A 57,671-nucleotide genomic window follows, 5' to 3' on the forward strand; every position below is an offset into this window, starting at 1 on the left:
TCCAAGGATTGGAGTTCCGCCACAACCAACTTCCGGCATTAATGGATTGTCTTGGTTTGGAGTGCCGCAAACATCAAGTTTACCTCCTTTTTGTACACATAGCCAAGCCCATCCTGAACCAAATTGAGTAGCACCTGCTTTAGCAAATTTTGCTTTAAATTCTTCAAAACTGCCAAAAGAACTTTCAATAGCCTCTAGCAATTCACCAGTTGGCAATCCGCCTCCATCTGCAGACATAACTGTCCAAAATAAGTTGTGGTTGTAAAAACCTCCGCCATTGTTACGAACCGCAGCATTAGATTTATCAAGATTTATTAAGATATTTTCGATAGTTTTTCCTTCCAAATCAGTTCCAGCGATAGCTGCATTCAAGTTTGTAGTATAGGCATTGTGATGCTTTGAATGGTGTATTTCCATTGTACGGGCATCAATATGTGGTTCTAATGCGTCATACGCATAAGGTAATTGTGGTAATTCAAAAGCCATAATATAGTTGTTTAATGATTTATAAATATTTTATTCAAAATTAAACATTTAACTTTGGAATATAAAATTCTATTTTGTTATAATCCCATCAAATAAAATGATAATACAATTCTGGTTATATTAATCCTGGTGATAAGGAGCTATTTCCTGCTGTCATTCCAATCTTTTTATCTCGTAGAAAAGACGAGATAAAAAGGATTTTCCCTTCCATCAGGGCTAGGGCATTTGGGATTTCAGGAAACATTAGTATAGATTAGAAATCTAAAATAGTTAATTTACAATCTAAAATTAAAATGGAAAGACCTTCTTTCGCCATATACGATGCCTCGGCAGGTTCCGGAAAAACGTATGCTCTTGTTAAAGAATATCTCAAAATTATTTTAACGGCACACAAGAATGACGCGTATCGAAATATTCTGGCCATTACGTTTACCAACAAAGCGGTTCATGAGATGAAAAGCCGCATTGTAGGCAGTTTGTCTGAATTTGCCAAAGACGAACCGAATGCTAAAGCATCAGATCTAATGCAGGATTTGGCTGTAGATACAGGACTTTCAATCATTCAGATTAAGACCAAATCCCAACAAATCATTAAGCACATTATTCATAATTATGCTGCTTTTGACATATCTACAATTGATAAATTCACTCACAAGGTAATCCGGGCTTTCGCACACGACTTGGGATTACCTATGACTTTCGAAGTGACTTTGGATACCGAAAACCTATTAACTGAAGCCGTAGATGCCATCATAGCGCAAGCGGGTGAAGATGAAACGTTAACTAAGCTGCTCATCGATTTCACGATGGAAAAAACCGATGATGATAAATCTTGGGATATCTCACGTGAAATTTTGGAAACGGGAAAATTAGTCCTTAATGAAAATAACCGTAATGAAATTACTCATTTTCACGACAAATCAATAAGTGATTTTATTGCAGTAAAAGAAAAATTAGTTCAGGTTTGTAAGGATTTAGAAAAAGAAAATGGAACTCTTGCCGAAGCGTCTTTATCATTAATTGACAAAAATGGGATTGATTTGAAATCTTTCTCCAGAGGAACTTTTCCCAATCATCTTCAAAGCATAGCAGATGGGAAATTTAATTCTAAAAATAAAATGTTTCGGGAGTGTGAAGATATTGCCATTAATAAAACTGCAAAAGACAGAGCTTTAATTGAGAATATTGTTCCTGATTTGTTGCAAAGCCTTTCCGAAATTTATAAAAATTTCGAAAAACGAAATTTTTATAAAGCGTTCTTAAAAAACATCACGCCTTTATCATTGCTAAATACAGTCAGTAACGAATTAGCTAAAATTCAGAATGAACAAAATGTTCTTTCAATATCCGAGTTCAATGCGATTATTCACCGCGAAATCCAAAATCAGCCAGCTCCTTTTATATATGAACGATTAGGAGAACGTTATCGCCATTTTTTTATTGATGAATTTCAGGATACATCCGAGATGCAATGGCAAAACCTGATTCCGCTTATTGATAACGCGCTTGCAGGACAAGATGATTCGGGTCAAAAAGGAACATTAATGATTGTAGGCGACCCAAAACAATCTATTTATCGTTGGCGCGGTGGTAAAGCTGAGCAGTTTATCGAATTGAGTAAAGATCAAAATCCGTTCAGCAATCCTGAGAAAAAGCTAGAGCATTTAGACAAAAATTATAGAAGTTATTCTCAAGTAATCGAATTCAATAATGATTTCTTCAATTTATTGTCCAATGAGTTTAGTAATGCCGATTATAAAGATTTATACGAAAATCATAGTCACCAGAAAATCAATAGTAAAGTGGGCGGTTACGTGAATATTTCTTTTTTGCCTGAAATACAAGAACAAGAAGGCGATGAAGAGGAGATTTTGGATAAAACGGGACAATATGTATTGGCTGCTTTAAACACTATTCAAAAAGTAATTGATGAAGGTTTTGAATACAAGGACATTGTAATTCTGACCCGAAAACGAAGCCAGGGAATTGCTGTCGCTAATTATTTAACGGAGCAAAGCATTCCGCTTTTGTCTTCTGAAACATTGATGATTCAAAACGCTACCGAAGTTCGGTTAATTATTCACATTTTAAAATATTTAAAAAATAGCTCCGATTTAGAGTCAAAGGCCAACTTTTTACAATATTTGGCACAAAATAAACAAAAGGAACTGCCTGTTCACAATTTCATAGCCAAAGGAATGGAATTGAAGGAAGAGACTGTTTTCGAAAAATGGCTTGAAAACTGTAACGTTGCCCTTTCTTTTCAAAACATTAGAAAAAAATCATTGTATGAAGCCGTTGAGATAATTATTTCGAAGTTTATAAAAGCCAATGAAAATGAAGCAGTCCCATCGATAGGGACAGCTTATGTTCAATATTTTCTGGACATCGTTTTAGAGCGGGATGTTCGTAATCAAGCTGGAATTTCGGATTTTCTTAATTATTGGGATAAAAACGCTGAGAAATTCAGCATTCCTTCTCCCGAAGGTACAAATGCGGTTCGAATAATGACGATTCATAAATCAAAAGGATTGGAATTTCCAGTAGTTATTATGCCTTTTGCAGAAGAAGATTATAATAGAAAACCGAAAGATAAGTTATGGCTTAATTCCGAAGAACAAGATTTTGATATGCCAAAAGTGTTAGTGGATAACAGCAGTGCCATTGAAGAGTTTGGAGAAGAAGCTTCTGCAGTTTACAATCTTAAAAAGCAGGAAGAATTATTAGATAATATTAATGTACTGTATGTGGCTTTGACTAGAGCCGAAGAGCAATTATATATTATTTCTCAAAATGTAAAACCAAGGAAAGACGGAGAGTATCCAAGTAATATGGCTTCATTTTTTATAAAATATCTGATTAAGGAAAAGGTTTACGATGAGAATAAATTAGAGTATGAATTCGGGAATCCAGTAAAGTTATCAGTAAAAGAAGCACATATTGATACTACTAAAAATATCCCTGTTGTTTTGGAGGTTTTGAATCCTAAAAACATAAAAATTGCGCAAAGGGAAGCATTAATGTGGGGAACGCATCAACAGGAAGCTATTGAATTTGGGAATGTAATACATGAAATATTTTCTTTTATAGAAACAAAAAACGATGTGGAATTGGCAATTAATAAAGCAATTGAAAACGGATTAATTTCTATGCTTCAAAAAGAGATTGTTCGCAACACAATTATTGAAATAGTAAATCATCAAGATTTAGCGGCCCATTTTGCCGAAGGAAATGAAGTTTTGAATGAAAAAACGATTATTCAAAAAGAGAGTGGCACCATTAAGCCCGACCGAATAGTGATTAATAAAACAAAAGAAGTTTTTTTATTGGATTATAAGACGGGTCTTCCTAATCCAAAATATAAATATCAATTGGAAAATTACCAAATGGCTATTGAAAAAATGGGCTTTAAAGTACTAAAAAAAGCGCTCGTGTACATAGGAGTCGAAATCGATGTAGTACATTTGTGAAAAAATAAATTAATTGTCAATTTGCGAAGTTTATTGCACTTTTGCTTTTAAACTTTAAGATTTTAAATCTCAATAAAATGTACGGTAAAATACAACAGCACTTACAGTCAGAGCTTCAAACTATTGAAGAAAACGGAATTTTTAAAAAGGAAAGAATAATTACTTCTTCACAAGGAGCTGAAATCACCATTTCAACTGGTGAAACAGTTTTGAATTTTTGTGCCAATAATTATCTAGGATTGTCTTCACATCCTGAAGTAGTCCAAGCGGCCAAAGATGCAATGGATACTCATGGTTTTGGAATGTCATCTGTTCGTTTCATTTGTGGAACACAAGATATTCATAAAAAATTGGAAAAAAAGATAGCAGATTTCTATGGAACAGAAGACACTATATTATATGCGGCTGCTTTTGATGCAAATGGAGGGGTTTTTGAGCCTTTGTTTGGAGAAAACGATGCGATTATATCAGATAGTTTGAATCATGCGTCTATAATAGATGGAGTGCGTTTGTGTAAAGCAGCCCGTTACCGCTATGAAAATAGTAATATGGAGGATTTAGAACAGCAATTGATTAAAGCAAATGAATCTGGAGCTCGTTTCAAAATAATTGTTACTGATGGCGTATTTTCTATGGATGGAGTTGTAGCGCCATTAGATAAAATATGTGATCTGGCTGATAAGTACGACGCTTTGGTTATGGTTGATGAATGTCATGCTGCAGGATTTATCGGTGCAACAGGAAAAGGTACGCTTGAAGCCAAAAGTGTTATGGGGCGTGTAGATATTATAACAGGTACTTTGGGAAAAGCCTTAGGGGGTGCAATGGGAGGATATACAACAGCTAAAAAGGAAATAATTGAGTTATTGCGTCAGCGTTCCAGACCGTATTTGTTTTCAAATTCATTGGCTCCGGCTATTGTTGGTGCATCTATAAAGGTATTTGAATTATTAGAAAAGGATACTGCCCTAAGAGATCAATTAGAGTGGAATACTAATTACTTTAAAAACGGAATGAAAAAAGCTGGATTTGATATAGTTGAAGGGGATTCGGCCATAGTGCCTGTAATGTTATATGATGCAAAATTAGCTCAAACGATGGCTAATGAGTTGTTGAAAGAAGGAGTGTATGTAATAGGGTTCTTTTTTCCAGTGGTTCCTAAAGATAAAGCAAGGATTAGAGTACAGTTATCAGCTGCTCATACAAAAGAACATTTGGATAAGGCAATTCGTGCTTTTATGGTCGTAGGACAAAGACTTGCTGTAATATAATTGTTAAAATTTCAATTTACGAAGTGTTTTATTTAACAAATTATTTTGATGTTACAGAAAATCGTTCTATTTTTGTTTGAAATTAACTAATTGTAAATAAAATAACAAAGTATGAAACATCTTAACAAACTTTTAGTTGCTGTAACGATGGTGATGGGATTAAGCTCTCAGGCACAAGACAGTAACAATAAATGGGCAATCGGTTTTGGAGTAAATGCGATTGACTACAGATCTAGTGCTGGTGAAGACTTTAAGAGTCATTTTGACCAACCATTTAAGGTAAGTGATAACTGGAATATACTTCCTTCGGTTTCTTATATCAACGTTTCTAGATACGTAGGCAGCGGTTTTATAGTTGGACTTACAGGTTCAATTAATAAAATTGATAAGTTTGTAACTGCTCCCAATGTTGTTGTAAATCCTGGGGATTTAATGTACTACGGTATTGATGCAACGGTTACTTATAGTTTTATGGAGTTAATTAAGTCTAAAGTATTAGAGCCTACATTAAGCGTTGGTGGCGGTTATACTTTCTTAGGAGATGAAAGCTACGGTACTGTTAATCCAGGAGTTGGATTAAATATTTGGTTTACTGAAAACGTAGGTCTTTCTTTATTAGGAACATATAAAAAATCTTTCGGAGACAGAACTTACGCAGATGGGAAAACCCCAGATGCACCTTCTTATACTCAATATTCTGCTGGTCTTACTTTCAAGTTTGGTGCTAAAGATACTGATGGAGACGGAATCTATGATAAAGATGATGCTTGTCCAGAAGTTGCAGGTTTAAAACAATTCAACGGTTGTCCTGATACAGATGCTGATGGTATCGAAGATTCTAAAGATAAATGTCCTACAGTTGCTGGTACAGCGGAATTCCAAGGTTGTGCTGATACAGACGGTGACGGTGTAGCTGATCCTGATGATGCTTGTCCTTCAGTTGCAGGTTTAAAACAATTCCAAGGTTGTCCTGATACAGACGGTGACGGTGTAACTGATGCTTCAGACAAATGTCCTACAGTTGCTGGCCCTGTTTCAAATGGAGGATGTCCTGAATTAGATTCTGATAAAGATGGTGTAATTGATAAAGAAGATGCTTGTCCTACAGTACCTGGTCCTGCAAGTAACAAAGGATGTCCAGAAGTAACTGAGCAAGTATTACAAGAACTTAAAGTACAGGCTAGAGCAGTATACTTCGTAACTGGTAAAGCTGTATTAGAAACTGCTGATAAAGGAGCTACAGATAGCAGATTAGAAGCGATTAAAGAAATCCTTAAAAACTACCCTAACGCTAAATTTGCTATAGAAGGTCACACAGATAATACTGGTAGTGCTAAAATAAACCAGAAACTTTCTGAAGATAGAGCTAAAGTTGTTATGGATAAGTTAATTGAAAAAGGTGTTAACCCTGCTAACTTAACTTCTGCTGGATTTGGTTCAACTAAACCAGTTGCTGACAACAAAACTAAAGAAGGTAGAGCACTTAACAGAAGAACTGAAATTAGACACATAGGAACAATATACGAAGGTAAATTGTAATCTATTATCTAAATAATTTTAAAAAGCCATTCTTAATTGAATGGCTTTTTTTATATTTATAGAATGACAAATATTTCTTTTTTAGATAAAATAGCAACGGTAATACTACTAGATTGTGCTAGTGAACTAACAGAAACGATTATAGTATTGCCTAATAAACGAGCAAAAATATTTCTTGTTGAAGCATTAAAAAATCAAACAGAAGAGAACATATTTTCACCCGAAATTATTAGTATCGAAGATTTTGTCCAAAATATTGCCGAGGTAAGAACGATTGATCCTATTGAATTGCTTTTCGAATTTTATGGAGTTTACTTATCTATCACAGAAAAAAAGAAGCAGCAGTCATTTGAACTTTTTGCCAATTGGGCAAAAACACTCCTTCAGGATTTTAATGAAATTGACCGTTACTTATTAGACCCAGATCATGTTTTATCTTACTTAAAGGATATTGAAGATATCAAAAAATGGGGAATTGAAGTTGAAAATAAAACACAATTACTCGAAAACTATATTGATTTTTGGAAATTACTGCCCAAATATTACCAGTCTCTTTATGAGTATTTATTAAAAAAAGGAATCGGATATCAAGGGTTGATTTATCGTGAAGCAGTAAAAAATATCAATAATTTTTCAAAGTCGATTCAAGGGAAATATTTTGTTTTTGCAGGTTTTAATGCTTTGAATGCCTCCGAAGAAAAAATAATCCAACATCTTATCGCATCAGATCAGGCAAAAATATATTGGGATGCTGATCAAACGTTTCTGAATGATCCTTACCATGATGCGGGATTATTTGTGCGCCGTTTTAAAGAAAGTTGGAAACATTATAAAACATATCCTTTTGAGTGGATAGTTGACGGTTTTTCGGAAGCCAAAAATATTCAGGTTATTGGTACTCCAAAAACAATTGGTCAGGCCAAAATTGCAGGGAGTATTGTAGAAAATATCATTAAAGAAAATTCAACTGAGTCTCTCGATAAAGTGGCTATTGTTTTGGGTGAAGAGAATCTTTTGATTCCGCTATTGTATTCGTTACCCAATACCGTCGGAGCTTTGAATATTACAATGGGATATTCCAGTAAGAATAATCCAGCTCAAATTCTGATTGCTAAATTGTTTAAAATGCATACCAATGCATTATCAAGAAGCAATAGCAGTTATGTATTTTATTATAAAGATGTTTTAGATATACTCACCCATCCGTTAATTGAGCCTTATGCCAAAACGAGTGCTTTGGTTGGGATTATCAATAAAAACAATTATACGTTTATTAGCCACCATAAATTATTGGAATTAAATGATAATGCCAGTGATTTATTCATGCTTGTATTTAAAAAATGGGAGGTGGGTTCACTTGGTGTTTTAGAAATAATATCCAATTTATTATTAAAGATCAAGAATAATTTAAGCAACGAAAATGAAGAAGAAAAAATAACGAAATCTTTTGTCTATGCCATTTTTAAAGTGATTAATAAACTGATTAATTACTATTCATTGCACAAAGAAATAGATACGATTGATACACTGCATGCAATTTATAAACAAGTAATCGATTTAGCAGAAGTTTCTTTTGAGGGGGAACCTTTGAATGGATTACAGATTATGGGCGTCCTTGAAAGCAGGGTTTTGGATTTTGAAACGGTTATCATTACTTCCATGAATGAGGGTAAATTTCCGGCAGGTAAATCACAAAACTCTTTTATTCCTTATGATGTAAAGCGGGAATTGGGACTGCCAACTTTTAAAGAGAAAGACGCAATCTATACCTATCATTTTTATCATTTACTGCAACGTGCCAAAAATATTTATTTGCTTTATAATACCGAAAGCGAAGGTCTGGATGCCGGTGAAAAAAGCCGTTTCATTACTCAATTGGAAGTTGAGAAACAGCCTAACCATACTTTAACCCATGAAATTTACAATGCAGTTTTGCCCGAAACGGCTTATCAGCCTATGAAAATCCCGAAATCAGAGAAAGTAATGTTGCGCTTGAAAGAAATAGCTGAAAAAGGATTTTCACCTTCTGCATTGACGAGTTATATACGGAATCCGATTCAGTTTTATTTTCAAAAGATTCTGCGTATTAGTGAAGTGGAAGAAGTGGAGGAAAATATTGCTTTGAATACTTTGGGGACTATTATTCACGAAACTTTACGGGTTTTATACACACCTTTTATTGGTGAATTTATTTCTGAAACAGATATTCAAAATTGTATTAAGAGAATTGATTCTGAAGTTTTGATTCAATTCAAGTTGGTTTACAAAGAAGGAGAAATCAAAAAAGGCAGAAATTTACTGGCTTTTGAAGTAGCAAAGCGCAATGTTTTTAATTTCTTGAAAGTAGAATTGGAAAGCATTAAAAATGGCGATGCAATTAAAATTTTGGAACTTGAAAAAACTTTTGAAAGAATAGTGCAACATCCTAGTTTACCTTTTCCAGTTTTGATTAAGGGAAATGTGGATAGAATTGAAGAACGCAACGGAAATATTAGAATCATCGATTACAAAACTGGGAAAGTTGAAAAAACCAATGTTACACTTAAATCCTGGAAAGGATTGACAGATGATATTAAAAACGACAAAATTATTCAAGTTTTAGCGTATGCCTATATGTATGAGGAAAATGCTAATGGGAAACCTATTGAGGCTGGAATTATTTCTTTTAAAAACTTAAAATCGGGATTTTTGCCTTTTAATTTTAAAGAAGAAAAAGAAAGCATTGCTATTATAAATAATGAAATCCAATCTAATTATTTAGAGCAAATTGTTTTGCTGCTGAACGAAATATTAGACGCAACAATTTCTTTTGAGGAGAAAATTTTATAACAGAATGGGTAAAAAATGGGACAATCTGTTTGAGTTTTTCAAAAGTACTCTTGCAGTTAATTTTACTGTGAGTTTTTTTGTTTTTCTTTTTGGAGGATCAATAGCTTTTAATTATTCGGTTCTCACGTTTGGGTTTGTTTTAAGTTTATTTTTCAAAGATGTTAATGCTAAAAACGAGTATGTGTTTTATTTCAATAATAAAATTTCAAAAATTCAGCTTTGGTTGTATTCATGGTGTTTTACTTTTGTTTTTTTAGTGATTGGTGTTTTTATTTTTAATTTGGTAAAGAAGCTATTTTGAAAAAACATTTATTAGAGATTGACAGCGTTCAGAAATCTTTTGACAATAAAAACATATTGTCGGATGTTTATTTAAAATGTGAAACAAATGATATTATTGGACTTCTTGGCAAAAATGGCTCAGGTAAGTCAACTTTGCTAAAAATTATTTTCGGAATTGAATCTGCCGATTTTAAGTTTGTTAGAATCGATGGTCTTGCAAAAACAAAAACCAAAGATTTATTTGCAGAAATTAGCTACCTGCCTCAGGATAATTGTATTCCCAAAGTATTTTCAATTAAAAAAGCGATTCAGCTTTCTGTTTCTAAGGAGAAGATTCAGGAGTTTTGTGCAGATGAAATGATTGCAGGAATACTAGATAAGAAAATCTCTCATTTATCTGGCGGTGAATTACGCTACTTAGAAATTAAAATCATTCTCTATAATTCTTCAAAATTTGCTTTGTTAGATGAACCTTATAATGGTCTGTCCCCTTTGATGGTGGGGAAAGTAAACGAATTAATAATTGAAAATTCAAAAACTAAAGGGGTTATCATTTCTGATCATAATTATGAAAATGTAATCAAAGTATCGACAAAACTGGTTTTACTCAAAGAAGGGAAGGCACATCATTTACTTTGTAAAGAAGAATTGATTGAGAAAGGATATTTGAAAGAAGGGATGCTTTAGATTTTTTTGAAAAAATCTGCCAAAACAGTTAGTAATTCAGCCTGGTTTTCAATGGAGCTCATGTGTCCATCCGGAAAAGTGACTAATTCTACATCCGTATTTTTTATTTGTTCCAAATTTTCATCATAATTGAGAACGGGATCTTTTTTTCCGACTATTAACAATTTTGGAAATGTAGTTGTGTGCAAAAGAAATTCCCTGTCTTTTCGGGCTTTCATTCCTTCAAGAGAAGCGACAATTCCCTGCAGAGGTGTTTTTAATGCCTGAATTTTTACTTCTTCAATTTCTTTGATAAGGATTTCTCGGTTTTCTTCACTGAACAAATTAGCAATTGATAAACGGATGAATGTTTCATAATCTTTCTTGACCGCTTTGATGGCGCGGTCTCTGTTTTTTTTTCTTTCTGAGCTGTCTTCTTTGGAAGTGGAGTTAAGTAATACCAACCCTTTCATTTTCTCTGGATACAATTCGGCGAAAGCCAAAGCAACATAACCTCCCATAGAATGTCCAACCAGAATGGCTTTTCTAATCTTTAATTTGGATAAAACATCATGAACCACATCCGCATTTTCTTCCATGGTTTGAATATATCCCAAACTTTCTGTTTCGCCGTGTCCTAATAAATCTATGGTTATGATTCGGTTTTTTTTTCTTAATTCTGAAACATAAACATCCCACATGGTTTTATTTTCAAGAAAACCGTGAAGTAAGACTACTGCTGTTCCTTTTCCAGAATCTGAGTATGAAATTTGAGTGTTTTTGTAGAGAAGTGTTTCCAAAAGAGTGAGGATTATGTTGATAGTTTACAAATGCAAAATTAAATTTTTAAATTCCTAAATACTATATTTGAGTAAAGCATTTTATAAATTATGAATCGACTTGTAATTATTGGAAACGGATTTGATTTGGCTCATGGATTGCCAACTTCGTATTGTCATTTTATTGATGATTTTTGGAAAAAAGCTTGCTATACAAATGGAAGTAAGAAGATAGATTATAAAGATAATTTTGTTGAAATAACTTGTGAGTTAGGCGGAATGTATAATACGATGGATTATGATGCTATTGATAAGATAGATTCATACAAGGAGTTAAAAAAATTTGTTTTAAGAAATAAAGAAATAGGCTATGGTTATTTTGTAGTTGATTTTAAAAATTCATTTTTTAAAATTATTTGTGATCAAACAATTATTGAAAATTGGGTTGATGTTGAAAATGAATACTATAGAGAGTTAAAAACAATTGTGAAATTGGGTACTTTAACAATTGCAGAAAAGAAGCAACAAACGATAATTTTAAATAAAGAATTTGAACAAGTCAGAAATCTTTTAGAAAGATATTTAAAAGAAAAAGTTGAAGAGCAATATGATTTTAGGTTGCACAGAAATAATCCCTTTATAGATGTTCTTTTACCAGAATTTATAAATAGGTTTGATGAAAACCGTTACTTGAAAGAATTTAAATCAGGAGATCATTTATATGTTAGAGAATTTTTGGAAAAAATTGGAGAGAAGAATGGCTTGACAACATATTTTTTAAGCTTTAACTATACGAAAGTGGTTGAGCAATATTATAATGTGTTTGCATTTAATAAACAACTAAATTATATTCACGGTAAATTAAAGAATTCAGCAAATCTTGTCAATTTTGGTTTTGGAGATGAAATGGATGACGATTATAAAATGATTGAAAATATAGATGATAATGAATATTTAAAGAACTTTAAGTCATTTCAGTATTTACAAAATTCTAACTATAAAAATCTTTTAGATTTTGTAGAAAGTGATCAAAAATTTCAAGTTTATATAATGGGACATTCTTGTGGCTTGTCAGATAGAACTATGCTTAATACAATTTTTGAACATCCGAATTGTATATCAATAAAGGTTTTTTACCATCAAAGAGAAGATGGGACAGATAATTACACAGAAATTATTCAAAACATATCTAGACATTTTAATAAAAAGAAATTAATGAGAGAAAAAATTGTAAACAAAACACTTTGTGAGCCATTACCTCAAATGCAAGTTCCCTTAAAATAAAAACGGCTCCCATTCCTGAAAGCCATTAGTTATTTCTTAATTATTTACTTTTTTAAATCTTCCGAAAAAGCAGAATGTTGATGTTTAGCCCCGATTGAAGTGAAAATCCTTGTGGGCTGGGGTTCAGCCCACAAGATTGCAATGGAAAGCGGGAGGATGCTTGTGAAAAATGCTTAATCTTCTGCTCCAAATATCAAAAACCAGTTATTAGACAAGTTAGCTGAGCTATACAGTTATTTTTTCTCGGCTTCCTTCAAAAAGAAATCCGTCATTTTTTTAAAAGTAGTTTCATTAAATGTTACAGGCCCGTGTTGTCCGTTTGGGACAGTAATAAAATCAGCTAAAATTCCTTTTTCTTTTAAAGCTTTTGCAAAAAGTTCACTTTGACAATAGGGCACAATAGTGTCTGCATTACCATGTATTATCAAAAAATCAGGATCAGTTTTATCAATAAAAGTAGTGGGACTAAGCAAACTAATCATGTCTAAATTATCAGCAGGTTTGCCTCCAATAATTGCAGCTTCTGGTGACTTTTCATCTTTTGGCTTTTCACAAGCTTCCATTAATGCTAAATTTACAGGACCAAACCAATCAACAACAGCATCTACTTTACTGCTCACCGAAGTATTCTCTCCCAAATTTCCTTCTAAATTTATTGTTTTTTTACCTACAGTATAATTTGTAATACCGTTGGTAGTTCCAGCTAAAGAAGCTAAATGTCCACCAGAAGAAAAACCTGTAATACCAATAAATGAGGAATCTAAATTATATTTTTTTGCATTAGCCCTTATAAACCTAATAGCTGCTTTTACATCGTTTATTTGAGCAGGATATTTAGCATCAGAACTTGATCTGTGATTTATGGAAATTACCGCAAAACCAGCGTCTAATAGAGGTTTTCCCATAGATTGAAATGCCATAGCTTTCATATTATTGGCAAACCATGCGCTGCCATAAATAATTACAATGACCTTATATGAAGCTTTTTCTGCATTTGGAATATGAATGTCCAGATTGTGATATACCTGCGTATCATTGGCATAGTTAACATCAATCCATTTTTTATTAGCGTTTTGTGCAAAGCTGTTAAAGCATAAAAAGATCAGTATTAAAGTGATAATTTTTTTCATACTGTTTTAGTTTATATTTTTTAATTTTAAGATAAATAAGTTTATTTTTTCAAATGTATTTAAAAGAACAATCGGTTGCGTGCTTAATTTAAAAAGAATTAGATTATATTTTAGCATGGTCTAGAAGTATTGATATTCTTGCAGAAGTACAAAATCTAAAACCGTATACTATTAATTAATGCTGAATTATGCTTGACTAAATATATTCAAAAGGTAACAAGGCATTCTATTATTACTCATTAAAATTTTCGGATGGCAATGCGGAAAAGACATTCATATTGTATTTAAAAAAAACGGCTCACATTTTTGAAAGCCGTTTAATTATTTAAAAAATTAAAAACGATTATCGCCATCTAAAAGATTTCCTAAACCACCGAGTAAACTTCCTTCTTCACGGCTGTTGCCGCCTGATCTTGGTGCCGAAGCGATGATTCTGTCCGCCAATCTAGAGAAAGGCAATGATTGTATGTAAACGGTTCCGGGACCACGAAGGGTTGCGTAAAACAAGCCTTCTCCTCCAAAAATAGAATTCTTAATTCCGCCGATGAATTCAATATCATAATCAACATCTTTGGTAAAACCAATGATACAGCCAGTATCCACTTTTAAGACTTCGCCAGGAGCTAATTCTTTTTTTGCCATTGTTCCTCCCGAATGTACAAATGCCATTCCGTCGCCTTCAATTTTCTGCATGATGAAACCTTCGCCTCCAAAGAGACCGCGACCGAGTTTTTGAGAGAATTCGATTCCAACCGAAACGCCTTTGGCTGCACATAAAAAAGAGCTTTTTTGGCAGATGAATTTACCTTGGAATTGGGTTAAATCAATTGGAAGAATTTTTCCAGGATATGGAGAGGCAAATGAAACTTTGCTTTTGGTATAGCCTTGGTTTAGAAATGCCGTCATGAACAGGCTTTCTCCGGTAAGAACTCTTTTTCCGGCATTCAAAAGCTGACCAAATAAACCCGAACTTGATTGCTGCGCGGATCCGTCTCCAAATATGGTTTCCATTTTGATATTGTTTTCCATCATCATGAAACTGCCAGCTTCGGCAATTACGATTTCCTGTGGATCCAATTCTATTTCTACATACTGCATTTCTTCTCCAAAAATCTGATAATCTATTTCGTGTGCTTGCATGATTTCTAATTTTTTGTTTTTATGATAAGTCGGATGCGGATTTGGAATGTTACAAGCGAAGACGAAAATTTGTTGTTTTCTGCGTGAGGGATAGCAACGGAAAGCCCGCAGTCCCGTCTCGTCTCGTCCTTAAGACGAGACGAGACGGGACGAGGACTTGCAGTGAATAGCCCGACCCAACCAAAGTTTACGAAGGTTGGGGCGCGCCCAAATAAAAACGGCTTCCATTACTGAAAGCCGTTTATTGATTGTATTTAATGAGATTTACGAATTCATCAAACTTTCGATTTCTTCGACTTCAATCGGGATGTTTCTCATCAAGTTGAAAGGCTCGCCAGTTTCCTGAATAACGACATTATCTTCCAAACGGATTCCGAAACCTTCGGCAGGAATGTAAATTCCGGGCTCAACAGTAAAAACCATATTTGCTTTCATTGGTTCGTGTAGTAATCCGTAATCGTGCGTGTCCAAACCCATGTGGTGTGATGTTCCGTGCATGAAATATTTTTTGTAAGCAGGCCATTCTGGATTTTCATTTTGAACATCGGCTTTGTCGATTAAACCTAAACCAAGCAATTCTGAGGTCATTATTTTACCCACTTCTATATGGTATTGTTTCCAAAGTGTCCCCGGAGTAAGCATTTTGGTGGCCTCGTTTTTAACCCTTAAAACAGCATCGTAAACTGCTTTTTGTCTATTGGAATAACGTCCAGAAACAGGAATCGTTCGTGTTAAATCACTAGAATAATTAGCATATTCGGCAGCAACGTCCAATAAAATTAAATCACCTGCCTTGCATGGTTGGTTGTTTTCGATATAATGCAGCACATTGGCATTATTTCCCGAAGCAATAATTGGAGTATAGGCAAAACCTTTCGAACGATTGAGAATGAATTCGTGAATCAATTCGGCTTCGATTTCGTATTCGGTTACATTTGGCTTTACGAATGATAATAATCTTCGGAAACCCTTTTCGGTAATATTACAGGCATTTTGGATCAAATCCAATTCTTCGGATTCTTTAATAGAACGGATGCGCTGCAATATTGGGTTGCTTTTTGCTACTTGATGCGCCGGGTATTTTTCTTTCCACCATTTTATAAAACGGGCTTCGCGGGTTTCGGTTTCAACAGATGCACGGTAATGTTCGTTGGTATTGATGTACATGATGTCAGAATAGGTCATCATTTCGTTCAAGACTTTTTCAAAATCCTGCAGCCAATACACTGTTTTAATTCCCGAAACTTCAAAAGCACGCTCTTTGGTCAATTTTTCGCCTTCCCAAATGGCAATATGCTCGCTGGTTTCTTTTAGGAATAAAATTTCTTTTTGGTTTTCATATGGAGCATCTGGGAAAAGCAATAAGATACTTTCTTCTTGGTCAACTCCCGATAAATAAAAGATATCGCGGTGTTGTGCAAATGGCAAGGTGCTGTCCGCAGAAACAGGATAAATATCATTAGAATTAAAAACAGCTACACTATTGGGCTTCATTTCAGCCATGAATTTTGCTCTGTTTTTTATAAAAAGAGTACGGTCAATTTGATGATATTTCATATGAAAATGTTTTTGGGTATTGAATCTTCAAAAATAGAAACTTTTATAACGAAATTGGAGTTTTTAGTGATTTTTTTAAGGTTTTTATAACGGACTTTTAATAAAGACAAGAGTTTGGGTGTTAATTTTTTTGAAGCAGAAAAAATGGGTGTTTTAGGAAGTATTTGGTCCCGTATTAAGTTATGGATTTCTTGCCAATATTTTCAAAATTAAACCTCGTAAAGAAGCAAAGTCGCAAAGAAATCGGTTTTAAACTTTGCGTCTTTGCTTCTTCGCGAGAAAAACAAAGCTTAATGACATTAGGATAAAGGGAGATCTTTTGCCATTATTCTAAAAAAGAAAAGAGCCACGAAAGATATAAATCCGTTCGTGGCTCTTTTGTATTGTCAATGACAGTATTAATCAATCCATTTGTAATAACGGGCTCCGATTAAATTCGGGAGTTCTGTTTCTATTCGATCCAGAATCCATTCGTTTTTTGGCTCTTGGATGCTTTGTTTCTGCTCTTTTTTGTGCAGTTTTTCATAAGTTTCAAAATCAATTTCAAAACTTTTTTCCAGCGTTTCAAAAAGGGAAACATTAGCTATGGCCGATTTCCATTCGGGTTGAATGGTTCCTTCAAAAACCTTGGATTTGGAACCGCTTCCGTAGGCCAGAAAACCGAATTTTTCAGAAGCAATTTCTTTTTTGGTATCATAAAAATGTGCCAGAGTGGAAAGCAATCCCATGAAAATAGAACCGGTATATAAGTTTCCGATTAAAGAAGATGCCAATTCTGCAGGCAGTAATTTTTCGGAAACAAACGTTTTGTAATCATCCGATCTGCTGATTTCTTTCAGTTTATTTTGGTATTCCGAAACTGTTTCTTCACCAGAAACAATTCGAGCTGCAGCGTCCAAAGCATAAATTTCAGAAAGCATTCTTCGGCCTTGAAAAGCATAAGGCAAATGCATCACAATGCTTTTCCAAGTATTGTAAAGCGTTTCTGGAGTGGTTTTTAATTTTTTGAATGAAAAATAAGCCTCTCTGGTTCGATCCATATAACATTGGTTCGAATATTGACCGTCAAAAACAGGCTGATCCTTGTGGATTTCGATTTCGCTTTCTAAATTGTCAAACCAAGATTCATTGTTTGAGTTTCCTGTGATTTCGTGTTTTGAGATTGCCCTGTAAGGTTTGAAGAAATCAAAAACGCCTTTTGTGCTTACGCCCCATTGATTTTCGAAAGTGATGATTCGTGGGTTGGCAGTAATTAACATGGCAACAGCGCCAGCACCTTGCGTATATTCTCCAGTTGAATTTAAGTCGTATTTGGCAAAATCGGTAGTGACAACAATCGCTTTTTTTGTTGGATTAAGCTGAACAAAATCAAGACAGTTCTGCATGGCATCTACACCGCCGATACAGGCAAAAGTAAAATCTACCACATCGCATTCGGATAAAGAGCTCACTCCGAATTTTTGTTCCATCAGGGAAATCAAGAAAGAACTTATAGGTTTTGAATTGTCAATAGCGCTTTCGGTTCCAACATATATTCGGGCAATTTCGTCTAATTTAATGTCATTGTCCTGGATTAATTTTGTTAAAGCATTTGCGCCAAACACCACGGTATCCTGATGAGCGTCAGGCAAAGTCATTTTTAATAATCCTAATCCTTTTTCGAGTTTTTCGGGTTCTATATTTCTAGCTAAAGCTAATGTTTTTATGGGTAAATGCAATTTGGCAACATCAAATGCAATAGCGTCAATTCCAGTTTTCATGAATAAAATTTAAAGGTGTAAAGTTAAAATAGCTTTGGGGAAATGCAATACTTTGGGGGCTATAAAATGGCTATTTTTTAATTTTTAGGGAATAACCTGTAAATCTTGTTTTGTATTGTTAGATTGTTAGTTTTTCTGTCTTTTGTCAATGAAATATAATTTGGAAAATAATTTTAAAGCTTATTTTTAATTTGAGACCTGATTTTTATCATCTAATTTGAGAAACTATATTATTTTATATATGTAATCGATTGCATTTTGTTATAAAAAGAACTAAACTAAGTATTTTTGTACGTATTTAATAAGTATTTTTTAAGTACTTTAAAATGATTATAAATTGCGAAGTAAAATTGCATATTTGGTTGTTATTCTTTCCCAATTACCCTAAATTTGTTCGACTTTTTAAAAAAATATAATATTTATATCATTATGGCAAAATCTGCAATATTGAAGTCGTCTATAGCTAAAAAAGTAGCTATGGCGCTTTCAGGACTTTTTCTGATTATGTTTCTATCGCTTCACTTCTTTATTAATTTCGTATCGGTTTTTAGTGCCGATTCATTTAATGCGATGTCACATTTTATGGGTTACAACCCTTTAATACAATTTGTTATGCAGCCTGTTTTGGTTGCTGGAGTAGTTTTTCACTTCGTTATGGGATTCGTTCTAGAGTTGAAAAACAGGAATGCAAGACCTGTTGCTTACGTAAAGTTTGACGGTGCAGCAAACTCATCTTGGGCTTCTAGAAATATGATTATTTCCGGTCTGGTTGTGTTGGCTTTTTTAGGATTACATTTTTATGATTTCTGGGTTCACGAAATGGTTTACAAATATGTGGAGTCAAATGTTATTGATGAAACTAGATATTATCATGAATTAGTGGCTAAATTTGAAAGCCCGGTTCGTACAGGGTTATACAGTGTTGCTTTCGTTTTATTGGCATTGCACCTTTGGCATGGTTTTACTTCTTCTTTGCAATCTGTAGGATTCGATAACAAAATAGGGAAGTCATTGCATAAAATCTGTTATGCATTTGCAATTATAGTTCCTTTTGGATTTATTTTCATTGCGTTATTTCATCATTTTAATAATTAATATCGATCTATAATGAAATCGCCATCGGCAATAGTTTTGCGAAAGCGGACACCGATTAATAAATGGCGATAACATATATGACCAAAGACAAACAAAATTTCACATATATGAAACTAGATTCTAAAATACCAGAAGGTCACATTTCACAAAAATGGACTGATTATAAAGATCACTTAAGGTTAGTCGCTCCAAATAACCGACCAAAAATAGATATTATCGTTGTAGGAACAGGATTAGCAGGTGCTTCGGCAGCTGCATCTTTTGCCGAAATGGGTTATAATGTTAAAGCATTTTGTTACCAAGATTCTCCGCGTCGTGCGCACTCAATCGCGGCACAAGGAGGAATTAATGCCGCAAAAAATTATCAAAATGACGGAGACAGTACTTTCCGTTTGTTTTATGATACAATCAAAGGAGGAGATTACAGAGCACGTGAAGCAAATGTACACCGTTTAGCTGAAGTTTCTGGGAACATCATCGACCAATGTGTTGCTCAGGGAGTTCCTTTTGCTCGTGACTACGGAGGAATGTTAGATAACCGTTCTTTTGGAGGAACACAAGTACAGCGTACTTTTTATGCTGCTGGACAAACAGGACAACAGTTATTATTAGGAGCTTATTCTTCTTTATCAAGACAAATCGGTTTAGGAAAAATCGATATGTACAATCGCCACGAAATGTTGGAATTGGTAAAAGTTGATGGGAAAGCCCGCGGAATTATTGCCCGTAACTTGATTACCGGAGAAATAGAAAGACATTCTGCTCACGCGGTAATTATTGCGACAGGAGGATACGGAAACGTTTATTTCCTTTCTACCAATGCAATGGGATCAAATGTTACTGCTGGCTGGAAAATTCACAAACAAGGAGCTTTGTTCGCAAATCCTTGTTATGTACAAATTCACCCAACTTGTATTCCAGTTCACGGAACCAATCAATCTAAATTGACATTGATGTCTGAGTCGTTAAGAAACTCTGGACGTATTTGGGTTCCAAAGAAAAAAGAAGATGCAGAAGCGATTCGTGCAGGTAAATTGAAACCAACACAAATTGCTGAAGAAGATAGAGATTACTACTTAGAAAGAAAATATCCAGCATTTGGTAACTTAGTTCCTCGTGATGTGGCTTCAAGAGCTGGAAAAGAAGTTTGTGACGCTGGTCACGGAATTGAGGCTAACGACACTAACGAAGGTGTTTACTTAGATTTTGCTACAGAGGTTCAATCTAAAGGAAGACAAACAGCTTACGCAAAAGGAAATCACAATCCTACTCAAGAAGAAATTCTTACATTAGGAAAGAAATGGTTAGAGGAAAAATACGGTAACTTGTTTACTATGTACCAAAAAATCACTGATGAGAATCCTTATGAAACTCCAATGAAAATTTATCCTGCGGTTCACTATACAATGGGTGGTGTTTGGGTTGATTATAACTTACAATCTACTATTCCAGGCTGTTTCGTTGCAGGAGAAGCCAACTTCTCTGACCACGGAGCGAATCGTTTGGGAGCTTCGGCTTTGATGCAGGGATTGGCTGATGGATACTTTGTATTGCCTTATACAGTTTCTGATTATTTGGCTGATGATATTCGTACTGGAAAAATCTCTACAGATTTGCCTGAATTCGTTGAAGCTGAGAAAAATGTAAAAGATACGATCAATAAATTCTTGTCTAATAATGGATCAAAAACAGTGGATCACTTCCACAAACGTTTAGGTCATATTATGTGGAATAAAGTGGGTATGGGTCGTAATGAAAAAGGTTTAACAGAGGCTATTGAAGAAATTGCAGCTTTAAAAGAAGAATTCTTCAAAGAAGTTTATGTTCCTGGCAGTTCAGATGAATTGAATCCCGAATTAGAAAAAGCACTTCGTGTTGCCGATTTCATCGAATTAGGACAATTAATGGCTATGGATGCATTGCAGCGTAAAGAATCTTGTGGAGGTCACTTCCGTGAAGAATACCAAGATGCTGAAGGGGAAACTCTACGTGATGACGAAAACTTCAAATTTGTTGGCGCTTGGGAATACAAAGGATACGACATTAAAAATGAAGAGCTTCACAAAGAAGAATTGAATTACGAGTTTATTAAAATAGCAGCTAGAAATTATAAATAGTGATTAGTAACTAGTGAATAGTAATTAGTAAAGAGTATTTTAGATGGGAAAGTTCATACAAAGATTTATTAATTTGGCAAAAGGGGATTCAAATAGTGATTTTAACCTATAAAATAGCCAAACAATTTCCATCCAAAGAAATATATGCTTTGACAAGTCAGGTAAAAAGAGCAGCAGTTTCAATTTCTTCAAATATTGCAGAAGGATATGGAAGAAATGGAGATAAATCATTGAATCATTTTTTAAACATTTCGAGAGGTTCTCTATATGAATTAGAGACACAATTACTTTTTGTGAAAGAACTTGATTTTATTACTGACAGGAACTCTTTTGAAAAATTAAATTTTTTAATAGAAGAAGAAAGTAAAATGATAAATGCTTTTTCCGCAAAATTGGAATGCTAATCACTAATAACTAACAGCTAATCACCAAAAAATAAAAAAACATGAGTGCAGCAAAAAATATCAATATAAGCCTTCAGATTTGGCGTCAAAAAAACTCCAAAGAAAAAGGAAAAATGGAAACATATAAATTGAATGATGTTTCTACGGCAAGTTCATTTTTGGAAATGTTAGACCAATTGAACGAACAATTAGTAAACGAAAGAAAAGAACCAATCGCTTTTGACCACGATTGCCGCGAAGGAATTTGTGGAATGTGTTCTTTATACATCAATGGACGTGCACACGGACCAGATACTGGAATCACGACTTGTCAATTGCACATGAGAATGTTTAATGACGGGGATACAATCGTTATCGAACCTTGGCGTTCTGCAGCTTTCCCTGTAATTAAGGATTTGATTGTAGACAGAACTTCTTTTGATAGAATTCAGCAAGCAGGTGGTTTCGTTTCGGTAAATACTTCTGGAAATACTATCGATGCCAATGCAACTCCAGTTCCTAAAGATGATGCTGACAAAGCTTTTGAAGCAGCAGCTTGTATCGGTTGCGGTGCTTGTGTGGCTACTTGTAAAAATGGTTCTGCTATGCTTTTTGTTGGAGCAAAAGTTTCTCAATATGCATTATTACCACAAGGTAGAGTAGAAGCTACAGCACGTGTTTTGAACATGGTGCGTCAAATGGACGAAGAAGGTTTTGGTAACTGTACCAATACTGGAGCTTGTGAGGTAGAATGTCCTAAAGGAATTTCTTTGGAGAACATCGCTCGTATGAACAGAGAATATTTGTCAGCAAGTTTGAAATAGTATTTCAAATAATTATTATATCAAAAACGCATTCATTAATTTGGATGCGTTTTTTTATTGAGCCAAACATTTGAATCTGTTAAATCAATTTCGTGTCATCAATGTATCAATTTTCACTAATTTTATAGAATGAAAATTGCACTTATTCAATCCTCTTTATTATGGGAAAGCCCAAAAGAAAACCGAAATCATTTCGAAAAAAAAATTAATGGCATTACTGATAATGTAGATTTGATTGTACTTCCCGAAATGTTCACTTCAGGATTTACGATGAATCCACAAAATGTTGCAGAAAAGATGCAAGGCGAAACAATAACTTGGCTCATACATTTGGCAAAAGCCAAAGACACAGCCATTACAGGAAGTCTAGTTATTACCGAGAATGGGAATTTCTACAACCGGCTGGTTTTTGTTTTTCCTTCGGGGGAAATTCAGTTTTATGACAAAAAACACTTGTTTACGCTGGCAGGGGAAGACGAAATCTATACTGCCGGTAATAAAAAATTAATTATTGAATATAAAGGCTGGAAGATTTGCCCTTTGATTTGTTATGATTTGCGTTTCCCTGTTTTTGCCCGAAATGCAGAAGATTATGATGTGTTGATTTATGTTGCCAATTGGCCAAAAATCAGGATAAATGCTTGGGATGCTTTACTGAAAGCGCGTTCAATAGAAAACATGTGCTATGTTGTCGGAGTTAATAGAATTGGTGAAGACGATAATAAATTTCAGCACAATGGACATTCCCAATCGATTAATTTCTTGGGAGATTACATGCTGGAACCTGTGGAGTCTAAAGGTGTTTTTATTGTCGAATTGAATAAAGCGGAACTAATTTCAGCTCGAAAAAAATTCAATTTTTTAAGGGATCGGGATTCATTTGTTCTAAAATGAACTCATTTTGGATTTGCCTTTGTCTTTTTCTTTAGGCTTCTTCTTTTTCGGTTCGGGAGTATAAGGAATACTTAAATCGAAGGTTTCATGCATATCAAAATTAGCATGAAGGTTTATTTCTTTAGAATAATAAACGACTTCTTCGGTTTGTCGTTTTTCGAGATAATTTCCGGTGTCCCATTCCTTGTTTTTATTGTCATCATAAATGGCTCGAATGCCATATACACTTGGCTCAAGCAAATTAAATTCGATTTCTGTTTTACCTTCGGTATATTCACTGGCTTTTACTATATCTCCTTTGTCATTTGTCAATTCAATAATAACAGGAAAACGGTTCACATTTTTTAAGGAGAGAATCATACTCCCATAATCAGAAAAATTTCTAGTCTCTGTTTTAAAAGATAAAGTGTCATTCTTTTTTTCAAAAAAGTCGGTTACAGCGCCAGGCATCATCTTGAAATTATATTTTTGCGCTTCTTCGATTTTAAAATCAATATATAACTCCTGAGTAAACACATCATATGCTGTAGTAAATGGAACTGCAACCGAATCTTTGTTGATAAGCGTCATTTTAGATTTATCAAAACCCACCAAAGGAAGGCTGGATTCTAGCGTAAATCGGTCTCTAAAATTCAAAGACCCAGCTTGCAATGCTTTGATGCTTAAAGTGTCGTTTTTCTGTTTTTTAATTTTAATAGCATAATTTTTTGAGTATTTGCCTTTTGTAATATTTAGTGAAAGCGAATCAGTTTTCAGCGGTTTATACCAAACCTGCAAAGAGTCTTTTTTACTCATTTTAGTAATTATGGCAGGAATTATTTCATTTTGATTTTTCAAAGTGAGTTTGGTCAATTCGCCATTCCTTCCGGGATTTCCTTCATAACCTACGATTAATCGGTTTCCAGAAGCTTGGCTTGGCTTATTAGCTTTAAAAGGAAGTGTTTCTTTAAACAATTCCAATTCAAAAACGGTGTCATTAGGTATGGTAATAATTTGTTTGTTAAAGCCAATTAAATCCGATTTTGGATTGAATTTATTATTACTGTTATTATCTTTCATAGCAACCAGAAAGTATTTCCCGGCTTTTAAATTTTCCAAACGAAACGTTTTCAAGCTATCCAATGTATTGGTAATGTAACGGGGATTTTCTTTATAAATCGTAGAATCATTAAATTTTTCATTCGCTTCATAAAGCATAATCGAAACAAATGAGGCTACTTCTTTCTCATGCGCATCTTTTACCCTTCCTCCAAGAGCTAATGAATCGATATAATCACCAGTTGAAAACACATATTTAAATTGATTATATGGATTTCCCTCATTATTATCGGCAATACTTTGACCAAAATTCAGGCTATAAGTAGTATCAGGCGCTAAAGTATCATTTATGGTAATGGTCAATGTTTTCGTGGGCGTTGTAGGAAGGACAAGTAATTCATTCTTCATCGGAGGCGAAATAATCAGCTGCTTATTAAGATTTTTAAGCTTGATATTTTCGTCAAAAGTAAGTTTGATTTTATTTCCAGTAAACTTAACAGAATAATTTTCAGGATAACTGGATTTTAATGTAGGCGCAATAGTGTCTTTCAAACCACCTGTAATGGAGCCCCTTTTGGCACAGCTTATAAAAAAAATCAGAAGCAAAAAAGGAATATATTTAAAATGTTTTTTGAACATAATCAGCTAAAATTTGATTCTACAAAATAACAATTATATTTACTGTAATCGAAATATTTTGCCAATTATTAGGAGCTATTTCCTGCTGTCCGCTATATCTTTTTATAAAGCAAAGAAAAATTGCTTTATAAAAAGGATGCCGCTTCCATCAGGGCTAGGGCTTTAGAAGACCGAAACCCGCTTTTTAATGGGCATTTCTCATGTGAATTCATTAAATTTGCACCCAAAATAGATCTTCAATGAGCAATATTAGAATTACCAAGCAGTTTAATTTTGAAACAGGCCACGCTTTGTATGGTTACGATGGAAAGTGTAAAAATGTGCATGGCCACAGTTATAAATTATCTGTTACTGTTATTGGAAAACCAATCACCGACCGCAATAATGTAAAGTTTGGCATGGTCATTGATTTTTCAGATCTGAAAAAAATTGTAAAAGAAGAGATTGTCGATCAGTTTGATCATGCTACTGTTTTCAATGAAACAACTCCTCATATTGAATTGGCAAAGGAACTAAAATCTCGTGATCATCACGTAATTTTAGTTGATTACCAGCCTACAAGCGAAAACATGGTAGTCGATTTTTCTCAAAGAATTATTCGCCGATTACCCGAAAACATTAAACTTTTCTCTTTAAAATTGCAAGAAACCGAATCTTCATTTGCTGAATGGTTTGCAAGTGATAATCAATAATTAATAATGGAGTTCATGCAATTATCAAATAATAAAAAAATTTATTTCGCTTCCGATCAGCATTTTGGTGCACCAACTCCCGAATTGAGTTTTCCTAGAGAGCAAAAGTTTGTCGCTTGGCTAAACGAAGTAAAAGACGATGCCGAAGCAATATTTCTTTTAGGTGATTTATTTGATTTTTGGTTCGAATATAAGACTGTTGTTCCTAAAGGATTTGTTCGTGTTTTAGGCAAACTAGCCGAAATTCGCGACAGCGGAATTCCTATTTATTTCTTTGTGGGAAACCATGATTTATGGATGGCTGATTATTTTGAAACTGAGTTGAATATTCCAGTTTATCATGATAACAAAGAATTTACTTTTGGAGATAAAACCTTTTTAATTGGTCATGGTGATGGTAAAGGACCTGGTGACAAAGGATACAAACGGATGAAAAAAGTATTTACTAATCCGTTTTCAAAATGGCTGTACCGTTGGCTTCATCCGGATCTTGGAATGAAATTGGCACAATATCTTTCTGTGAAAAACAAACTGATTTCTGGCGATGCTGATGTCAAATTTCTAGGGGATGAAAACGAGTGGCTCATACTTTATGCCAAGCGAAAACTGGAAACTAAGCATTATAACTATTTTGTATTTGGACACCGTCATCTGCCAATGATTAAATCAGTAGGAGAAAATTCAGAATATGTCAATCTCGGCGATTGGATTAGTTATTTTACCTATGGAGTTTTTGACGGAGAAACATTCGAAGTGAAAAAATTTGAATAAATTTCATTCATTTTCACCATATGACTTTTTTAATCATATTCATTTTTTAAGGATATTACTTTTTTGAATTTTCTTTTTCAGACTTTTCTTTTGGTTTTTCATCAAATGCAGAAATTATTTTGTCAAATAATTTAGAAAGCAAACTCCTTTTTGCTGTAACTATTTCTGCAGTCCCAATCATATTTTTCGAAAAGGATAGCATTTGATTGTTGTCACTTTTTAGACCTTGTGGTAAATCAACAATTATAAGATAATAATTTTGTGTAGGGATTAAAGATATTGATTTTACTTTACCAATAAGTTTTCCAAACTCTTGGTAAGGATAGGTAATCAATTTTATAATTACAGATTGCCCTCTTTTAATTTTTCCTGCTCCATGGGGCGGTACTATTAAATGACCTAAGACTTTATTATCTCTTGGCAATACACTAAAAATGGGGTCACCTTGTTTTATTGTTTGATATGAAGTGATAAATTGCATCATGTCAACCTCTCCATCTTGTGGTACTTTAAGGACATATTTTGATTCCCAAAGATTTATCGCTTGTAGGAGTTGCTGATATGAATTTATCAATTTCATTTCTAAATCAGAAATATTCGCATTTCTTTGATAGTCTAATAAATTTTCATTTTGTTTATTATCGTTAATGTTAAAACTATTTTCAATATCTTTCGCTTCATAGTTTTTCAAATTTTCTTTTTCCCGTAAATAATTATGGTTGCTTTGTTCATATTCAGTTTTTATTATTAGCCCTTTAGAAAAAAGAATAGAGTCTTCCTCCACTTTGTTTTTTAAAAGTAGGATATCAGTTTTCTTAATTCTTTTAATACTTTGTCTCTGGCTCAGCATCTCAAGGTATTTCCTAGACTGCTGAATTAAGACCGTTTTTTTAGCATCAAATTCGTTGGGCATTTTAGCTTTTTGTAATGAATAAAGGACATTTAAAAGATTGAGATAATATTCTTCTATTTCGCCCAATCTGTAATCCATCGCAAAATTGAGATTTTCTTCTCTTAAATCGAAAAGATTACTTTGAAATTTATTCAGGACAATTTTGAGTTTAGAAATTTCTTCTTCATTGGCTGAATTTTCAATCACAGCTAAGAAATCACCTTTTTTTAAATATTTATGTGAAATAAACTGTTTCATTATTATTCGCCCTGAATTTTGAGCTACTATTTCAATAGGTGGATTTTCTGCTGTAACTTTTGCTTCTCCTATAATTATTTCTGGCGATTTAATAATTGACAATAAAAATATTGTAATACATATTATCGCTAAGAGAGAATAAAATAAAATAGAATTGAATTTAGGAAATTGATTTATGGTATCTGTAAATTCTTCAGAATGTTTAATTTGATTGTTCATTTGCTTCCAGAATCATTTGGTTTTGTATTAATCTATAATAAAATCCTTTTCTTGCTAGTAAATCTTTTTCAGTACCAATCTCTACGATATTACCTTTATCAAGTACTACAATATTATCTGCATTTCTTATAGTTCCCAATCGGTGAGCCACTATTATTACTGTTTTACCTTCAAAAATTTCGTTAAGATTTTTTATCAATATACTTTCATTGATAGAATCCAGTGAATTAGTTGCCTCATCTAAAAACAGATAATCAGGATTCTTGTATAATGCTCTGGCAATCATTATTCTTTGTTTTTGACCTTCACTTAGCCCTCTCCCATTTTCTCCCATTAAAGTGTTAAATCCAGCAGGCATACTTTCAATTTCATCTAATAAATTAACTCTTTTTATTACCTCATAGAATTTATCTATATTGTATTCATTTCCTAAAATAATATTATCCTTTATACTTTCTTTAAATACATCTGAATTTTGATTYACAACTCCTAATTTGTCTCGCCAGACCCCTAAATCAATAGAAGCCATATTTGCGCTTCCTATGAAATAGTCCCCTGATGTAGCCTTATATAATCTTGATAGTATTTTTAACAATGTACTTTTCCCGCTTCCGCTTGCTCCAACAATTGCAGTAATTTTTCCCTCGGGTATTGATAAATTTATATTGTTTAAAGTGTATTTAGGTGAATTATTATAATTGAAATAAATATTTTTTAAGACTAAAGATTTATTTTCAGGTAATGAACGATGGTAAATATTTTCTTCTAACTGTTCATCTGGAATATTACTGGATTCATTTATTCTGATAAAACTAATATATGCAGTTTGATAGGAGGAAATAAATTGAATTATCGTCATAAGTGGACCTTTGAGTTGTCCCAAAATGTATTGAACAGCAATCATCATTCCAAGAGTTATTTCACCCTCAATAACAAAATAAACGGCTAAAAAAGTTAAGGCAATGTCGGATAAAGTACTAATTAGATTACTTCCTACGGAATCAATTTGGTTGATTTTTAAAATTTTAAGATTGATATGATATAATTTTACCTGAACTTTTTCCCAAGACCATCTTTTACCTTGTTCATAGTTGTTATTTTTAATTTCCTCTATATGTGTTAAAAGCTCTATCCAATGGCTGTTATTTTTTGCTTTGAGTGCAAAAAATTCAAAATCCATTTTTTTTCTAACATTCCAAAAAAACAAAGTCCATGTAATATACAATACTGCACCTATAAGAAAAACTAAAAGTAAAATTGGCTGATATATGCATAGTATTATTCCAAATATAGTAAGGTTAAAGAAGGCAAGTACAATGCTAAAAGCAGAATTCATAATAAAATTTTCCATTCGATCATAATCCAATGCCCTTTGAAAAATATCGCCAACTAATTTGTTTTCAAAATACCCAAGTGGGAGTTTTAGTAATTTTATAATGTAGTTTGAAAGAATAGATATTTTAATCCTTGACGAAATATGGATGTTTATGGATTGCCTTATCCAGTTGCCTATACTAACACTAATGACTAATACTACATTTGCAATAAGAAGCAAAACTATAAAATTGTAATCTTTTGCTGTTATCCCAGTATCGACAATAGACTGAGTAATGAATGGTAAAATAGCTTGAACTAAAGTGAGTACTAACATCGTAAGAAGCAACTGAATCGTTTGCTTCCGGTATGGTTGTAAATGACTAATGAAATAATTAAAAGCGTAAATTTTAGATGGATTTGAAGATGGTTTAATATCGTTAAATTGATCTGTGGGTTCCAATAACAATAATATACCTTTTCCTGATTTTTCATTGTTCACACCAATCCATCGTTTTTCAAATTCTTCTTTGGTATATTTTACTAAACCTAAAAGAGGATCAGATACATAAATGTGTTTTGCTGTAGTTTTATAAATGACTATATAGTGTTTATTGCCCCAATGTGCAATACATGGAAATGGTATTTTATTATCTAAATTTGATAATGTCGCTTTTACCGGCAGTGACTTTAACCCTAATCTTTCTGATGTTAAACCAAGTTCATATAATGATAAACCTTCTTTGGAGATTGAAGAAAGTTCTCTAATTTCTTGTAAGGAAATAAACTTTCCATAAAATTTAGCAATAATCTGAATACAGGTAGGACCACAATCTTTGCCATCTAACTGTCTGTAATTTGGGAATCTACTCATGTAATTTTTTAAAACAATAGATGTAAAATAATTTTTCAAAATCATTTTTTAGTAGTATGCTTAGTAATCTGTCTATGACTTGAATATGAAACCAAATAGGTTGTTCATGAGGAATAGTTTTAAAATTTAGGTTCAAGTCTATCGTCTCAGTTTTTTTTAAAATTGTCAGTAATGTTTTTTCATTTTTTGAATTAGCTTCTAAAAACTTGTATTCGGTTTCTTTTCTTTTCTGAGTAAGATAATTTGAGGAATGTGTTTTCGAATTAAGTTTTCCAAGATAAAAATTATAAACATCTTCCATTTTTGCATTAATTTTTGAAAGATAAGGGGGTAATAAACTCCCTAAAAAAGCTTCTTTTGTTGAATCATTGCTGTTAATTGCATTCGTAAAATTAGTTAGAAATTGATTTACTGTTTTTTCATTTTTCTTTCCAATAAATTTTATTTCAGGATAGCAAAAAATGTTGTTATACGGGAAACTATATTGATGTTTTGAAAACATATTCTGGAAAAAAACTAACCATTTTTGTTTTTCAGTTTCAAATTCTAATTTTCTGTTGTCAAAAACAATATAGCATCCTTTTTTTTCCTGATGATCCTCATCGACTTGATAGACATAGAATTGAAGTTTAATATTCTCAGCTTTTATTTTTGCAATAATTTCTTTTAATTCTTGAAAACTGAATAAGTTTTCTACAAATAAGATAAGATCAGGCTGTAGATAATCATCAAAAATTAAATCATTAGAATATTTATTTTCCAGAGGTATATGATACTCATTAATAAAGGAGTTTAATTCTAAAAGACATTTTTTTTGATTGTTTTTGTGTGTTATTGAAATTAATTTCAAGATTTTTTTGGATTCAGTAGGAAAATATATGTTGAAATGTCTGCTTTTTATTTTTTCTGATTTAAAATGATATATTCCATTTAAAAAAAGAAAATAATCCATTAAAATTGAAACTATTTTTGCAATTATAACATGAAACTCAATTTGTGAAATTGAGGTGCTTAAAAATCCTTTGTACTCAGATAAATTGTAAAGTGTTTCATTAAGGCTAAAAGCCAAAACATCTTGTTTTTGTTTTGGATAAGAACTGATTATATAGTTTCTTACAAATTGTAAATCTTTGTTTTTGTCTACTATTACAATGCCCTTTGACAATACTAATCTGTAAAAATCACCTTGTTGATAATGTTTAGCCAAAATGCTGAAAACTTCAGTAATATTAAACTTAATGGTATTAATTTTAATACCCTCAAAGTAAAAAGATTCCTTTGATGCATATGAAAATTTATTACTGACCAACAGTAAATCAATATCATTTGCCTGAGTCGGATTATCAACATAACTACCAAATAAAATGCCCCCTTCAATGTCAGGAAAATAATTATTTAGAAAATTATCTATTAATATGTACTTCATTATTTTATTTTCATTTCTCTCCAGTTTTATAAAATAGTCAACTACAAGCGGATAGAATTTTGTTTAAATATCTTTTCTCTTTTTATAAATCGTTTAATCTAATTAATTTTCTTTCCGAAGTATATATTTGTTATATCTTTTTCCTACAAAAAAATCATTTGTTACAATGGTAGGAAATCGAAAATTAAATTAGCTTAAGTTTTCTGCACAGCATATAAAATGATTTCGTGTTTTTTGGTTTTATCTAATTATTATTTTTGGTTTTATAGATTTATCTAATGKACAATCATAAATAATGAAATTCTTTTCAACATATTTATTATATTCTTCCTTTAACTTATAATTATTTTTTACTTTAATTTTCATTTCTTTTTTAAATGTTTCAATACCATATGCATATCTTTCGGTTATGAACAAATTATCATCGTCATAAACAATAGGGAAAAATAGATCTATATAGTTTTTGTAGTCCTGAAATTGTTTATCGGTCAAAATTTCTAATAGATCTTGTACAATATTTATTTCATATATATAGAAATTATAATTGCCTTTAAAAAGCATTGTTTTTTCAGTAACCTCCTCTTTTTTGTTTTTGGTTAACGATGCTTTTAACTTCGAATCTGTATCATACATTTTAGAGAATTTATTATAAAAATACTCTGTTGGATTCAGTTTATCTCTTATCCGACCTATTAGTTTTACTTCTTGACTTTTACTAAATCCTGATGTTGCTGCCTTAATTTGATCAATTAATTTTTTTAAAATTAAGGTAGTATCTTTAGGGCAGCGTTTTTCATACCAAAAGTACCTAACGTAGCGTGCTTCATTAAGATCCTTTAAAGTGAGATTATTTCTTTTTTTCTCTATTATGTCATTTTCTTTGTATTTTTCAAAAGAACCATATTTGAAATCTATATAATCTTGAAGGCTTGAATACTTTTTATCTTTTTCTAAAACAAAGCTAAATGTCTTATCTGTAATCAATATGTTGAAAATTTCACCCAAATAAGTATAGTTTGTAAAATATACAATTGAAAACTCTTTTTTGTTTTCAATTAATTCAGTGATATTTTTGATTTCAGGCCTGTTTTCGAATAACATATATTTATCATTATTAAAAAAAACATACAAACGACCAATATAAAAAACTAAGTAACTATCCTTGTTTTGAATCAATATTGGTTTATCGTTATTATCAAGTTCAACATGATATACAGGAAATACTTTTGAGTTTTCAAAAAGAGCCTCTTTATCTTTTATGGGTTCAATTTTCTGCATTATACCTTTCCCGCTAGAATCCATATTGATTTGCTCATACATCATCTGTTTTTGCTCCTCGGTTTGTGAAAAGCAAAATACAGCTACTTGCAAGCAAATAGCTGTAAGTATTAATTTCATTCTCATTGATGAACACCTGTAATTTCATAGACACCATTGCTAAAACTTATTGAATCTTTGGGAATCCAGTCATAGTTACCGGTTAAACTATTTGCAATCCTATAATTCCAATCATTGTATTCTACTATAACCACTTCATGCGCAGTTGTTGTATTGTGGTTCTCAGGAGTTGGTTTATCAGTAATATAGTTTGCAATTACGGCATGATTTGCATCTAATGCAGCATTTACTTGGGTAACATTGTTTACTTGAGCTGTATTAAAATAGCCTTGAATCGCCCAAGTTGCTTGATTAGGGGTTAGTCCTTGGTTCCATGCTGTTCCGGGTAATAACCCATCTATTGCGTCAACATGTGCTGCAGTTGTAAGAGGATTCGTAGTATAACCCAAATAATTTGATACGAATGATATTGTATAACTTACACATGATCCTAGTGTGCTAAGCTGTAGCGGAACAGTTGCTGGTAGATTTGGCAAGCCATGACCGCCTGTGTCGCTCGAATAGCCACCGCCACCAGATCCATAATCCCAACCTTGGTTAGCATTCCCGTAGGAATCATCAGAATAATCAACAGTACCACCAAATGGATCATACCATCCGCCGCCACCACCATATTCGATTGTTATACCATCTCCATTGTCCCACCAGGTATTATACCAGTCGCCTCCTAAAACGGTTTTACTTTCAATGGGATTTATTACTTCTAAATCCATTGCCAGATCACTGATCTGTTTCTTTTTTTGTTTCATTGTGCCAATCATAGTTTAAAATTTAGAATTGTTAAAGAATTAAATTAATCTCATTTATTCGGAGTTTCAGTAAATACAAATCATTTGTTGCTTTTTGATATTCAAGTTTTATATTAAATGTTTCTACTAACTGAATTTTGTACTCTACTGTTGTTTTTCTTCCAAGTCTAAGGAGTTCTTCGAACATTTCATCTATAGTTTTGGATAGTCTTAATTGTTCAAATAGCGATTTTTTTTGTAAGATCAGAGATAATTTGTAATTTGATAGATCTTCTATTTCGCTATCAATTTTCTTTTCATTCTCTATATAGGTAAATTCAACATAATCTTTTTCTAGATTAGCTAAAGCCTTCTTCTTTCGTGCAGCCCCCCAATCCAAGATTGGAATTTTAGTTCCTATTGTCACAAATTGACTTTGTGCAGGAGTGTCGTATAAATTTGCAAAATCATTGGCTGTAGAATTCAATCCCATTCCTAATTGCAGGTTTACCGAAATTGCTCCTTCCTTTTTTACTTTTTCAATATTTGATTCGCTTTCCAATAATTTAATTGTTTTTTCTAGATCGAATCCATTGTTTTTAATTGAAAATTTCAATTCTTTTTTATCAATAGGGTAATCACCTTGATCAATTGCCTTTAAAGAAAAATCATTTTCATAATTCATTAAACTTTTTAAAGATTTGATTCCTGATAAAAACTCCATAGAATTTATGTTGAGTTGGCTTTTTAATTGTTCCAAAATTATTTTTGTTTGCTCTACTTCAATCTTTATCGTTCTTCCATATTTAAACTTTTGTTCTATCTCTATTAGATTTTTCTCCGTTTTGTCTATATTTTCTTTCAAAAGTTCAATTTTCATTTGAATTAACTGTGTATCAAGGTAAAGTTTTGATACTTCGTATTTTAATTTTATTTTTTCCTTCAAAAAATCTATTGAGTCTTTTTTTATATTCAAATAATTAAGTTGTCTATTCCATTTAAAGCTGTTAAAACCATTAATTGTTTGATTATATGAAATGCTAATCCAATTACTTGAGAAACTATTAATATTATTATTGAAATTTCTTGAACCGTTAATTGAACTTGTCAAGCTTAAAGATCCGCCAGTAAAAGGCAATGCCTGAGAAATTGTGAAATTTAGAGTAGAATTTAAGTAGTTTCGTTCAATAAATTTTTGACTCCCGTCTGATTGAATAACTTCTGAAATTGATCTTTGGTAGGGAAAAGTAATTGAGCTTGAAATTTTCGGTAATAGTGAAATTTTATAAAAGCTACTCTCAATATTGCTTCGAGAAAAATTATTGTAAATCATTTTCATTCTATTGGATTGTACCATAGCAATTTCATTTACTTGATCGATTGTCATTATTGTTTGCGATTTTAAAGTAAATGTCACCAAGAACACAAAAAAAGACAGTTTTAAGCTTATTCTATTCATTTTATAAATTGCTACAAATTTTTATAGCCTATACAATCTATATTTAACAGGAAATAAAAGTATATTTATGCGTGCAAATATTCCTATCGTGCGCAAATGTCTTATAATAAATATCAAATTACAATACCTACTTTTAGTGATATTTCAATTAATTTTGAGAAGTAAATGTAAATGGATAAATAGACCAAAGAAAGTGTTGTGATTATATATCCGAAGTATATTGGGAAAGGAAATTCAAAAATTGGTTACTCATACTGTAAATACTATTTTAAGGTACATAAAAACCCCATTTTTATATCTTGCGTAAATTTTTTTTAATACAATAGAAGGTCAAATACGGAAACAATATTTGATGTGTTAATAAGAAAGACGGCCCCTTTGTTATTAAGGGTTTGATACTATTAAATAGAATAAATATCGTAATTATTTACTTATGTAATAGTTGTTACCCATGATTTTCGTGCTCTTCCAGGTCTTTCTGCAAATCAAGCGTTCTAAATCCAGGTAATTTGATTCCAGTAAAAATCACTACCAATAGCGTCATGCTTCCTCCAAAAACAACTGCCGAAACTGCTCCCATTAGTTTTGCCGTCAATCCGCTTTCAAAAGCCCCCAACTCGTTAGAAGAGCCTACAAAAATGGAATTCACTGCCGAAACTCTGCCTCTCATATGATCTGGTGTTTTGAGCTGTAAAATCGTTTGGCGGATCACCACTGAAATTCCATCGGCAACACCACTGAAAAACAAGGCAAATACAGACAGCCAGAACCAAGGCGAAAGCCCAAAAACAATAATACATACACCAAAAGCAAAAATAGCCGACAGCAATTTTATTCCTGCATTTTTATAAAAGGGAAGATGTGCAGAAACAAACATTGTCAATAAAGATCCAACAGCTGGTGCAGCACGTAAAATACCAAAACCTTCTGGCCCAACTTTTAAAATATCCTGGGCGAAAATAGGTAAAAGTGCCACTGCACCTCCAAAAAGAACGGCCACCATATCCAGTGTCAAAGCTCCCAAAATAGATTTATTGGTAAACACAAATTTCACTCCTTCTTTTAGACTTTCCATTATAGGTTCGCCAATTTTTGGATTCAAGATAGGCTTAGCCGAAATTTGCGTTAAAGTTAATAATGCTAAAATGGAGCAGGCAAAAATGGAACACATTGACCAATGTACTCCTATCCAGGTAATCGAAAATCCAGCTACAGCAGGCCCTACAACAGCGCCAATTTGCCATACCGAACTACTCCAAGTGGCTGCATTGGGATAGGCTTTTTTAGGAACAATCAGCGCTAAAAGAGAAAAGATGGTTGGTCCAAGAAAAGAGCGGACCAAGCCTCCTAAAAAGACTAAAAAATAAATGGAATACAAAACAGTATTAGTAGACCAACTACTCACAATTCTTGGCCAAGTCAGCAAAAACAAACCAAAACTAATTATTGAAAAACCTAAAATACATTTAAGAAGCATTCCCTTTTTTTCTTTTTGATCCACTATGTGACCTGCAAACAATGCCATTCCAATGGCTGGAATCACTTCCATTAATCCAATAATTCCTAACGAGAGTGCACTTTTGGTTAAACTATACACTTCCCATTCTATGATGATAAATTGCATTGACCAGGCAAAAACCATAGCAAATCGCAATAACAAAAACACATTAAACTCTCTATAACGCAAGGCTGCGTAAGGATCTTTTACTTTCTTACTCATAATCTTTTCTATTTAATATCTTTCAATCGTAATTGAATGCTCACTTTATCATTCCATTCATTCTCATCGATGCAATATACGGCATCAAATTCTTTTTGATTGCACGTTAACTCTTTTTTCTTTCCTAATCCAAAGCCAATGGCAGTAAGGCCTTCGGAGTCATTTTGTTTTACAAATAGCTTTAAATGCTCATCTTCAGTTCCTAGTGTTTTGGCATAACCTGTGTCTTTTATTTTTTTGGTTAAAAAAACTGGGGTCATATTTAATGGGCCAAATGGCTCAAATTGTTTTAGGATCCGAATTAGTTTTGGGGATATGTCTTCAAAATTAATTTCGGCATCAATCGATATTTCCGGAGTTAATTGATCGGGATGAATGGTTTCCTGCACCGTTTTTTCAAATGCATTTTTGAAATTTTGATAATTTTCGGCTGCCAAAGTCATTCCTGCTGCATACATATGTCCGCCAAACTGCTCTAAATGCTCAGAACAGGCTTCCAAAGCATTGTACACATCAAATCCTTTTACAGATCGTGCCGAAGCGGCATATTTATCCCCACTTTTTGTAAAAACTAATGTGGGGCGATAATAGGTTTCTATCAACCGAGAAGCCACAATTCCAATAACTCCTTTGTGCCAATCTTCTTGAAAAACTACTGATGTGAAGTTTTTCTCTTCCTGATTTTGGGTAATTTGCTGGAGCGCTTCTTTAGTGATTTGTTTGTCTAAATCTTTTCGATCAGAATTATATTGTTCAATTTCGGAGGCAAATTGCTGTGCTTGCTCAAAATCAAATTCGGTTAATAATTCGACTGCATGATTTCCATGTTTGATGCGGCCTGCTGCATTGATTCTAGGCGCTATTATAAAAACCACATCGGTAATATCGAGTGTTTTCTTCTTTATCTGATGTATTAATGCTTTAATTCCGGGCCTTGGTTCTGTATTAATAACCTGTAAGCCAAAATAAGCCAATACACGATTTTCACCAGTCATGGGTACGATGTCGGCGGCTATTGCGGTAGCTACCAAATCAAGATACAATACTAAATCTTCAATGGTTTGATTTCTATTGCTACCCAAAGCCTGAATAAGCTTGAAGCCTACGCCACAACCGCATAATTCATCATAAGGATAGCTGCAGTCTTCGCGTTTTGGGTCAAGAACCGCAATGGCTTCTGGTAAAATAGCTCCAGGTCTGTGATGATCACAAATGATGAAATCAATGTTTCGCTCTTTTGCGTAAGCGACATGATCGATGGATTTTATGCCGCAATCCAAAGCAATAATTAACGAAAAGCCATTGTCATCGGCGAAATCAATTCCTTTGAAAGAGATTCCGTAACCCTCATCATAACGATCGGGAATATAAGTGGCAATGTTGGGATAATAGCTCTTCAAATAAGACGAAACCAATGAAACAGAAGTTGTCCCATCGACATCATAATCACCAAATACAAGAATGTTCTCTTGGTTTGCGATAGCTTTTTCGATGCGTTCTACCGCTTTGTCCATATCCTTCATTAGGTAAGGATCATGTAAATCGCTTAACGTTGGGCGAAAAAATTGTTTGGCCTGTTCAAAAGTTTCAATGCCTCTTTGTATTAATAAAGCAGCGACAAATTCTTCTATATTCAAAGCTTGGGCTAAGTGCTTTATTTTTTCATCAGCAGGTTTTGGCTTTAGGGTCCAGCGCATTTTTTTATGGAGGTTTTAGTGTCTAATTTTTTACATTTATGAAATAGAACTATTTCAAAATTAATGCTTCTCCTTCAAATTGAATTCCGTCCCAACCTGTTTTCATAAAATTGCGGATGTTTTGATGATTAGTTCCATTGGGGTCACCCAAAACTTCTTCAAAATAATAAGCTCCAAAACAGGCTAAAGTTTCCGCTTGAGATAAATTTTGCAATTGAGCAAAAGCAAATAATTTGCAGGAACCTGAATTTTCTCCGTTGGCATTGTGTTGCTCTCCATTTTTAAACGCTGTTGGAGTAAACGTGTAATTTTCTTCTATTGTTGCGATCGTTTCTGCGAATGTTATCGCTGCTGGAGTTTGTTTTAGTTTGTCTAAAAAGGTATTGATATTCATGTTTTTGTATTTATTCTTCTTCTTCTTTTTGAAATTTATTTTTCTTGGCTTCTTTTATAATTGTTTTTCCGGCAACGACTACGACAATTTCACCTCGGGGAGCTGTCTTTTCAAAATGAGTCAGCACTTCGCGAGCCGTACCGCGTACATTTTCTTCGTGCAGTTTGGATAATTCTCTGCAGACACAAATGATGCGGTCTTCGCCAAAATAAGTAATAAATTCGGCTAAAGTTTTGACTAATTTATGCGGGGAAACATACAGTACCATCGTGCGGGTTTCTTCTGCAAGTTCTAGGTATCTCGTTTGTCTTCCTTTTTTTTCAGGCAAAAAACCTTCAAAGACAAATTTATCATTCGGTAATCCGCTATTGACAAGAGCAGGTACAAAAGCTGTAGCACCAGGCAAACATTCTACTGCAATTCCGTTTTCTATGCAGGCTCGGGTCAGTAAAAATCCCGGATCCGAAATGGCTGGAGTTCCTGCATCCGAAATTAAGGCGATGTTTTCGCCGGCTTTCAATCTGGAAATTACATTCTCGATTGTTTTGTGTTCGTTGTGCATGTGATGGCTGTGCATGTGTGTGCCAATCTCAAAATGCTTGAGCAATTTACCGCTGGTTCTGGTGTCTTCGGCTAGAATTAAATCTACTTCTTTAAGAATCCTAATGGCTCGAAAAGTCATGTCTTCGAGGTTGCCGATAGGAGTTGGTACGATATATAATTTTGACATTTTTCTTGCTTAAAGAAAGGATTTAATAAAATAGAATAACTGATTTAATTCTTTTAAAACGACAAGAATTTTTTCTCTATGATTTCCATAAAACGGTGTTCATATTCTTCTTTTCCTTCCCAGTTATTATAATCCGGCTTCACTAATTCGTCGATGAAAGTTTTAGTTTCCATAAAAGTATCAAATGTTATCAATTGGTTGAGAACACGGTTATAATCCTCATTACTTCCGCCAAATAAATGTTTGACAAATGCGATTCGGTCATTCAGCCCAATATTGATTTCTTTTGCCAGTTTGTCATTCAAAGTAATTGATTTGGGCTCTTCTTTTTCGAAACTGGTTTGAGGAGCAGCTAAAATTGGTTCTTTTTCGAGCTCAAAAGAGGGAGTTGTTTTGATGGTTTCCGGCTCTTGTTTTTTATCCGATGCTGAAACTTTTACAAAATCAGGGTCAGTATATTTTCCGCCTAGAAGATCGTCAAAAGAAATTTGAACAACATCTTTTTTCTTTGGCGTTTCTTCTGGTTTTACAGACTCGATTGGTTCGGCAATTGGTTCAATTTCTGTTTCTTCTAAAATAAACAATGGTTTTTCAATTGGTGTCTCTGCTTCTAATTTTTCAGTAATAATTTTTCCTGATTCTTCTGCCACTGCTAAAGGTTCAGGAATTATTGAAATAGGAAGTTCCTCGGTTGCAGTAAGGACTGCTTCTGGTTCAATTTTGTTTTCTTCTACTTTTACTTCTTGATCAATAGTTTCAATTACTGGAGTTTCATTTATCGCTGTGTTAATAATTACTGCAGGCTTTTGAAATTCAGGAACGGCTATGCTCTCAAAAAATTCTTTCATTTTCTCTACAACTTCAGCTTGGCCAATAGTAGGTTTGGGTTCTCCAAAATACTCTTCAACAAATCGTAAAACAGCTAATTTTTCATATAATTTTTGTGTTTCCAAATAAAGCTGATTAATGTCAGATTTATTTTTAAGTTGTAAAATTCTATGAGCAATGCTGATTAAATCGGCTTCTAGTTTTTTTTGCATAACTTTTGAAATTATAATGAATATGTGGCTTTATATAAAATTGTTCTTTATTGGTAATGGATGAAGCGGATTAAATTTCTTTTTCAATTTTATTATTGAAATAAGACCTCTCAAATTTTCGAATTGATAAAAATTATCTACTTTTGAAACGAGGTAAAATAGAAGTTTACCCCAATTGATTTATTACCGTTACAAAGTAATAAAAACTATTCATTTTTTAAGGCAGAAAAATACAAAATGTTTCTCGAAAACACAGTAAATCATAAAGAGCAGTTTGGATGGATTGAGGTCATCTGCGGATCCATGTTTTCGGGAAAGACCGAAGAACTCATCCGTAGATTGAAGCGGGCTCAATTTGCTAAGCAAAAAGTAGAGATTTTTAAACCCGCTATAGACACCCGTTATCATGATGAAATGGTCGTGTCCCACGATAGCAACGAGATTCGTTCTACACCCGTTCCAGCAGCAGCTAATATTGCTATTTTGGCACAAGGCTGTGATGTAGTCGGGATTGACGAAGCGCAGTTTTTTGATGACGAAATTGTTACGGTTTGCAATGACCTTGCCAATCAGGGGATTCGTGTGATTGTTGCCGGTTTGGATATGGATTTTAAGGGAAATCCTTTTGGCCCAATGCCTGCACTTATGGCTACAGCTGAATATGTTACTAAAGTGCATGCGGTGTGCACCCGAACAGGGAATTTAGCCCACTATAGTTTTCGCAAGACTGATAATGACAAACTAGTAATGCTTGGAGAAACTGAGGAATATGAGCCGTTAAGCCGTGCTGCTTATTATCATGCGATGCGCAAAGATGAGGAGCAGAAGTAAAATAACAAACCCTTTCAAATGTTTAAATTTTGAAAGGGTTTATTTTTAATCAGTTGAATTTCTCAAGGCTCTGCTCGGGGTAATTCATTTTCTAAATTTAATTTCGTGCTATTTATTGTTTTTCAGCCTTTTAAAATCCTCAATATACAACCCTTTGGCAGTATTTGTAGGGTTGAATGCAGTAAGGTTGCCAATTTTTAAAGACAAAGAGAGGTCGGTGGTTTTTGCTGTAGTTCGCATAGTTTGGCCCGTAATTAATTCGATGGCTTTCTTTAAACAAGGATCTTTTACGTTTCCAAATTCAACCAGATTTAAGAAAGTGCTATAAGGATTGATTTCGTAATCAGGTTTAATATTCGCTGGATTTGCGTCTTTGTCTTTGTTATAATATGAAAATGTAATGGGTTGCAATTGCCATTTGTGTTTGGTGCTTCGATTGACATAGGACGTATAACCATAAGCAGGAGAATCATATAGTGTGTTTGAGCCTACAAATTTGCCAACGGTTTCTTCACCTATTGTGATTACGTTAATGTATTTTTTTAGGCATTGTATGGTAAGCTCACTCGCAGAAGCGGTTTGAAAACTTACCAGCACATATATTTTTGTCAAAGCGAGGCTGTTTATACTTTCTTCTCTCTGAAAAGTTGGTTGATTATCAACTAAGTTGAAAATTTTTACTTTTTCGGAAAGATTTTCATAGCCATCATCACTATTGTGTTTATCATTGAAGTCTAAATAAATATATGGTTTATTGGTAAAACTCCCGTTAATCATTTGTGCCAGAGCTACTGCCGTTTCTAATGAGCCGCCTCCATTGTATCTTAAATCTAAAACCAATTCGTTAATTCCATCCGATTGCATTTTAGCGAAAGCCAAATTGAGTTCATCATTATAATTTGATTTGAAAGCATTAAAAACCAAATAACCAATGTTCTTTCCTCCATAAACTTTCTTTTCGTAATAAGCAACTGGGTTTTCGTCAATTTCGGCTTTTGCTATAGTCACAGTTCCTGCTTTGTCTGTGGTTACCATACTACTGCTTGTAAATTGCACGCTTGCTGCCAAAGTAATTGTGAGTTGTGTGTTTTCTAGTTGGTCATAATTACTTGAAGTAAGCTGGCTTCCATTTATTTTTGTAATAACGTCGCCTCTTTTCAATCCAGCCAAAGCTGATGGTGAGTCAGGTACAATGTAGTTAATTAAGGCTACCATATTTATATTGGATGCATCTTTAGGATAAATTGCATAACTAAAACCACCTTTTTTTTCGACTTCTGCAATTTTTGAAGCATGCACTATCTCATTACTATTTTCAATCCAAGAAAATTTATCAACAGTTCCTCTTTGATATAGGAGTGAATAAAAAAGCGCATCGGGAGTTTTCCCGTTAATAAAATTGTTATAGACTGCGGTAGAAGCGATTTTGCTGTCAGACAAATCGGCAACATTGGGTTGCCAGTAATACCAAGAATTCATAGCTTTCCAAACAAAGTTGTTAATCTCGTCTGGCTTGGTAGCTGTGGTTTCATTAGAGTCAGAATCAGAATCCTTGCTACAAGCTGTAAAGACCAATCCTAGAAACAATGTTATAATAATATATTTTAATTTCATTATTTTTTCAATCGTTTAATTTAAGTTAGATTTGTGTGTATAAAACTCTAAAAGTATGAAGAATAGTATTCCAAAAGCCGTCTTTTTATTGTTTTCTTTCGGAATTTTTTTTCTTTTTTCCTGCTCCAGACAACTTTTAGATATTAAAAACCAAACGTATAAAAGTTATAACAGGAATAGTGAGAGAGGATATGTAGTTAGTTTTAAATTAAATAACATTGCAGTTATTCCTAAATCGGTTGTGATTAATGGTATTGTTCAGGATATATCCGAAGCAAACAAAATTGGTGATGCTTACCAAGTAAATGTGATTGCACAAACTGCCATAATTCATAATTATCAAGTAAAATTAGATAAAAAAGAAAATGGAATTTATTTTGAGAAAAATTCCGATATATTTTTTCAACCTGTAAAATTTAAATTAATCACCGATTAATTCTTTTTTAATGAAAATCAAAAGGAGTGAAAAATCTAAAATTCTAGTAATGATTCCAAAGGGATTCTTAACTTTAATAAAACTGCAAAATAAGGACTATTCCATTGCTATTTTTTTTAACTTTGATGTAAAATGGACTACCATGGACTTACAAACCCGAAAAATAGCGGATTCAATCAACGGTCGAGTTATTGAACATAATGATTTATTAGCAGAAATTAAAGAATGGGATTAAAAACTACTAAACTAATTATCTCAATTATTTAATTTTATATTTTTCAAATTCAAAATGAATTTATCCCTAAAAAAAATCGCTTCAGTTCTGAATGCTAAAGAAATTGGAAATACTAATGATTTAGAAATTGACACTATTTCAATCGACAGCCGTTCCCTGCAGAACAATGAAAAAACACTCTTTTTTGCATTAACTGGAGCTCATAACGATGCACATATATACCTTAAAGATTTAATTGGAAAAGGCGTTCGTAATTTTGTAGTTACCCATATTCCTGAGGGACTTAAAGGGAAAGCCAATTTTTTAATTGTAGAGAATACTCTTGTAGCTTTACAGAAAACTGCGTCGTATTACCGAAGTCTTTTTTCGTTTCCAATTATTGGAGTTACAGGAAGTAACGGCAAAACAATCGTAAAAGAATGGCTTAATTTCCTGTTGAGTCCCGATTATAATATTATCCGAAGCCCGAAAAGCTATAATTCTCAGGTTGGCGTTCCGTTATCGGTGCTTGCAATTAATGAACAGCATAATCTGGGTATTTTTGAAGCGGGAATTTCGACCGTTTCTGAAATGGAGAAACTTCAGAAAATCATTCAGCCAACAATTGGAATCTTAACTAATATAGGTTCGGCACACGATGAAGGTTTTGAAAATCTAGAAGAAAAAATCAAAGAAAAGATGTTGCTTTTCAAAGATTCGGAAGTAGTGATTTATCAAAAGAATGATAGCGTAGAACAATTTATTAGTTCAAAAACTAAAGCTATTTCTTGGTCTTTTACAGATACAACTGCAACAGTTTTTGTTTCCAAAAAAGAGCATACACACGAAAGCATAGGTATTGAATATACTTATAAAGGAAGTGTTTCGAACTTGAAAATTCCTTTTGTGGATGATGCTTCGGTCGAAAATGTTATATCCTGTCTTTTGGTTTTATTATATATGGAATACGATGCCAAAACGATTCAGAATAGAATAGAATTGCTGTATCCCATAGAAATGCGTTTGCAGGTAAAAAAAGGAATCAATAATTGCAGTTTGATTGATGACAGTTACAGTTCCGATTTTCAGTCTTTAAAAATTGCCTTGGATTTTCTCGAAAGTCAAAAACAGCATCAGAAAAAAACAGTAATTCTTTCAGATATTTTTCAAAGCGGATTGTCCAATGAAGTTTTGTATTCTAAAGTTGCGGAGTTGATTATTTCTAATGACATTAGCCGTTTTATAGGAATTGGTGAAACGATTTCCACATTGAAAACAAAGTTTCTCAACGCCTCTTTTTATAAAGGCACCAATGAATTTTTAGCTCATTTGGAATCATTGAGTTTTGAAAATGAAACCATTCTGATAAAAGGAGCGAGGTCTTTTCAGTTTGAAGAAATAGTGTCAGCGTTTGCCGAGAAAACACACGAAACAGTTCTTGAAATCAATTTGAATGCGATAAGCCATAATTTTAATTTCTTTAAATCAAAACTTAAGCCCACAACCAAAATGATGGCGATGGTAAAAGCTTTTGGCTATGGAAGCGGAGGATTTGAAATTGCAAAATTATTGGAACATCACAAAGTAGATTATTTGGGAGTGGCTTTCGCGGATGAAGGAATTTCTTTAAAAATGGCAGGCATAAAATTACCCATTATGGTTTTGAATCCCGAAAACACTAGCTTTCCGGCTATCATTCAGCACCAATTGGAACCTGAAATTTATAGTTTAAAAGGATTGAATGCTTTTTTGAAAATTGCCGAACAGAAGAAACTAAAAGACTTTCCTATTCATATAAAAATGGATACAGGAATGCATCGTCTGGGTTTTGAAGCCAATACAATCGATGATTTAATAACTACTTTGAAAGGAAACCAAACCGTCAAAGTAAAGAGTGTTCTGTCTCATTTGGCTACAAGCGATGATTTGCAGCACAACGATTTTGTACAGTATCAAATTAGTTTATTCGAAAGATTATCTTCTCAATTAATGAATGAATTGGAGATTACTCCTATTCGCCATATTTTGAATACTTCGGGAATCAGTAATTTTCCGCAGGCACAATATGATATGGTCCGTCTAGGGATTGGTCTTTATGGAGTTTCCAATGACCCGGACGAGCAAAAATATCTTGAAAACGTGGGAACCTTAAAATCTATTATTTCTCAAATCAGAACCATACAATCCGGAGAAAGTGTAGGTTACGGCAGACGATTTATGGCAAACAGGCAAACAAAGATTGCCACAATTCCTATTGGGTATGCCGATGGAATTGCCAGAAGCTGGGGAAATGGTGTGGGATTTGTAACAATAAAAAATAAAAAAGCAAGTATTCTTGGAAGTGTCTGTATGGATATGCTAATGGTTGATGTAACTGAGATTGACTGCAAAGAAGGGGATTCTGTAATGATTTTTGGCGAAAGCCCGACGGTAACTTATATGGCCGAGCAATTGAAAACGATTCCGTATGAAATACTTACCAGTATATCACAACGTGTTAAGCGAGTTTTTTACCGAGAATAAGAATTATTTTTAAAATAAAATGATTATATTCGTTAGTATTTTCACATTAAAAATAACCTAAAACCAAAAAAATATGGGATTCTTCAAAGATTTCAAAGCTTCCTTAATGAAAGGAGACGTATTAAGTTTAGCTACTGCGGTTGTTATTGGTGGTGCTTTTGGTAAAATTGTTGGCTCTGCCGTTGATGATGTTATTATGCCTATCATTGGTTTATTAACTGGTGGAATAGATTTTACCCAAAAATTCATCACTCTTGACGGTAATAGTTATGAAACTTTAGCTGCGGCAAAAACTGCTGGTGCTGCCGTAATAACATACGGAAACCTAGTTCAGGCCATCATCAATTTTGTAATTATCTCATTCTTTATTTTTGTTGTGTTAAGAGCTGCCGAAAAGGCAAGAAAAAAAGACGAAGCTGCTCCTGTAGCACCAGCTGGTCCAACTCAAGAAGAATTGCTTACAGAAATTAGGGACTTGCTAAAGAAATAAGTACTCGGGATTCAATTTAGATTCTTAGAATCTCAGTAACTCAAAAAATTACCGCTTTTACACTATATATTCTAACTAAACCACTCTGAAAAAGGGTGGTTTTTCTTTGTTGTTTGATTTGTAACAATTTGTTAATTTTTGTGAACACGCTTGTTATTTTTTTAAGATTGCTTACTTTTGTACTCCAAAATAGAAATACACAATTAAAATATATAGAATGAAAATAGCAGTTGTAGGAGCTACCGGGATGGTTGGCGAAATCATGTTGAAAGTATTGGAAGAAAGAAATTTTCCATACACAGAATTAATACTAGTTGCTTCTGAAAGATCAGTAGGTAAAGTAATAGAATTTAAAGGGCAAAAACATACCGTAGTAGGATTGCAGACAGCTGTGGATATGAAAGCTGATATTGCTTTATTCTCTGCAGGAGGACAAACTTCATTAGACTGGGCTCCAAAATTTGCGGAAGCAGGAACTACAGTTATCGATAATTCATCTGCTTGGAGAATGGATCCAACTAAAAAATTAGTGGTTCCGGAAATCAATGCTAGTCAATTGACAAAAGAAGACAAAATTATTGCAAACCCAAACTGTTCTACTATTCAAATGGTATTGGCATTGGCACCATTACACAAAAAATACAATGTAAAACGCGTGATTGTTTCTACATATCAATCTATCACCGGAACTGGTGTAAAAGCAGTACAGCAATTCGAAAATGAAGTAGCTGGAATAGAAGGTGATATGGTTTACAAATACAAAATCAACCGTAACTGTATTCCGCAATGCGATAGTTTTGAAGATAACGGATATACTAAAGAAGAGATGAAACTGGTTAAAGAAACCAAAAAAATCTTAAGCGATGACAGTATTAAAGTTACTGCTACTGCTGTTCGTGTGCCTGTAGTAGGTGGACATAGCGAGGCTGTAAACGTCGAGTTCAGCAATGATTTCGATGTAAACGAGGTAAGAACTATTTTGAGTCAAACTGCTGGAATTGTAGTTCAGGATAATTTAGAGACTTTCACCTATCCGATGCCGAGATACGCTGAAGGTAAAAATGATGTTTTCGTAGGGCGCATTCGTCGCGACGAAAGCCAAGACAACACATTGAATATGTGGATTGTTGCCGATAATTTAAGAAAAGGAGCAGCAACAAATACCATTCAAATTGCAGAATACTTAATTGCAGCAAAATTGGTGTAATCCTTTAAAAATTTAATAATTACAAAAACTACAGCTTTAAACGGCTGTAGTTTTTTTGTTTTATTACCTTTGTGTCGATGAAAAGAAAACAGCTCATACTTAATCTTTCTTTGGCTATTGCGGTATTGTTCTCAATACTGTTTCAGTCTATTGATAGTATTGGGCACTTACAGGAAAAATTTTCTGAAAAAAAATGTCATCATACCTATAATTCAAGTGCAGAGTTTACCCATCAGCATCACAGTTTTGACCATTGTTATGTTTGCCAATTTGGATTTAGCAGTTTTACAACCCCAATAAAATATTCCTATGTATTCTACGTTGGGAATTATAATATACCTTATTTCTTTGCAGATGCCGAAGCTGTTTTTTCGTTTTCAGGCAGTTTGTATTCCCACCGCGGTCCCCCAAATTATATGTAACCGAAGCTGTTTATTTCAATTAAAGTAAACAGGTCAAAATCATTTGAAGCGAAAGAACAGGCTTTGTCAGCAAGCATCGTTCCTGCTGTCCGCTATATTCCATCTCGTAAAAAAACGAGCTGGGATACCGCTCCCATCAGGGCTAAAAAGCCAGCACAGTCAGTTTTTGGAAACACGGCCTAATTGTTATTGTTAATATTTTGGCTTAGTCTGCCTAATGCACACGCATTAATCTGTGTCATCTGTGGCTTATAGTAGTGCTATTATGCAAAGCAAATGCTATTCGTTTCAAGTTATGCATATTTTTCAATACAAATAAATTTTACATATATGAAACTATATATAGTGGCCTTATTTCTAGGGCTTACCACTTTCTTGCAAGCACAAAATTCAATCACAGGAAAAGTAACTGATTCTAAAAACAATCCTTTAAAAGGAGTTATTGTTTATGCGACAGAATCGCATAAATCAGTTAAAACCGATGAAAACGGAGTGTATACTTTAACTGAACTTCCAAACGGGGAGGAAACTCTTGTATTTTCATACGTAGGTTTTGCAACTCAAAACAAAAAAATCGCCAAAATTCAAAATACCCAAACGCTGGACATCGTTATGGATGAAATAGCTTTTCAAATGGATGAGGTTATTGTCTCCACTCCTTTCTCCAAGTTACAGTCTCAAAATGTAATGAAAGTAGATCGGGAAAGTATCAAATCGATGCAGGAAAAGGGGAGTGCTACTTTGATAGAAGGATTAGCTACTATTCCGGGAGTATCTCAGGTTTCTACAGGAACATCAATAGGGAAACCGGTAATCCGAGGATTAAGCGGTAATCGAGTTTTGGTTTACAGTCAGGGAATCCGACTGGAAAATCAGCAGTTTGGTGATGAACACGGTTTGGGATTAAATGATGCTGGTGTCGAAAATGTTGAGGTAATAAAAGGACCGGCTTCTTTGCTGTATGGTTCGGATGCGTTGGGTGGAGTTTTGTTTTTTAATCCAGAAAAATTTGCTCTGGCCAATACTTTTCAGGGAGATTTTGGGCAAAGATTATTTTCAAATACTCTTGGAAGCAATACTACTTTGGGTTTGAAAGCTTCAACCGATAATTGGAAATATTTGATCCGAGGAGCCTACAGCACCCACTCTGATTACAAAATTCCAGATGGTGACCGCGTGACCAATACGCGTTTTCAGGAAATGGATTTCAAAGCAGCAATTGGATACAGCAATACAAAATTTTCCAGTGTGTTGAGATACAATTATAATAATCTGGATCTTGGAATTCCAGAAGAAGGCATCACAGATCAAACAACMACAAAGAAAACTGCCTTTCCTAAACAAGGAGTTTACAATAACCTGTTCTCTTTGAATAACACTTTGTTTTTTAACAATTCAAAATTAGATATGAATTTGGGTTATATCAGGAATGACCGTAATGAGTTTGAAGACAGCAATGTTGCGGTTTTGCACATGATTTTAAACACTTTCGATTATAATATCAAATACTATTTGCCGGCAATTGGCAAAGTAGAAACGATTGTTGGTGTTCAGGGAATGTCTCAGGATAATAACAATCTGGGTGAGGAATATTTGATTCCAAATGCCGTAACCAATGATTTCGGGGTTTTTGCTACAGCGATGTATGGTTGGGGTTCTAATTCTTTGCAGGCAGGAATTCGGTTCGATAATAGGCATTTAGTTTCTGATGAACATGGAATTGCTGATGAAGAAGGGTATTTTGAAGCACTTGATAAAAAATATGACAGTTTCAATGCCTCATTGGGATACAAAACCAATTTTGCAAAAGATTTGACTTTTCGGCTGAATGCAGCAACAGGTTTCAGAGCGCCAACTTTGGCTGAATTATCATCCAATGGGGTTCATGAAGGAACTTTTAGGTATGAAATAGGAAATTCCAATTTAAAAACTGAGCAAAACCTGCAAACCGATTTGGATTTGGAATATAAAAGCACTCACTTTGAATTCAGCGTGAGCGGATTTTACAATCATATAAACGATTATATTTATTCGTCGCCAAGCAGTGCTGAAATTGACGGTTTTAAAGTTTATAATTATATTCAGAACAATGCCAATTTATACGGAGGAGAAGCCGCTCTGCACATTCACCCGCATCCATTGGATTGGCTGCATATTGAAACCAGTTTTGAAACCGTTACCGGAAAACTGCAGGATGGTGGCTATTTGCCTCAAATTCCGGCAAACAATTGGAATAATACGATAAAAACTGATTTTAAATTAGGCAAATGGATAGAAGAGAGTTTTGCAACATTCAATGTTTCTACGACTTTTAGTCAAGACAATGTTAGCGGATATGATATTTCTTCAGATGGGTACACGTTGCTGAACATTGGTTTTGGAGGTAAAGTAAAGCTCGGGAAAACTGCTTTTGATGTAAACTTAAACGGGAATAATTTACTTAACAAAACCTATATTCCGCATTTGTCCCGCTTGGCAACGGCAGGAATTCCAAATATTGGAATCAACGGTGTTCTGGGAATTGCGTTTAAATTCTAATTCTTTATTAACCGCAAGGGACGCAAAGCTTTGCGTCCCTTGCGGTTAAAATTATTATGTGTTAATATTCAATCTTTCCGATGTGCCTCATAATCCGAACAATTTTTGTTTTTCTATTGTTGATGTAGGATGAGGAACTGGTTGCTTTATATTTTCTGGGATTGGGTAAGATAGCTGCGATTCCGGCGGCCTGCTGCATCGTTAAGCTCGATGCGTCTCTGCGATACCAATGCTCGGTTGCGGCATAAGCTCCATACACGCCATCGCCCATTTCGATACTGTTGAGGTAGACTTCCATGATGCGTTTTTTCCCCCAAATAAGTTCTATTAAAACGGTAAAGTAAGCTTCGAGGCCTTTTCGGAGGTAACTGCGTCCTTGCCAAAGGAAAACGTTTTTGGCGGTTTGTTGTGATATAGTGCTTCCTCCTCTTACTTTTCGGCCTCTTTCATTGCTTTTGTAGGCTTTTTGCATTGCAATAAAATCAAAACCATTATGCGTCAAAAAGGTTCCGTCTTCGCTGGCAATTACGGCTTTTTGCAAATTCATGGAGATTTTTTCGATGGGTTCCCAATTGTGGCTGAAATGATTTTCTTTGTCAGCTGCATTATTTTCGAAATAACGGATCACCATTAAAGGAGTAAAAGGGACGGGCACAAATTTAAAAAGTACGACAGAAGCTATTGAGAGTCCAAAAAACCATAATAACACTTTCAACAAGAACCATTTTACTTTGGATATCAAGCCTCCTTGTTTCTTTTTAACGGGTTTTTTTGTTGTTTTTTTTGGTGTTATTTTGGTTGCCATTTTTTATACTAAATCTGCTAATTCGGTTCCTATTAAACTTCCTATTGCTACTCCCATGCCGCCAAGTCGAACGCCGCAATACACGTTTTCAGATAATTGTTGGACTATCGGGTTTTTGCTGTTGCCAATTCCCATAATGCCGCTCCAGCGGTGTTCAATCTGAATTTCTTGGTTAGGCAAAATTACTTTTTTTAATAAGTCTTCCAATTTTTTTTGTACAATTTCTGTCTGGCCGAATTCGGTTGTGTTTTCGGCTTCAAAATCCAGATTTCGGCCTCCGCCAAGGAGTATTCGATTTCCTATATTTCTAAAATAATAATAGCCTTTATCCAAATGAAATGTCCCTTTTATATCTAAATTTGGAATCGGTTTTGTGATGAGAACCTGTCCTCTGGCTGGTTTTACAGCACCATTGGTCAATGCATTGGCAAAACCGTTAGTAGCAAATAATAATTTTTTTGTGGTGAAACTAAAGTCGTCTAAGGCTACTTCGACATTGTTTTCGTTATCTATATAGGAAGTGAGCGTTTGCTGGTTCAAAATTAAAATATCTTGTTCGATGGCTTGTTTTAATAAGGCCTGCATCATATTTCCAGTGTCGATCTGAGCTTCAAAAGGATTAAAAATTAAATATTCGTGGATATTTCCAAAACCAAAACGATCTACCTCTTTGGCAAAAACATCAGTTTTAAAAAGCGGTTTTAGAATCTCGTTTATAAAAGGCAGTTTGTTGGAACATTCCGAAAAACTGCTTTCATCTTCTTTTAAAAACAATTCATAACCGCCATAAGGCTTGAAGTCTATTGTGTTATCGCCAAGATTTTTTCTTAATAATTGGAGTCCGCTCCATCTTTTTTTAATGAGCTGAATAACTTCTTCTTCGGTATGCGATTTTAAATCGTCTATAATTTCAGAAATACTTCCAAAACAGGCAAATCCTGCATTTTTAGTACTGGCTCCTTGCGGTAACATTCCTTTTTCTATAATTAATATTTTACTGGCTGGATATTTTTCGCGCAAGCGCAATGCCGAATGCAATCCAACAATGCCACTGCCAATAATAGTGTAATCTATCTGGCTAAACCAATTTTTTAATTCCCAATAGCTTAGTTGCATTTGTTTTTTTTATAAAATTAAATAAATTTTTTAGTCTTTGAATGTTCTCCATTTAATATCCTTGGAAGGCATTGCTTTTTGAAATGTATTATTATTTCAAATGAGCGGTGATTTGGCATTATAATTGTGACATAAAAGTGGTTTGCAAAAAGGATTTTTATTTGAAGAGACCCTAAAGAACAGAAATAAAAATTGAATTAAAATAGTTTGTTATGTTTGACAATATTGATGAGCTCATAGAAATAAATATGAAGCTGTTATATACATCGAAATCCCAATATATGATGCGGATTAATTTCAAGGACGAATATGGTTTTAATTTGAAAAACTCTAAAGCCTTTGCCGATATTTTAGTTAAGAAGGGGATTGTATTATTGGAAAGCAACCAAGGTTTTCGATGTGATTTAACAGATTTGGGCAGGCAGATTTATCAGAATGGCGGATGGATGAAGTATTTACAGACTACTGAACCATTTTTAGAAATTAATGCTGCGATGATGGCAGATTCTCAAGTGGGAAAATTTGAAAAATCATTTTTAAAAAAAATATTTATTGTCAGTATAATTATATTGGTATTATGCCTTTTTATTTCCCTAATTACTGTTCAAATATTCCATAAGCAGTAATTTTTTATGTTCTTTTTTAGTATTAAAATGTTTCAATTCTTTTAAGTTATTTTTAAGTATAGCGACTTGTTCTAATTGATAATTATATTGCTATATTTGAAAACTGAACATATATTTTCAAGAATTATGAAAAAAATACTCTTTTTAATGCTAACAATGATGAGTTTAACAGCGAGTGCTCAAAATGTAATGACTCCCGAATTACTTTGGAAATTAGGACGAATTACTCCTTTAGGAATTTCAAAAGACGGCAAGAATGTTGTTTATAAAGTATCAACTCCTTCGATCGAGGAAAACCAATCCAATTCCAAATATTATAGAGTAGCTATTAATGGCGGAGCAACAGTAGAAATCATTGATGCCAAAGAAGTTTTGGCTGATAAAAATATCTCTCCAGACGGAAAATATTTGGTTTACAATCAAGAAGTAAAAATTGATAAAGTATTAGGGAAAGATTACTACCCTGATTTAGACAAATCCAATGTTCAAATCTATAACGGCTTAGATTATCGCCATTGGGATACTTGGAACGAAGGGAAATTTAATCACGTTTTTTACAAAGAAAATAAAGAAGGTTCAGAAGGAATTGATATCCTAAAGGGTGAAAATTTCGACAGTCCGCAAAAGCCTTTTGGAGGTGATGAAGATTATATTTGGTCGCCAGACGGCAAAAGCATTGTATACGTGTGCAAGAAAAAAGCGGGAACTGAATATGCGCTTTCTACTGATACTAATATATATGAGTACAATTTAGAATCTGGAAAAACGATTAATAGATCAGAGGGAAATGCTGGTTATGACACTGCACCGCAATTTTCTCCTTCTGGAGATTTGACTTGGCTGCAGATGAAACGTGACGGATATGAATCAGATAAAAATGATTTAATTGTTAGTTTCAAAGGCATGAAAATGAATTTAACGGCAAACTGGGACGGAACTGTGGACAGTTTTATGTGGTCGAAAGACGGGCGAAAAATTTATTTTATTGCTCCAATAGATGGCACAAAACAATTATTTGAAGTGAATTTTCCTGGTTTGACTAAAATTGCAGTTCAGGTTCACCAAATTACAAATGGTGATTTTGATGTAAATGATATGGTTGGTTTTTCAGGAGATGATTTCATCTTGACTAGAAGCGATATGAATCATGCGGTCGAAATTTTTTCATATAATTTAAAGAAAAATACTTGGAAACAATTGTCTAATGTGAATACAGCTACTTATGCTTCATTGCAGATGGGGAAAATTGAAAGACGTTATGTTTCCACTACCGATGGAAAAAAAATGATGGTATGGGTTGCTTTTCCTCCTAATTTTGATGCTTCCAAAAAATACCCTACGCTTTTATTTTGTCAAGGCGGACCGCAAGCTCCTTTGACTCAATCCTACTCTTTTAGATGGAACTTTCAATTAATGGCTGCAAATGGATATGTTGTTGTAGCCCCAAATCGTCGTGGTATGCAAGGTCACGGAGTAGAATGGAATGAACAGATCAGTAAAGATTGGGGCGGACAAGTAATGAACGATTATCTGTCGGCTATAGATGATGTGAGCAAGGAAAACTATGTAGACAAAACCCGTTTGGGTTGTGTTGGCGCCAGCTATGGTGGGTATTCTGTCTTTTATTTAGCGGGAATTCACAATAATAGATTCAAAACATTCATTGCTCATGATGGAGTTTTCAACACGCAAAGCATGTTTGGAACCACCGAAGAAGTTTTCTTCAACAATTGGGATTTTGGTGGACCTTACTGGGAAAAGGACAATGCTGTAGCTCAAAAAGCCTATACTCAATTTAATCCTATAAATTATGTACAAAACTGGAACACGCCTATTTTGATTATCCAAGGAGGAATTGATTTTAGAGTACCGATAGGACAAGGGCAAGAAGCTTTTCAGGCAGCTCAAATGAGAGGAATTAAAAGCAGATTCCTTTATTTTCCGGAAGAAAATCACTGGGTTTTACATCCCCAAAATGCTCAAATCTGGCAAAAAGAGTTTTACAAATGGCTTAAGGAAACCTTGTAGCTTTCAAATTAATTAATAATTTAGCAACAGTTTCGTAACAATTTTTAATTTTTTGTTACATATTGCAAACTTAACCTAATATTAAAAATGTATAAATTACCTATCAAATCGTTTTTTATTGCAACAGCTTTAGTAGTTGGAATGAATACTGTGAATGCTCAAGACGGGTTGGTCAACTCGTTGAAAGTTAACGCTAGCGCAAAAAGTGCCGAAAGTTTTAAATTTACAGATGTTATCAATTTAGAAAATACTTCTGTCAAAAATCAAGGTTCTTCGGGAACTTGCTGGAGTTATTCTACTAATTCTTTTTTAGAATCAGAAATGATTAGAATAGGGAAACAGCCGGTAGAATTATCGCAGGTTTTCTCTGCTCGTAATGCTTATGTTGAAAAAGGGAAAAACTATGTGCGCATGCATGGAGCAGTAACTTTGGGAGATGGAGGAGAACTGCATGATGTAATCAATATGTATAAAAAATACGGAGCTGTGCCTCAATCTGTATACACGGGTTTAAACTATGGCACCTCTAAAAATAAGTTTGCCGAAATGGCTTCATTAACAGAAGCGGTATTGGTTGCTGTAGTGAAAAATCCAAACGGAGAATTAACTCCAAACTGGGAAAAAGCATATGCTGCTGTAATTGATTCTTACTTGGGGCAGGTTCCAGAAAACTTCACCTACAAAGGAAAAAGTTATACGCCGCAGACTTTTGCAAAGGAAGTGGTAGGAATCAATCCAGACGAATATGTTGAGTTTGCTTCTTATGCGAATCAGCCTTATTATTCCAAAACTATGATGATGGTTCCGGATAACTGGTCATTTGATTTGGTTTATAACATCAAAATGAATGACATGACGGCTATCATAGACAACGCTTTAAAAAACGGTTATACTGTAGCTTGGGCGTCAGATGTGAGTGAGAAAAGCTTTAGCTGGAAAAATGGTGTGGCTTACGTTCCAACCAAAAAATTTGACGAAATGACCGCCGAAGAAAAAGAAAATATGTTCAACGGTCCAAAACCAGAATTGGAAATCACCGAAGAAATTCGTCAAAAAGCATTCGATAATTACCAAACAACCGATGATCACGCTATGCACATTGTGGGTATTGCCAAAGACCAAATGGGTAAAGAATACTATATTGTAAAAAATTCTTGGGGAACTGCAAACGATTATAAAGGCTATTTGTACGTGAGCAAGAATTTTGTAAAATACAAAACGACTTCACTTATGGTCAATAAAGGAGGAATTCCAACCGATATCGTTAAGAAGATCGGAGCTTAATAAATCAAAAAAGCATAATACTGCAGAAGCCGTCTAAAATTGAGACGGCTTCTTTTTTTGATATAAATCTAAAATCCTTAACTTTTATTATTTATATTTAGGAGCAGGTATGATTAGGCTTTTTTGGTTATAGGATTCCTGCTCTTCACTATATTCCCGATTAACAAAAACTAAGGCAAAAAAGCCTTGTTTTTCTAAATCGGGAGATGCCGTTTCGATCAGGGCTAAAGATAAAAATAGGGCTTCTTTGTTATGATTTACGATTGCACTCAAGGACTAAAACTCCCTAAACAGCGTTATATAATTTATGGAGAGCAAAAAAAGTTATACGCCCATTAAAGTACTTTTAGGTTACCTTGCATTATTAGGATTAGTAATTACCGTTGGTTGGATTTTATATTCTGAAAATGTTGTTTACAGCAAACTGGAAGATAAAATTGCTTTCGAAAAATCTAAGATTTTAAAAGTCAGCAAACTTTTCTCAAATATTTATAAAACAGAAAGTTTAGCCCGCAAAACAATTCAGACGAATTCTGAAAAAGATTTTAAAAGCTATCTTATAGAAACCGATTCTTTAAAATTAAGAATTGATACACTAAAACAAATTGTCACCACGCAATATCAAAAAACTTTGCTGGACAGTGTGACATATTTATTGTCCGAAAAAACTAAAAATATTCAAAAATTAAAAACCATAAAAAACAAAGCCGAAGATGAAGTTTCGGTAGATAATGCGATTAAT

Annotated in this window: 47 protein-coding genes (2 of these 47 running past the window's edge); 25 read left to right on the plus strand and 22 right to left on the minus strand. The window is 33.7% G+C overall.

Annotated features, from left to right (window positions below):
- Nucleotides 1-486: the 5' portion of a superoxide dismutase gene (locus AC1DVP_RS02910; RefSeq protein WP_477182052.1), read on the minus strand. Its footprint begins 123 nt before the window's first position; 486 of the gene's 609 nt are visible here — the first part of the coding sequence; the start codon lies at nucleotides 484-486; the stop codon falls past the left edge of the window.
- Between the two features lie 293 nt (nucleotides 487-779).
- Here AC1DVP_RS02910 and AC1DVP_RS02915 point away from each other — a divergent pair, with 293 nt between their 5' ends.
- From AC1DVP_RS02915 to AC1DVP_RS02935, 5 genes are all read left to right on the plus strand, one after another.
- Nucleotides 780-3,956: a UvrD-helicase domain-containing protein gene (locus tag AC1DVP_RS02915; protein ID WP_477182053.1), complete on the plus strand. Its 3,177-nt coding sequence runs from the start codon at nucleotides 780-782 to the stop codon at nucleotides 3,954-3,956.
- 77 nt (nucleotides 3,957-4,033) lie between these two features.
- A complete protein-coding gene (gene kbl, locus AC1DVP_RS02920; protein WP_477182054.1) occupies nucleotides 4,034-5,227 on the plus strand; it encodes a glycine C-acetyltransferase in 1,194 nt (397 codons plus the stop codon).
- Between the two features lie 111 nt (nucleotides 5,228-5,338).
- Nucleotides 5,339-6,766: an OmpA family protein gene (locus AC1DVP_RS02925; protein WP_477182055.1), complete on the plus strand. Its 1,428-nt coding sequence runs from the start codon at nucleotides 5,339-5,341 to the stop codon at nucleotides 6,764-6,766.
- A 63-nt stretch (nucleotides 6,767-6,829) separates the two neighbouring features.
- Nucleotides 6,830-9,595, plus strand: a complete 2,766-nt coding sequence (locus AC1DVP_RS02930) for a PD-(D/E)XK nuclease family protein (protein WP_477182056.1) — start codon at nucleotides 6,830-6,832, stop codon at nucleotides 9,593-9,595.
- Between the two features lie 297 nt (nucleotides 9,596-9,892).
- Nucleotides 9,893-10,564 (plus strand): ATP-binding cassette domain-containing protein, encoded by a 672-nt coding sequence (locus AC1DVP_RS02935; RefSeq protein WP_477182057.1) that lies wholly within the window; start codon nucleotides 9,893-9,895, stop codon nucleotides 10,562-10,564.
- Here AC1DVP_RS02935 and AC1DVP_RS02940 read toward each other — a convergent pair.
- A complete protein-coding gene (locus AC1DVP_RS02940) occupies nucleotides 10,561-11,343 on the minus strand; it encodes an alpha/beta fold hydrolase (protein ID WP_477182058.1) in 783 nt (260 codons plus the stop codon). The genes AC1DVP_RS02935 and AC1DVP_RS02940 overlap by 4 nt on opposite strands.
- A 90-nt stretch (nucleotides 11,344-11,433) precedes the next feature.
- Between AC1DVP_RS02940 and AC1DVP_RS02945 the strand changes: the two genes are divergently transcribed.
- Entirely contained in the window at nucleotides 11,434-12,606 is a 1,173-nt protein-coding gene (locus tag AC1DVP_RS02945) for an AbiH family protein (RefSeq protein WP_477182059.1), read from the plus strand.
- 233 nt (nucleotides 12,607-12,839) lie between these two features.
- Here the strand turns inward: AC1DVP_RS02945 and AC1DVP_RS02950 are convergent, their stop codons facing one another.
- From AC1DVP_RS02950 to AC1DVP_RS02965, 4 genes are all read right to left on the minus strand, one after another.
- Nucleotides 12,840-13,736, minus strand: a complete 897-nt coding sequence (locus AC1DVP_RS02950) for a prolyl oligopeptidase family serine peptidase (protein WP_477182060.1) — start codon at nucleotides 13,734-13,736, stop codon at nucleotides 12,840-12,842.
- Between the two features lie 333 nt (nucleotides 13,737-14,069).
- Complete coding sequence (locus tag AC1DVP_RS02955; protein ID WP_477182061.1) at nucleotides 14,070-14,876, minus strand: TIGR00266 family protein; 807 nt, start codon at nucleotides 14,874-14,876, stop codon at nucleotides 14,070-14,072.
- A 264-nt stretch (nucleotides 14,877-15,140) separates the two neighbouring features.
- Nucleotides 15,141-16,433 (minus strand): aminopeptidase P family protein, encoded by a 1,293-nt coding sequence (locus AC1DVP_RS02960; RefSeq protein ID WP_477182062.1) that lies wholly within the window; start codon nucleotides 16,431-16,433, stop codon nucleotides 15,141-15,143.
- Nucleotides 16,434-16,831: 398 nt separating this feature from the next.
- Complete coding sequence (locus AC1DVP_RS02965) at nucleotides 16,832-18,193, minus strand: hydroxymethylglutaryl-CoA synthase family protein (protein WP_477182063.1); 1,362 nt, start codon at nucleotides 18,191-18,193, stop codon at nucleotides 16,832-16,834.
- A gap of 429 nt (nucleotides 18,194-18,622) precedes the next feature.
- Here AC1DVP_RS02965 and AC1DVP_RS02970 point away from each other — a divergent pair, with 429 nt between their 5' ends.
- The 5 genes from AC1DVP_RS02970 to AC1DVP_RS02990 all read left to right on the plus strand — a co-directional run bounded on the left by AC1DVP_RS02970 (nucleotide 18,623) and on the right by AC1DVP_RS02990 (nucleotide 23,506).
- Nucleotides 18,623-19,288 (plus strand): succinate dehydrogenase cytochrome b subunit, encoded by a 666-nt coding sequence (locus AC1DVP_RS02970; protein WP_477182064.1) that lies wholly within the window; start codon nucleotides 18,623-18,625, stop codon nucleotides 19,286-19,288.
- A 107-nt stretch (nucleotides 19,289-19,395) separates the two neighbouring features.
- Nucleotides 19,396-21,405 (plus strand): fumarate reductase/succinate dehydrogenase flavoprotein subunit, encoded by a 2,010-nt coding sequence (locus AC1DVP_RS02975; protein ID WP_477182065.1) that lies wholly within the window; start codon nucleotides 19,396-19,398, stop codon nucleotides 21,403-21,405.
- A gap of 71 nt (nucleotides 21,406-21,476) precedes the next feature.
- Nucleotides 21,477-21,809, plus strand: a complete 333-nt coding sequence (locus AC1DVP_RS02980; RefSeq protein WP_477182159.1) for a four helix bundle protein — start codon at nucleotides 21,477-21,479, stop codon at nucleotides 21,807-21,809.
- Nucleotides 21,810-21,850: 41 nt separating this feature from the next.
- Nucleotides 21,851-22,612: a succinate dehydrogenase/fumarate reductase iron-sulfur subunit gene (locus AC1DVP_RS02985; RefSeq protein ID WP_477182066.1), complete on the plus strand. Its 762-nt coding sequence runs from the start codon at nucleotides 21,851-21,853 to the stop codon at nucleotides 22,610-22,612.
- A gap of 129 nt (nucleotides 22,613-22,741) precedes the next feature.
- Entirely contained in the window at nucleotides 22,742-23,506 is a 765-nt protein-coding gene (locus AC1DVP_RS02990) for an amidohydrolase (RefSeq protein WP_477182067.1), read from the plus strand.
- Here AC1DVP_RS02990 and AC1DVP_RS02995 read toward each other — a convergent pair.
- Complete coding sequence (locus AC1DVP_RS02995) at nucleotides 23,498-25,183, minus strand: Ig-like domain-containing domain (RefSeq protein ID WP_477182068.1); 1,686 nt, start codon at nucleotides 25,181-25,183, stop codon at nucleotides 23,498-23,500. The two genes, AC1DVP_RS02990 and AC1DVP_RS02995, sit on opposite strands and share 9 nt — an antisense overlap.
- 239 nt (nucleotides 25,184-25,422) lie before the next feature.
- On the opposite strand from AC1DVP_RS02995, the gene AC1DVP_RS03000 reads away from it, so the two are divergent.
- Both AC1DVP_RS03000 and AC1DVP_RS03005 read left to right on the plus strand, forming a co-directional pair.
- Nucleotides 25,423-25,875, plus strand: a complete 453-nt coding sequence (locus AC1DVP_RS03000; protein WP_100432908.1) for a 6-pyruvoyl trahydropterin synthase family protein — start codon at nucleotides 25,423-25,425, stop codon at nucleotides 25,873-25,875.
- A gap of 15 nt (nucleotides 25,876-25,890) precedes the next feature.
- Nucleotides 25,891-26,646 carry a UDP-2,3-diacylglucosamine diphosphatase gene (locus AC1DVP_RS03005; protein WP_477182069.1) on the plus strand — a complete coding sequence of 252 codons (756 nt, stop codon included), beginning with the start codon at nucleotides 25,891-25,893 and terminating at the stop codon, nucleotides 26,644-26,646.
- Nucleotides 26,647-26,701: 55 nt separating this feature from the next.
- Here AC1DVP_RS03005 and AC1DVP_RS03010 read toward each other — a convergent pair whose 3' ends face one another.
- From AC1DVP_RS03010 to AC1DVP_RS03060, 11 genes are all read right to left on the minus strand, one after another.
- Entirely contained in the window at nucleotides 26,702-28,015 is a 1,314-nt protein-coding gene (locus AC1DVP_RS03010; RefSeq protein WP_477182070.1) for a hypothetical protein, read from the minus strand.
- Nucleotides 27,999-30,203: a peptidase domain-containing ABC transporter gene (locus tag AC1DVP_RS03015; RefSeq protein WP_477182071.1), complete on the minus strand. Its 2,205-nt coding sequence runs from the start codon at nucleotides 30,201-30,203 to the stop codon at nucleotides 27,999-28,001. Before AC1DVP_RS03015 ends, AC1DVP_RS03010 begins: the two co-directional genes overlap by 17 nt.
- Nucleotides 30,196-31,629, minus strand: coding sequence for a hypothetical protein (locus AC1DVP_RS03020; protein WP_477182072.1), 1,434 nt, complete (start codon nucleotides 31,627-31,629; stop codon nucleotides 30,196-30,198). The genes AC1DVP_RS03015 and AC1DVP_RS03020 overlap by 8 nt, the downstream gene beginning before the upstream one ends.
- Nucleotides 31,630-31,869: 240 nt before the next feature.
- Nucleotides 31,870-33,027, minus strand: coding sequence for a hypothetical protein (locus AC1DVP_RS03025; protein ID WP_477182073.1), 1,158 nt, complete (start codon nucleotides 33,025-33,027; stop codon nucleotides 31,870-31,872).
- A 2-nt stretch (nucleotides 33,028-33,029) separates the two neighbouring features.
- Complete coding sequence (locus AC1DVP_RS03030; RefSeq protein WP_477182074.1) at nucleotides 33,030-33,776, minus strand: hypothetical protein; 747 nt, start codon at nucleotides 33,774-33,776, stop codon at nucleotides 33,030-33,032.
- A gap of 31 nt (nucleotides 33,777-33,807) precedes the next feature.
- The gene (locus AC1DVP_RS03035; protein ID WP_477182075.1) at nucleotides 33,808-35,142 is read right to left on the minus strand and encodes a TolC family protein; all 1,335 of its coding nucleotides are present in this window, start codon (nucleotides 35,140-35,142) and stop codon (nucleotides 33,808-33,810) included.
- Between the two features lie 517 nt (nucleotides 35,143-35,659).
- Nucleotides 35,660-36,934, minus strand: a complete 1,275-nt coding sequence (locus AC1DVP_RS03040) for an MFS transporter (RefSeq protein ID WP_477182076.1) — start codon at nucleotides 36,932-36,934, stop codon at nucleotides 35,660-35,662.
- Between the two features lie 8 nt (nucleotides 36,935-36,942).
- Nucleotides 36,943-38,631: a single-stranded-DNA-specific exonuclease RecJ gene (gene recJ, locus AC1DVP_RS03045; RefSeq protein ID WP_477182077.1), complete on the minus strand. Its 1,689-nt coding sequence runs from the start codon at nucleotides 38,629-38,631 to the stop codon at nucleotides 36,943-36,945.
- 49 nt (nucleotides 38,632-38,680) lie between these two features.
- Entirely contained in the window at nucleotides 38,681-39,025 is a 345-nt protein-coding gene (locus tag AC1DVP_RS03050; protein WP_477182078.1) for a HopJ type III effector protein, read from the minus strand.
- Nucleotides 39,026-39,035: 10 nt separating this feature from the next.
- On the minus strand, nucleotides 39,036-39,755 hold the full coding sequence (gene rsmI, locus AC1DVP_RS03055) for a 16S rRNA (cytidine(1402)-2'-O)-methyltransferase (protein WP_477182079.1): 720 nt from the start codon (nucleotides 39,753-39,755) through the stop codon (nucleotides 39,036-39,038).
- Nucleotides 39,756-39,808: 53 nt separating this feature from the next.
- Nucleotides 39,809-40,795: a hypothetical protein gene (locus AC1DVP_RS03060; RefSeq protein ID WP_477182080.1), complete on the minus strand. Its 987-nt coding sequence runs from the start codon at nucleotides 40,793-40,795 to the stop codon at nucleotides 39,809-39,811.
- Nucleotides 40,796-41,032: 237 nt separating this feature from the next.
- On the opposite strand from AC1DVP_RS03060, the gene AC1DVP_RS03065 reads away from it, so the two are divergent.
- The gene (locus tag AC1DVP_RS03065; RefSeq protein ID WP_315198270.1) at nucleotides 41,033-41,626 is read left to right on the plus strand and encodes a thymidine kinase; all 594 of its coding nucleotides are present in this window, start codon (nucleotides 41,033-41,035) and stop codon (nucleotides 41,624-41,626) included.
- Between the two features lie 108 nt (nucleotides 41,627-41,734).
- On the opposite strand, the gene AC1DVP_RS03070 is transcribed toward AC1DVP_RS03065, so the two are convergent.
- Nucleotides 41,735-43,240: a S41 family peptidase gene (locus tag AC1DVP_RS03070; protein ID WP_477182081.1), complete on the minus strand. Its 1,506-nt coding sequence runs from the start codon at nucleotides 43,238-43,240 to the stop codon at nucleotides 41,735-41,737.
- Nucleotides 43,241-43,295: 55 nt separating this feature from the next.
- On the opposite strand from AC1DVP_RS03070, the gene AC1DVP_RS03075 reads away from it, so the two are divergent.
- From AC1DVP_RS03075 to AC1DVP_RS03105, 7 genes are all read left to right on the plus strand, one after another.
- Complete coding sequence (locus AC1DVP_RS03075; protein WP_477182082.1) at nucleotides 43,296-43,676, plus strand: hypothetical protein; 381 nt, start codon at nucleotides 43,296-43,298, stop codon at nucleotides 43,674-43,676.
- A 10-nt stretch (nucleotides 43,677-43,686) separates the two neighbouring features.
- Nucleotides 43,687-43,911: a hypothetical protein gene (locus AC1DVP_RS03080; protein ID WP_477182083.1), complete on the plus strand. Its 225-nt coding sequence runs from the start codon at nucleotides 43,687-43,689 to the stop codon at nucleotides 43,909-43,911.
- A 54-nt stretch (nucleotides 43,912-43,965) separates the two neighbouring features.
- Complete coding sequence (locus AC1DVP_RS03085; protein ID WP_477182084.1) at nucleotides 43,966-46,413, plus strand: bifunctional UDP-N-acetylmuramoyl-tripeptide:D-alanyl-D-alanine ligase/alanine racemase; 2,448 nt, start codon at nucleotides 43,966-43,968, stop codon at nucleotides 46,411-46,413.
- Between the two features lie 73 nt (nucleotides 46,414-46,486).
- A complete protein-coding gene (gene mscL / locus AC1DVP_RS03090; RefSeq protein WP_477182085.1) occupies nucleotides 46,487-46,903 on the plus strand; it encodes a large conductance mechanosensitive channel protein MscL in 417 nt (138 codons plus the stop codon).
- A 217-nt stretch (nucleotides 46,904-47,120) separates the two neighbouring features.
- Nucleotides 47,121-48,110, plus strand: a complete 990-nt coding sequence (locus AC1DVP_RS03095; RefSeq protein ID WP_477182086.1) for an aspartate-semialdehyde dehydrogenase — start codon at nucleotides 47,121-47,123, stop codon at nucleotides 48,108-48,110.
- 77 nt (nucleotides 48,111-48,187) lie between these two features.
- Nucleotides 48,188-48,532, plus strand: coding sequence for a hypothetical protein (locus AC1DVP_RS03100; protein WP_477182087.1), 345 nt, complete (start codon nucleotides 48,188-48,190; stop codon nucleotides 48,530-48,532).
- Nucleotides 48,533-48,862: 330 nt separating this feature from the next.
- Complete coding sequence (locus AC1DVP_RS03105) at nucleotides 48,863-51,070, plus strand: TonB-dependent receptor (protein WP_477182088.1); 2,208 nt, start codon at nucleotides 48,863-48,865, stop codon at nucleotides 51,068-51,070.
- Between the two features lie 61 nt (nucleotides 51,071-51,131).
- Here the strand turns inward: AC1DVP_RS03105 and mtgA are convergent, their stop codons facing one another.
- Nucleotides 51,132-51,875 carry a monofunctional biosynthetic peptidoglycan transglycosylase gene (gene mtgA, locus AC1DVP_RS03110; protein WP_477182089.1) on the minus strand — a complete coding sequence of 248 codons (744 nt, stop codon included), beginning with the start codon at nucleotides 51,873-51,875 and terminating at the stop codon, nucleotides 51,132-51,134.
- A 3-nt stretch (nucleotides 51,876-51,878) separates the two neighbouring features.
- Nucleotides 51,879-52,991, minus strand: coding sequence for an NAD(P)/FAD-dependent oxidoreductase (locus AC1DVP_RS03115; protein WP_477182090.1), 1,113 nt, complete (start codon nucleotides 52,989-52,991; stop codon nucleotides 51,879-51,881).
- Nucleotides 52,992-53,203: 212 nt separating this feature from the next.
- Here AC1DVP_RS03115 and AC1DVP_RS03120 point away from each other — a divergent pair, with 212 nt between their 5' ends.
- The 3 genes from AC1DVP_RS03120 (at nucleotide 53,204) to AC1DVP_RS03130 (ending at nucleotide 56,929) form a co-directional block, all read left to right on the plus strand.
- Nucleotides 53,204-53,617, plus strand: a complete 414-nt coding sequence (locus AC1DVP_RS03120; protein WP_477182091.1) for a hypothetical protein — start codon at nucleotides 53,204-53,206, stop codon at nucleotides 53,615-53,617.
- A 126-nt stretch (nucleotides 53,618-53,743) separates the two neighbouring features.
- The gene (locus AC1DVP_RS03125; RefSeq protein WP_477182092.1) at nucleotides 53,744-55,645 is read left to right on the plus strand and encodes a S9 family peptidase; all 1,902 of its coding nucleotides are present in this window, start codon (nucleotides 53,744-53,746) and stop codon (nucleotides 55,643-55,645) included.
- An 87-nt stretch (nucleotides 55,646-55,732) separates the two neighbouring features.
- Nucleotides 55,733-56,929, plus strand: coding sequence for a C1 family peptidase (locus tag AC1DVP_RS03130; RefSeq protein WP_477182093.1), 1,197 nt, complete (start codon nucleotides 55,733-55,735; stop codon nucleotides 56,927-56,929).
- A gap of 87 nt (nucleotides 56,930-57,016) precedes the next feature.
- On the opposite strand, the gene AC1DVP_RS03135 is transcribed toward AC1DVP_RS03130, so the two are convergent.
- Nucleotides 57,017-57,202 (minus strand): hypothetical protein, encoded by a 186-nt coding sequence (locus AC1DVP_RS03135; protein ID WP_477182094.1) that lies wholly within the window; start codon nucleotides 57,200-57,202, stop codon nucleotides 57,017-57,019.
- A gap of 34 nt (nucleotides 57,203-57,236) precedes the next feature.
- Between AC1DVP_RS03135 and AC1DVP_RS03140 the strand changes: the two genes are divergently transcribed.
- Nucleotides 57,237-57,671, plus strand: the 5' portion of a protein-coding gene (locus AC1DVP_RS03140; RefSeq protein WP_477182095.1) for a hybrid sensor histidine kinase/response regulator. The gene runs 2,007 nt beyond the window's last position; only the first 435 of its 2,442 coding nucleotides appear in the window; its start codon is at nucleotides 57,237-57,239; its stop codon lies beyond the right edge, outside the window.

It is taken from the genome of Flavobacterium sp. P3_A6 (genome assembly GCF_056403035.1).

Coding starts and splice junctions, on each gene's coding strand:
- AC1DVP_RS03085 (WP_477182084.1), top strand. CDS start 43,966: ATGAATTTATCCCTAAAAAAAATCGCTTCAGTTCTGAATGCTAAAGAA.
- AC1DVP_RS03120 (WP_477182091.1), top strand. CDS start 53,204: ATGTTTGACAATATTGATGAGCTCATAGAAATAAATATGAAGCTGTTA.
- AC1DVP_RS03065 (WP_315198270.1), top strand. CDS start 41,033: ATGTTTCTCGAAAACACAGTAAATCATAAAGAGCAGTTTGGATGGATT.
- AC1DVP_RS03010 (WP_477182070.1), bottom strand. CDS start 28,015: ATGAACAATCAAATTAAACATTCTGAAGAATTTACAGATACCATAAAT.
- AC1DVP_RS03080 (WP_477182083.1), top strand. CDS start 43,687: ATGAAAATCAAAAGGAGTGAAAAATCTAAAATTCTAGTAATGATTCCA.
- AC1DVP_RS02915 (WP_477182053.1), top strand. CDS start 780: ATGGAAAGACCTTCTTTCGCCATATACGATGCCTCGGCAGGTTCCGGA.
- AC1DVP_RS02955 (WP_477182061.1), bottom strand. CDS start 14,876: ATGCAAGCACACGAAATAGATTATCAGATTTTTGGAGAAGAAATGCAG.
- AC1DVP_RS02985 (WP_477182066.1), top strand. CDS start 21,851: ATGAGTGCAGCAAAAAATATCAATATAAGCCTTCAGATTTGGCGTCAA.
- rsmI (WP_477182079.1), bottom strand. CDS start 39,755: ATGTCAAAATTATATATCGTACCAACTCCTATCGGCAACCTCGAAGAC.
- AC1DVP_RS03035 (WP_477182075.1), bottom strand. CDS start 35,142: ATGACAATCGATCAAGTAAATGAAATTGCTATGGTACAATCCAATAGA.
- AC1DVP_RS03020 (WP_477182072.1), bottom strand. CDS start 31,629: ATGAAGTACATATTAATAGATAATTTTCTAAATAATTATTTTCCTGAC.
- recJ (WP_477182077.1), bottom strand. CDS start 38,631: ATGCGCTGGACCCTAAAGCCAAAACCTGCTGATGAAAAAATAAAGCAC.
- AC1DVP_RS02990 (WP_477182067.1), top strand. CDS start 22,742: ATGAAAATTGCACTTATTCAATCCTCTTTATTATGGGAAAGCCCAAAA.
- AC1DVP_RS02930 (WP_477182056.1), top strand. CDS start 6,830: ATGACAAATATTTCTTTTTTAGATAAAATAGCAACGGTAATACTACTA.
- AC1DVP_RS03000 (WP_100432908.1), top strand. CDS start 25,423: ATGAGCAATATTAGAATTACCAAGCAGTTTAATTTTGAAACAGGCCAC.
- AC1DVP_RS03125 (WP_477182092.1), top strand. CDS start 53,744: ATGAAAAAAATACTCTTTTTAATGCTAACAATGATGAGTTTAACAGCG.
- AC1DVP_RS02965 (WP_477182063.1), bottom strand. CDS start 18,193: ATGAAAACTGGAATTGACGCTATTGCATTTGATGTTGCCAAATTGCAT.
- AC1DVP_RS03100 (WP_477182087.1), top strand. CDS start 48,188: ATGAAAAGAAAACAGCTCATACTTAATCTTTCTTTGGCTATTGCGGTA.
- AC1DVP_RS03040 (WP_477182076.1), bottom strand. CDS start 36,934: ATGAGTAAGAAAGTAAAAGATCCTTACGCAGCCTTGCGTTATAGAGAG.
- AC1DVP_RS02960 (WP_477182062.1), bottom strand. CDS start 16,433: ATGAAATATCATCAAATTGACCGTACTCTTTTTATAAAAAACAGAGCA.
- AC1DVP_RS02995 (WP_477182068.1), bottom strand. CDS start 25,183: ATGTTCAAAAAACATTTTAAATATATTCCTTTTTTGCTTCTGATTTTT.
- AC1DVP_RS03050 (WP_477182078.1), bottom strand. CDS start 39,025: ATGAATATCAATACCTTTTTAGACAAACTAAAACAAACTCCAGCAGCG.
- AC1DVP_RS02945 (WP_477182059.1), top strand. CDS start 11,434: ATGAATCGACTTGTAATTATTGGAAACGGATTTGATTTGGCTCATGGA.
- AC1DVP_RS03060 (WP_477182080.1), bottom strand. CDS start 40,795: ATGCAAAAAAAACTAGAAGCCGATTTAATCAGCATTGCTCATAGAATT.
- AC1DVP_RS02925 (WP_477182055.1), top strand. CDS start 5,339: ATGAAACATCTTAACAAACTTTTAGTTGCTGTAACGATGGTGATGGGA.
- AC1DVP_RS03130 (WP_477182093.1), top strand. CDS start 55,733: ATGTATAAATTACCTATCAAATCGTTTTTTATTGCAACAGCTTTAGTA.
- AC1DVP_RS02970 (WP_477182064.1), top strand. CDS start 18,623: ATGGCAAAATCTGCAATATTGAAGTCGTCTATAGCTAAAAAAGTAGCT.
- AC1DVP_RS02975 (WP_477182065.1), top strand. CDS start 19,396: ATGAAACTAGATTCTAAAATACCAGAAGGTCACATTTCACAAAAATGG.
- AC1DVP_RS03095 (WP_477182086.1), top strand. CDS start 47,121: ATGAAAATAGCAGTTGTAGGAGCTACCGGGATGGTTGGCGAAATCATG.
- AC1DVP_RS03030 (WP_477182074.1), bottom strand. CDS start 33,776: ATGAAACAAAAAAAGAAACAGATCAGTGATCTGGCAATGGATTTAGAA.
- AC1DVP_RS03075 (WP_477182082.1), top strand. CDS start 43,296: ATGAAGAATAGTATTCCAAAAGCCGTCTTTTTATTGTTTTCTTTCGGA.
- AC1DVP_RS03115 (WP_477182090.1), bottom strand. CDS start 52,991: ATGCAACTAAGCTATTGGGAATTAAAAAATTGGTTTAGCCAGATAGAT.
- AC1DVP_RS03070 (WP_477182081.1), bottom strand. CDS start 43,240: ATGAAATTAAAATATATTATTATAACATTGTTTCTAGGATTGGTCTTT.
- AC1DVP_RS02950 (WP_477182060.1), bottom strand. CDS start 13,736: ATGAAAAAAATTATCACTTTAATACTGATCTTTTTATGCTTTAACAGC.
- mscL (WP_477182085.1), top strand. CDS start 46,487: ATGGGATTCTTCAAAGATTTCAAAGCTTCCTTAATGAAAGGAGACGTA.
- mtgA (WP_477182089.1), bottom strand. CDS start 51,875: ATGGCAACCAAAATAACACCAAAAAAAACAACAAAAAAACCCGTTAAA.
- kbl (WP_477182054.1), top strand. CDS start 4,034: ATGTACGGTAAAATACAACAGCACTTACAGTCAGAGCTTCAAACTATT.
- AC1DVP_RS03005 (WP_477182069.1), top strand. CDS start 25,891: ATGCAATTATCAAATAATAAAAAAATTTATTTCGCTTCCGATCAGCAT.